Genomic DNA, 41,462 nt, shown 5'->3' with positions numbered 1-41,462 from the left:
TTATAGCTTTAAGCTTTTTTGAACCTCCCGCCTAGCGGGAGGTTTTCTTTTCATACAAAAAGAGGCCCCTGCCATAAGCAGGGGCCTCTTCACTATATTGAGGGGGCTCCGGAAATTCCGAAACCCAAACTAACGGGCAGCTTCCAGCCAGCGCCGCAACACGGAAACAGGATGCATGCAATCTTTGCCGGAACCGTGTTTGATTTGGACACGGCAGGTGCCGCACTCAGAAGCAGCCACGGGCGCCGGGCTTTTGCGTACGGCATCAAAAAGGGCGGAGCCCACTTGCATGCCGATGGGATACTTTTCCTTCTTGAAGCCATAACTGCCCGAGATACCGCAGCAACCGGCATCGGCATTGCTGACATGCATACCGGGTAGAGCGCGGAGCAGATCGAGACCCGGCAGGCCGTTGCCCTGAGCGCGCAAATGACAGGGGGCGTGGTAGATGAGCTCGGAAGGAACCACAGAGCTGTCCACAGTTTTTTCGGGCAGCCGCAGTTCTCCCTTTTCCACGCAATCCAGGAGGAAAGCCTGAGCATCCAGCAGGGTTGTGGAGACGCCATCGATCATCAGGTCGGGATAGTATTCCGGCAAGTCGGAAGAGAACATCAACGCGCAGCTGGGACAACCGGTGATGACCGGGATGCCTTCCTTGCGCCAGCGCTGCAGTTCCGCGATATTCTTTTTGGCATTGGCGCGGGCGTCGTCCCAGAATCCGTTGGCGACCATGGGCAGGCCGCAGCAGACGAATTCCTTGGGAACGATGACATGATAGCCGGCCTGGTTCAGCACCCACACAAGATCGAGCCCGGTCTGCGGGTCGTAAACATCTAGATAGCAGCCGGGGAAAAGGACGACATACTTGTTGGTATGGGGCTGCCAGATTTTTTTCAGCTGCTGCCGGAAGCTCTTTTCGGCAAAGGCCGGCATAGGAGCTTTGGCAGAGATGCCCAGCTTGTCCAGCGCAAAGCGCGTCACGGGATTGAGCATGCCGAAGTTCTTCAGCTTGGCAGGCACGTAGCGCAGCAGCTTGGCCATCAATTCGCCGTGCCCAAGGATCCAGTCCCGCAGGGGCGGACGCTTTTTGCGGCACTGCTCGGCACGAGCCATCATATTCAGGCTGGAGACCGGGACGCCCTGGGGGCAGGCGATGTCGCAGTTCTTGCAGTTGGCGCAATAGTGCAGGGATTCTTCTTCGGCAAGACCCAGCAGGCGAAAGCGCTCATAGGCGGGACCGATCATGCGGGGGCCAAGGAAGTTCGTGGTGGCCTGGGCCACCGGGCACTGTACCACACAGGTGGTGCAGGCGATACAGGCATCAGGATTGGGATGTTTGAGAGCCATCATGCACCTGCCTTACACACATTGGGCGGCATACCAGGCCGTGGCCAGGGCCACGCCGTTACCGCTTTTTTCAGTAGCGAAGTCATAGCCGCCCAGCGAGCGGCCCACAAAACGGACATTGTCCAGCAGCACCGAGCCTTCTTCGGAGCAGGGACGCAGCTGTGCATCGACGCGGACGCGCAGGGTGGCGAAAGCATGGCGGGCAAAGACGTTTTCTTCCGACCAGTCAGAAGGATCGGCGGAAGGCATCTCGCCATTTTCCAGACAGAGCGGCAGCTGGAAAATGCTTTCCTGCATCTTGCCGGGCTCAGCCTCGAAGCCGTCGCCCATGAAGCCGCCGGTAGCCACGATGATCTGGTCAGCAGTATAGACGTGTTCGTGGTCGAGACCGGAGGTGACCACGCCACGGCAATGCCCGTCCGCGACGTCGGCACGGATCACCGTCGTATTTTCCAGCAGGGTGACATCCAGTTCGCGCAGGGCGTTCAGAAGGCAGGTGCGCAGGCGCAGGCCGCTGACTCCCGGAGGGATGGAAAGCATTTCCACCACCGGGCAATCCAGCAGTTCCACCAGTTTTTTCCAAAGGAAGTTGCGCACGCCGCACACAGGCGGCAGCAGGATGAGATCCTGCCGGCCACAGGCTTTTTTCAGGGCATCGGCCAGCCAGAAAACACCCTCGGGGCGATCCACATAGCGGGCCAGATCCAGAGCCGTAATATTGCGATGCGTCTTGCCCAGCGGCGAGGGCAGGACGACTTCGGTGAACTCGATGCTCCTGAGAGCAGGATAACGGAGGAACTGCTTGATGATCAGATTGGGCTGGCAGTCGCGCAAACCCCCGATGGTGACCACGGCAACTCTTTTGGCCTTCAGCAGCAGATCGCCGTCGGCGCTGGCCGGGCACAGGCCGCTCGGCTTGAGGGTACCCATGATGCTGGGGACCAGGCGATTGTTCTCTTTCATGGGCAGCAGGGACAGGCCCTGAGCGGCACAGACTTCTTCCAGGAAAGAGCAGGCTTCAGCCACGCGATCGCGTCCCAGCAGGCGATAGGGATGGGTCTCGGGCAAGGATTCGATGGCATCCAGCGGATGGCCGGAAACAGCTTGGCCGTTGACATAGCCCAGGATGTCCACGCAACCGCTGCCGATGGCCAGCGCTCCCACGCCCCGGGAAAGGACAGTGACCTTGCGGCCGCGCCGGGCAGCGGCAAGGGCCGCCACAAGGCCGGACATGCCGGCGCCGATAACCAGGACGTCGCTATTTCTTTTGTTCATTGCCGGCTCCATCCAGATTGAGGGTGGCCGCGTAGATGGCACGCCCCAGTTCGATTTCTTTCAGCTGCTTGCCCCACAGGGCCGGGCGCAGACCACGCCAGCGTTCCTGCAGGAATTGGGAGACGTCTTCCGTGGGCGAGAATGCCAGCGGCACATTGCGTTCGGTCAGGGCGCCGATGGCGCGCAGGGAACAGAAGGTGCCCTGGCAGGTGCCCATGCCCAGGCGGGTACGCAGGCGGACGTCGTGCAGGGAGTGGGTGGCAGGATCGCGGGCCACATATTCCACTTCAGCCATGCTGACCATCTCGCATTCGCACAGCAGCTCGTTGTCCGTTTCGGAGGCAGCCTTTTCCACCACGTCGGCAAACGTGCTGCCCAGACGGTCGGCGGCAAGGACGGCACCATTGAGCGGGAAGACTTTGGCAGCTTTCTGCATCAGCTCGGGGGAAGGATCCTCCATGATGGGTTCTTCCGCCGTACGGCAGGGCTCGTTGTTGCCGAGGTAGCGGCAGACAAGGTCGCTCATGCGCTCCGCCATCAGACGGTAGGTGGTCAGTTTGCCGCCAAAGATGCTGGCCATGCCTTCCAGACCGTCCTGCTTGTGGTCCACGATGTGGAAATTGCGGCTGGCGGCACGACCCACGGCATTGTTGGGCGTGTAGAGCGGGCGCGTACCGGCAAAGGCACGCAGGATGCGGTACGAGCGCAGGTCGGGGAACAGGGGCTCGCCGATGTCCAGCAGGCGCAGGACATCTTCGGTCGTGGGGGTATTGTTGTCCGGGCGGTCAGTAGGCGTCGACGTGGTCCCCAGGATGGTGATGGAACCGTGCGGGACGAAGATGTCGCCGTCGGAGCTTTTGTGCAGGCGGTTGACCACGCGCGACGTGAAGCGGTGGTTGAAGACGATCAGCGTCCCGCGGTCGGGCGACACGCTGACATCCAGACCCGCCAGATGGGCGATCTGCCCGGACCAGGAGCCGGCGGCATTGACCACATATTCACAGGCGATGTCCAGCTCTTCGCCAGTGATGCGGTTGCGGGCCGTGACGCCCGTGACCTTGCCGTTGCTCTGCTTGATGGCGATGACTTCGTGATAGGTGAGGATGTCACCGCCGTAGCGCCGGGCGCACAGGGCATTGTGCCAGACCAGGCGGAAGCCGTCGACGCAGGAATCCGGCACGCGGTAAACAGAGCAGATATTGGGGGCCAGGTTGGGCTCCAGCCGCCGGGCTTCGGCCACATCGATGCGCTCGGCGGTGATGCCCGCACGGGCACAGGCTTCGACCCAGCCGGGTTCGAAGGCCGGGTCGTCCAGTTTGGTACGGACGAAAAAGCCTTCGGTCTCTTCCACACACTGCTTGCCGATACGGCGCAGGATCATGTTTTCTTCGATGCATTCCCGGGCGGATTCGCTGTCACTGACAGCGTACCGGGCGCCGCTGTGCAGCAGGCCGTGGAAGCGGGAGCTCGTGCCGTGGGCCAGCCCCCCCTGTTCCAGCAGCAGGGCGGGTACGCCGCGCATGCTCAGGTCGCGCAGAATGCCGATACCTGTCGCACCACCGCCAATGATGATCACTGTGGTTTCTTTCACGCTGTCCTCCGCTCACAGGAGCGACAATTATAGCTTTGGAATCTTCGTTTGCGAAAGTTATACGGGGAAGTCGTCCCTTTCCTCTACTTACAGGACATTGTTGTGTCAAGATGGGCAAGAGGCGGGAAAAACGCCGCTTGCAGCAGGCCATCGGCCTGTGTAGAATCCCGGCACGGCGGCGGGTGCCGGACGGGGGCGCCACGGTTTTGCCGTCATTTTTTTCATTTTTGAAACTTGGGGGACACGGCATGCGGCTTCCTGACAAACGTTGCATCGTTCTGGACATGGATGGTACCATCTATATGGGGGACAATCCCATCGAGGGGGCCGTGGCCTTTGTGCAGCGGCACTGGGAAGATGTGGATTTCTTCTTCCTGAGCAACAATACCTCCAAGGCGCCGGAGACCTACATCAAAAAGCTGAACGGCATGGGCATCCCCGCCCGCAGGGAGCAGCTGCTCTCGCCGGTGACGCCGCTGGTGGCTTTTTTGAAGGCGGAAGGCATCCACACGGCGTATGTGGTCGGTAACCGGGATTTCGTCTCCGACCTGCGCCAGCGCATGCCCGAGCTGAAACAGCAGGAAGAAGGCGCGCAGGCCGTCATCCTGGCCTATGACACGGAACTGACCTACGAAAAACTGTCACGCTCCGCGCTGTTGCTGCAAAAAGACGATGTCCGTTTCCTGGCTACGCATCCTGATCTGGTCTGTCCGTCCCCGGAAGGTCCCCTGCCGGACGTGGGCAGCTTTCTGGCTCTCTATGCCACCGCCACAGGCAGAAGGCCGGAACGCATCTTCGGCAAGCCGGATGCGACCCTGCTTTCCGGCCTGTTGCAGCGCTATGCGCCGGAAAACATGCTGATGGTGGGCGACAGGCTTTCCACCGACAAACTGCTGGCCGAGAATGCCGGCATCGATTTCCTGCTGGTTTTGAGCGGGGAAGCCCGGCGTTCCGATCTGCCCGGACTGGAGCGCCAGCCGACCCTGGTGCTGGATCACCTGGGACTGCTTGACCAGTAGGCCGCAAGAGGCGATAGTAATAAAAACGTCCGACAGCATTTTTCGTAGTCGCAAACCCCGGTATGCCTATGGCCCATACTTCCTTCTTTTTCGATCTTGACGGCACCATCACCGATTCCAAGCAGGGCATCATCAATTCCGTTCTGTACTCTCTGAACCATTTCGGGATCAGGGCCAGTGCGGACAGTCTGCTGTTCTTTATCGGCCCGCCGCTCAAGCAATCCTTTGCCCGTTATTTCCCGGGAGACAGCGCCCGTGTCACGCTGGCGGTGGAAAAATACCGCGAATACTTCCGGCGGCAGGGGATGTTTGAAAATCAGGTCTATCCCGGGGTTCCCCAGATGCTGGAGCGTCTGATCGAGCAGGGACACCGCATCCATCTGGCCACATCGAAGCCGGAAGTGTTCGCCCGGCAGATCCTGGATCATTTCCAGTTGAGCCGTTACTTCTCCTTTGTGGCCGGTGCCGAGCTGAACGGGGCCCGCAACGACAAGGTCGATGTACTGCGTTACGCCCTTCAGGAAACGGGCGCCGATGTATCCCATTCCTTGATGGTGGGGGACAGGTTCCATGACGTGGTCGGCGGGCACGCCGTGGGCATGAAGACCGTGGGCGTGCTGTACGGGTACGGGAGCCGTCAGGAGCTGGAGTCCGTCCATGCTGACTATATCTGCCAGAGCATGACGGATCTGCAGACGACCCTGCTGGCCCTTGGGGCCGAGATGCGCCACTAGGACGACGCCATCCCTCAATGGTAAAAAAGAATGGTCGGTGCCGTTGCGGCAGGCAGCGTTTCGCGGAAAGGAGCTTTCCTACGGTAACGTTTTGTGCAGACCATTCGCATGAGTAAAGAAAAAGCCCGGTATCACAGGATACCGGGCTTTCTTATCGTATGGGGCATATTGCCGGCGGATGGCCGGGGCCGGTCAGCCGGCAGGCAGGAGCTGAACTAGTTGATGTCCCAATCCAGGCCGAAGGTATCGTGCAGGATGCGCACGGCCAGTTCCACGTACTTTTCCTGGATCAGGATGGTGATCTTGATCTCGGAGGTGCTGATCATCAGGATGTTGATGCCTTCCTGGGTCAGGGCGGAGAAAGCACGGGCGGCCACGCCGGAATGGTTGCGCATGCCGACACCGATGGCGGAGACCTTGGCCACGTTGACGTCGGAGACCACGTCGGTGGCGCCGGTGCGTTCCTTCACTTCTTCCATGATGGCCAGGGTCTGCTTGAGATCCTTGCGGGAGATGGTGAAGGTCATGTCGGTATGGCCGTCAAGGCTGGTGTTCTGGACGATCATGTCCACCAGCACGCCCTTTTCGGAAAGGGGGCCGAAGATGGCGGCGGCCACGCCGGGCACGTCGGGAAGGTCGTGCAGGGTCACACGAGCCTGGTCCTTATCATAGGCAATGCCGGAAACAAGAACAGCTTCCATGCTGGAGTCCTCCTGGGTAACGAGCGTGCCGGGGTCGTCGGAAAAAGTGGAGCGGACGCGCACAGGCACTTTGTACTTCTTGGCAAATTCCACGGAACGGATGTGCAGCACCTTGGCGCCCATGCTGGCCATTTCCAGCATTTCTTCATAGGCGACACGATCCATCTTGCGGGCGCTGGAGCAGATGTTGGGGTCGGTGGTATAGACGCCGTCCACATCCGTGTAGATCTCGCATTCCACCGAACCCAGGGCGGCAGCCAGGGCAACGGCCGAAGTATCGGAGCCGCCGCGGCCCAGAGTGGTGATGCGCTGGGACTCCGTGCACCCCTGGAAACCGGCGACCACCAGCACGTCGTACTCATCCAGATAGCTGCGCAGGCGCTGGCTGTCGATGGATTCGATACGCGCATTGCCGTGATCGTCATCGGTAATGATGGGGATCTGCCATGCCAGCAGGGAGCGGGCACGGATGCCCGCGTCTTTGAGCAGCATGGTGAAGAGCGCGATGGAGACCTGTTCCCCGGTGGAGACCAGAGAATCACATTCCGCCGGATCCGGGGTGGAGGACCACTCGGAGGCCAGGGCCAGCAGACGGTTGGTCTCGCCCGAACGGGCGGAAAGCACGACCACCATCTTGTAGCCCTTGTTCAACCCGGCCTGCACTTTTTCGCGCACTTTCTTCATGCACTCCAGGTTTGCCACTGAAGTGCCACCGAATTTTTGAACTAAGATTTTCATGCCAGATTCCATTGATGCACCTGTCTCACGAAAAAAGGGGCAGATCCGTCCGGGAGCCGTGCCGTCCGGATGTGGTCCAGGCTGTATGCAGCTCCTGCGCCAGAGCCTGAGACGCCTGCCCATGCGCCATTACCGTCAGGAATCGTCCTTTTTCGCATGACTCCAGCCGGATGTCCAGAAATTCCTTGGGTAGGGCCGCTTCGGGGATGTACTGGGCCCATTCCACGATGCAGATGCCTGCATCGGCGTCCAGCGCGTCCCAGACTTCGTCGGGAAGGGATGCCGGGCAACGGTAAAGGTCGCAGTGCAGGACCGGCGGGCAGGTGGGATAATTGTTGCAAATGGTGAAGGACGGACTGGAGATCTCGGCCTGGTCGCCACCCGGCAGGGCCGCGACAAAGGAGCGGGTCAGGGTCGTTTTGCCGCTGCCCAGATCCCCTTGCAGGAGCAGGGCGCGCACCTGGGGGGCATTTTGCATCATGCCGGCCAGCAAGGTGCCGAGGCAGGCGGTATCGTCCAGGGATTCGAGCAGAAAGGTGAAGGCATCCATAGCGGGGCTATCCGGTTAGAGGGTCATGGCCTGGGGCAGGGCATCGGCCAGTTCGCCGGCCACATTGCCCCGGCGGGGATGGGTGCGGGCCAGTATCCGGCCGGCGGCGGCATGCAGCGCCACTGCCAGGCAGGCTGCCTGATGGGCCGATCGGGGGCTTTCCTGCAGTCGGGCCAGCAGGGCCGCGGCACAACCGGCCAGTACGTCGCCGGAACCGCCCATGGCCAGCTGGGGAACATCCAGAGGACTGAGGCCCGTGGGGCAGTCTCGCTGGCCGACCAGCGTCCCCGCACCCTTGAGGACGACGGCGGACGGGACGATCGCACACAGAGCGTTCAGGGCTGCCATCCTGTCCTGCTGAATGGTGTTGCCCGGGCAGTGGAGCAGGGCCGCGGCCTCGCCGGGATGCGGCGTCAGGATGTCCCCGGGGCCAAGGGACGCCAGCAGGGCGGGATCCTCTGCCAGCAGCATCAGGGCGTCGGCATCGAACACGCAGGCCGGACGTCCCGGCTCTTTCAGGAGAGCCGCCAGGAAAGCATGGCTGTCTTCCCCACGCCCCATGCCGGGGCCGATGACCACGGCCCGGCACTGGTGCAGGCGTTGCCGCAGGGCGTCCGGGAGCTGCGCAGGCCAGTCCCTGTTCCCGGGATCGCCCAGGGGCAGGGTCATGATCTCGGGCCAGCCCATGCGTACCTGATCCTCTCCGGCGGCGGGCATGGCTGCCGTGACCAGGCCGGCACCGGTGCGCAGGGCCCCCCGGGCCGCCAGATGTCCCGCACCGCACATGCCGGGGCGTCCTCCCATGACGAGGATATGCCCGTAAGTGTTCTTGTAGCTCGCGGCCGTCATGGCAGGCAGCAGGGCCAGGGCCCGGCTGTCCAGAAGGCGGAAGGAGCAGGGCCCTTTTTCCCGGACTTTGGCGGGCATGGCAATGGGGCCCACATGACATTCCCCGGTGTATGGACGGGCCCACGGCAGCATCAGGCCGGGCTTGGCGGCGGCGAAGCTGACCGTCATATCCGCCCTGACGGCATCGGGGCAGGGCAGGCCGCTGGTGGCATCCAGTCCTGACGGCACGTCCAGGGACAGGATCAGCGGCCGGGGAGAAAGTTCGTTCACGAAGGAGACCAGACGAAGAACATCGTCACGCAGCTGGCCTGAAAAGCCCGTCCCCAGCAGGCCGTCCACAACGATATCGGGGTGGGGCAGGGCCCGGGAAGGCTCCGTCAGCGCGCCTACCGGCAGGAAGGGGACACCACAGGACCGGGCCGCCTGGAGATGATAGGCCGTCTCGTTCCGGTAATGGTCGAGAGGCCGGGTGTGGAAAACATGCGGGCAGGCGCCGGCGTCAAGCAGATAGCGGGCAAGGCAGGCGGCATCGCCGCCATTGTTGCCACTGCCCATGAACAGCCAGATTTGCTTTCCCGCAAGCCGGGGGCACAGGGTGCCCAGCTGGTGGAATGCCGCGGCCGCGGCATTTTCCATCAGGATTTCCGGCAGGATGCCCAGTTCCACGGCCTGTCTGTCCCATTGCTGCATCTCGTGCGGCAGGGGCAGCGGCGGCAGTGCGGACCACCATTCCCTGTTCATCGTCAGGCCTCCAGTACGACAACCGCGGCTGCCGTGGTTCGTTCATGGGTGATGGATACATGGATATGGCGCACGCCCAGTTGCCGGGCACGCTCCAGGGCCGGGCCGGTGAAGCGCAGCTCCGGCTTGCCCGTCGGCGTGGGCAGGATCTCGATATGGCGGGGGCCGATCCCCAGGCTGAAGCCGCAGCCAAGCGCCTTGACGGCCGCCTCTTTGGCAGCCCAGCGCCCTGCCACGAAGGCAGGACGCAACTCCGGGCAGGCCTCCTGCTCGGCAGGCGCGAGGATCCTGGCGGCAAAACGGGTGCCGTGGCGTTGCAGGGCACGTTCCATGCGCCCTATATCGGTCAGGTCCATCCCCAGTCCAACCAGCATATCCGCCCCCGGAGTTGAAGCTCAAGAAAAAAAAGGCTATACTGCGCACTCGATTGATTTGTTTTGACGTTATCACTGTCGGGCGTCAAGAGCGCCCCAAGGGAGAAAACATATGAAATTGTGTATCGTCGGCACCGGCTATGTGGGTCTGGTGAGCGCCGCCTGCTTCGCTGAAATGGGCAACTCCGTGACCTGCATCGATGTCAACAAGGATGTTGTGGCCCGCCTGAATGCCGGCTCCGTGCATATTTTCGAGCCCGGACTGGAACCCATGGTGCGCCGCAGCCATGCCGATGGCCGCCTGAAGTTCACCACCAGCCTGGCGGAAGGCCTGGTGGGCGCCGACTGCGCCTTCATCTGCGTGGGTACCCCTCCCGGAGAAGACGGTTCCTGCGACCTGCATTATGTGGAGCAGGTGGCTCGTGAGATCGGCCGTACCATGGAAAACGATCTCATCGTGGTGGACAAGTCCACGGTACCGGTGGGTACTGCCGACCGTGTGCGCGCCATCATCACCGAAGAACTGGCTGCCCGCGGCAAGAATTTCGATTTCGAAGTGGTCTCCAACCCCGAGTTCCTGAAGGAAGGCGACGCCATCTCCGACTTCATGAAGCCTGACCGCGTGGTCATCGGTACGTCGTCGGACAAGGCCGCTGCCGTCATGCGCGAACTGTACGCGCCCTTTGCCCGTACCCGTGACAAAGTGATCGTCATGGGCATCCGCAGCGCCGAGATGACCAAGTATGCCGCCAACTGCATGCTGGCCACCAAGATCTCCTTCATCAACGAGATCGCCACCATTTGCGAACGCGTAGGCGCTGACGTGCGCGACGTGCGCAACGGCATCGGTTCTGACAGCCGTATCGGTTACCAGTTCATCTATCCCGGTGTGGGGTACGGCGGTTCCTGCTTCCCCAAGGACGTGAAGGCCCTGATCCACACGGCCGAAGCCGCCGGTATGGAGCCCAAGCTGCTCAATGCCGTGGAAGCCGTGAACGCCCGCCAGAAGCTGCACATGGCCGAGCGCATCAAGGAATACTTTGCGCCGCAGGGCGGTGTGAAGGGCAAGACCCTGGCCCTGTGGGGCCTGGCCTTCAAGGCCAACACCGACGACATGCGTGAAGCCGCTTCTATCAACATCATCAACGCCCTGACCGAAGCCGGCATGAAAGTGCGGGCTTTCGACCCCGTGGCGGCCGACAACGCCCGCCGTATCTTCCAGGACAACCCCCTGGTGGAGATCGTGGACGATCAGTACGGCGTGTGCGATGGCGCCCAGGCGCTGCTGGTGGTGACGGAATGGAACCAGTTCCGCAATCCTGACTTTGACCGTATCAAGTCCCTGCTGACCGCGCCGCTGCTCTTTGACGGCCGCAACCTCTACTCTCCCGCCGCCATGGGGAGCCGTGGTTTCGCCTACTTCTGCATCGGCCGTCGCGCCGACTAGCAAACCGACCCAAGATCAGCCGAGGGCCTGTCCTGTAAAGGGCAGGCCCTTTTTTTGTCAGGATGTACTCAGGATGAGTGCAGCATGAGGGAACGGCCTTGCGGAGAAGGGCTGCCGTGCGAAGATCTGAAAGATCTTGCGGGCCGCAACAGCATAGGCCACCAGGCAGGCCATAGGGGAGCAGTCCCGGCACGGAGGGGCGTTTTTCCCCTGCATAAGCGAGCGCTTCTGAAGTAGAAAATAAAAAGATCCCCGGCAGCACGCTGCCGGGGATCTTGCTTGAAGCGGAGGAGGAAGAAGGACTAGTTCTTGCGGATGGAGCGGGAGACGAAGTCTAGGGTCTCGTCATAGAGCTCCGGCAGGGCATAGGGGGTCAGCACACGGGTACGGTTGGCACCCACCATCAGGGAGATGATGACCTGCGCCGTGGCCTTGCTGTCCACATTGACGATGCTGCCGTCCCGGATGCCGCGCTGGATCTGTTCTTCCAGTTCACGATGCACCTGGGCGAACATGGAATCCATCTGTTCCCTGTCCGTCTTGGTCTTCATATCGCTGTACGGAGAGCAGCGCACCAGCACCAGCCAGTTGGAGTCCTTATCCACAGAGAAGTCCAGGTAGGCCTTGCAGAAGTGCATGACGGCGTCATAGCCGCAGGCCGCATCGGCCGTGGCCTGACGCAGCTTGACCAGAAAATGTTCCAGCACATCAAGTCCCGAGGCCAGGAACAGTTTTTCCTTATTGCCATAGTGGTGCGTCAGCAGTCCAAGGGCCACACCAGCCCGGTCGGAAATCTTCTTGAAAGTGGTCTCCACATAGCCACATTCACCAAAAAGTTCCTTGGCGGCCTGGAGCAGGGCTTCTTTTTTATTTTTTGCAGTCATGGTCATTGCGGGGGTTAAGCGTCTTTTTCACAATCGGCCAGAACTGTTTACTCGCTCAATGAAGGCAAGTCAATGCATGACGCCTATCCTTTACGCGTCCGGCGGAAGGAGTTCTGGGCATAGTCGCCCAGCCGTTCCAGACGGCGGTCCACCATATCGTAAAGGCTGCCGGGCGTGAACGTATCGTCCTTGCGGCGGCGTCCCACGGGCAGGCCCGTGAGCAGGGTCAGGGCCTCCTCGATGCTGCGGACAGGATAGATGGCGAACTGCCCCTTTTCCACGGCCTGGAGCACGTCCGGGGAGAGCATCAGATGATCCACGTTGTCGTGGGGGATGATGACCCCCTGGCTGCCGGTGAGGCCATGCCGTGCACAGACCTTGAAGAAACCTTCGATCTTTCGCGTCACGCCGCCCACGGCCATGATCTGCCCGGAATGGCTGACCGCACCCGTGAAGGCCAGGTCGAGCCGTACGGGGACATCGGCCAGGGCAGAGAGCAGGGCCACCAGCTCCGCACCGGAGGCGGAGTCGCCTTCGATGCCCGCGTAGCTTTGCTCAAAGTAAAGCGATCCAGCCAGGACCAGCGGCTTTTTGCGGGCGAAGAGGTTGGTCAGGTAACTTTTGAGGATCATCATGGCCTTGGTGTGGATGGGGCCGCCCAGTTCGGCTTCCCTTTCCAGGTCGATGATGCCTTCATGGCCCACGCCCACGGTACAGGAAATGCGGTGGGGCAGGCCGAATTCGAAATCACCGTAGCCGGTGACGGACAGGCCGTTGACTTGGCCGATGGCGCTGCCCGACGTACAGACCTTGATCATCTCGCGGTCGTACTCTTCCATGAAGATCTCTTCCACCAGGTTGGCCCGGTAGGTACGCGCGGCATAGGAGCGCTCCATGATGTCGCCGGTGACGACCTCGGCGCCTTCCATGCCCGCCAGGGCATCCCCTTCGATCATCTGTTCGCGCAACAGCGGGAACTTGAGCGACAGACGGCGCTGGTCCTCGCAAAGGTGCGAGCCCAGGTCCACCAGCCAGGCCAGGGCCGTGCGGTCAAAAGGCCGCAGACCGGACTCTTCCGCGATGCGGGCGATGACCGACAGATAGAAACGGACACCGGCGGCATTGCGATCCATGCGTTCGGCCATCTGTGCCTTGATACGGAACAGCTTGGCGAAACGGTCTTCATTGAGGACCAGAGCTTCGTACAGATCTTCCGTGCCGATGAGCACGACCTTGAGATCCAGCTTCAGGGGCTCGGGATTGATGCCCTTGGTACGGATGGCGGCATCCGGGGTCTCCGCGCCGTCCTCGATGCGCAGGGAATTGGCTCGCAGGGCCCGCAGCAGGCCTTCCCAGGCGTTGGGATGCTGCAGCAGGTCTTCCGCCCGCAGGACGAGGAAGCCGCCGTTGGCCTTGTGCAGGCTCCCGGCCCGTACGAGGGTGAAGTCCGTCACTAGGGCGCCCAGTTCCGATTCCCGTTCGATACAGCCCAGCAGGTTGGATGACGTCGGATGGTCTTCCACCACGATGGGGGCACCGCTGAGCTCGCTGTTGTCCACGAAGACGTTGACGTCATAGCGATACAGCGGATCGCCCTGCGGGGGCAGGGGCGCATGGGGGACATCCGGGCCGGACTGGCCGGCCTCCCGGGGCAGGAAGGCCTCGGTGTTCTTCAGGATGTCCGCGCGCAGGCTGGCAAAGTACTGTTCCAGAGCCTCGCTCTGGCAGGCCTTGAGCAGCTTCTTTTGAGCCGGGAGCAGCAGGGCGTCCAGCACTTGGGCCATGACGGTCTGTTCCAGATTGCGTTCGTCGTCGTGGAAGCTCTCTTCGGCCTTGCTCAACTGGCGCATGAAGCTGGCCATGCTCTGGACAAGGGTCTCACCACGCCGCTTGAGGGTCATGCGCAGGCTGTCGTCCAGATGTTCGAATTCTTCCTCGCTCAGGCGCTTGCCCTTGACCAGGGGGTACAGGGTCAGGCTGCCGCCTTCGTCCATGTCGAGATGGAAGCCCTTGTGCTGGGCCACGGAGGTCATCTTGCTCAGCAGGCCGCTGCGGACCTTCTGGAAGCTGTCCACCAGCCGGGCACGCTGCTTGACGAAGGGCGCGGCTTCGAAGCGGCGGGGCAGTTCGTGCAGGATGGCATCCACGGTGGAGGTCACGCACTGCTTGAACTTCTTGCCCTGACCGGCAGGCAGGGAAAGCAGGCGCGGCCGGTCGGGGTCATCGAAGTTGTGGACATAGACCAGGTCCGGCGGCGTCGGCCGTTTGCGGGCCTGCGGGCCAAGGTAGGAGAGCAGGGTATAGCTGCGCCCCAGATTGGCATCGCCGGAAACATAGACATTATAGCCACAGGCCCTGATGTTCAGGGCCATGTCCAGAGCCTGCATGGCGCGAGGCTGGAAAGCGTTGCGGCTGCCCGCCCCGTTGCGGGGCAAAGGGATCTCCCGGCTGTCCTGCCAGGGGATGCGTTCGGGATCGAACGTCGCGTGCAGTCGCGATGTGGGCAGAGGAAGGATCTTGGGCATCATTACTACCGGTTTTCAGCATACAGACGGTCAAGGATGTCCTTGCCGCCCTTGTCCAGAAGATGACGGGCCAGAGCAAAGCCCGTTTCGCGTGCCGTGGCGGCCGTACCTTCCTGCTGTTCACGCAGGATGACGCTGCCGTCCACTTCGGCCACCAGACCGTCAAGGATGAAGCGGTCGTCGTCCAGCATCTCCGCATGGCCGGCGATGGGCACCTGGCAGCCGCCGTCCAGACCGGCCAGGAAACCGCGTTCGGCTTCCACGCAGATGCGGGTGGGGCGGTGTTCCATGCGGGACAGCAGCTCCAGTACTTCGCCGTCATCACCACGGCATTCGATGCCCAGGGCACCCTGGCCCACGGCGGGCACGAAGGAGGCCGCTTCGAAATGGTGCATGCGGTCCGCGGAAAGGCCCAGGCGCTTGAGCCCGGCGGAGGCCAGCACGATGGCGTCGTACTCGCCTTCCTTCATCTTGCGCAGGCGGGTGTCCACATTGCCGCGCAGGGAAAGGATCTCCAGGTCGGGGCGCAGGTTGAGCAGCTGGGCCTGGCGGCGCAGGCTGCTGGTGCCCACGCGGGCCCCCGGGGGCAGCTCGTCCAGTGAGCCGTAGCGGTTGGAGAGCAGGCAGTCCACGCAGATCTCACGCTGGGGCACGCAGCCCAGGACGAGGCCTTCGGGCAGGACCATGGGCACGTCCTTGATGCTGTGCACGGCCAGGTCGGCGGAACCGTCCAGCAGGGCTTCCTCGATCTCCTTGACGAACAGGCCCTTGCCGCCCACCTTGGACAGGGGGACATCCAGGATGATGTCGCCGCGGGTCTTGATGACGCGCAGGCTGATGTTCAGGCCGGGTTCCAGGGACTCAAGGCAGGCTTTGACGTGTTCGGCCTGCCAGAGGGCCAGCTGACTGCCGCGGGTGGCGATGACGAGATTTTTGCGCATGGCGTCTCCTAGTGGCCGCAGGTGGCGCAGTTACCGCCGGAGCAGCCGGCGCAGCCGCCGGAAGAGGCGGGCATGGAAGGAGCGAAGGAGTCATCGCCACCATTGCCGCCGCTGCAGTGGGCGCAGCGGGACATCAGCTTGCGGGTCTCGGCCGCGCCGCAATGGGGGCAGGCGGGCAGGTCATCGCCAAAGACAAGTTCCTCAAAATCCTTGCCGCATTTGGTGCAAGTGTATTCGTAGATGGGCATGGTCGTGTAACCTCTTACTGCGGATCGACGGTCTGGATCGCCGTCACGTTTTCGAAAAGATAGTAATCCACCAGCCTGCAGACAAGATGGCCGGCGGCAAAAAGCAGTTCATGGACAAGGGAGGCGGGGGCCGCGGAAGCATCCGGGACATCGATCACGAGCCCGGGCAGGGACTGGTCCGCAACGGGGCGCCCGCAGAGGGTGATGCAGGTCAGGCCGCTCTCCTGCGCCAGTGCCAGCACGGGCCCCATGGCCGTCTGTGCCGCGTCAGGGAGGAAGGACAGGAGCACGTCCCCGGGCCGGGCCAGTGCCTCGAGCTGCCGAAGGGCCGCTCTGTCCGGTGTCTGTCCTCCCGGGCTCCCGGCCGGTATCAAAATGGCCGGCAGTGCCGGCCGGTCGAGATCGAGCCGGTCAAGCAGGGCCTGGGCTGCGGCGCGGGCACAGCTGTCGGCAGCCCTTTCGCCCAGGATGAGGATCCTGCCGTCATGGGCAAGGCTGCGGGCCATGCTCAGGGCCGCCTGCTGCAGAAGGGGCGTCCGTTCTTTGAAAAATCCCTCGCGCAGGCGGGTGCCTGTACGGCTGTATGTCGTTATGATGTCCTGCGCTGTATGCATGGTGTCGTCCTGATGGCCTGCGGCCGTACCATTTTTAAGACAAAGCCACTGCCCTGACAAGATAAAAAGCCTCTTCCCACTTGCACTGCGCGCGCCTATAACGTAGAGAAAAAGGATGCAAAGCAAAGCCCGCCATATTCTCGTCGTCCGCAAGGCCAACAGTGACCGTGCGGCACGTCTCGAAGCTGAAATAGGTGCCTGGCTGCGCGCCAGGGGACACTCTGTCACGGCCATCAGCGGAGGGTTCGACGATCCCGCCTATGCGCTTCCCGATCTGGATTTTGCCGTTGTCCTGGGAGGGGACGGCACCATGCTGGGTGTGGCCCGTCGGGTGGCAGGCCGGGGCATCCCCCTGCTGGGCATCAATTTTGGCAGGGTCGGTTTTTTGACCGACATCCAGCCGGAACAGTGGGAGAAAGGCCTTGCCGATTCCCTGGCGGGCATCACTCCCGAGCGCACCTGTATGGCCCTGCAATGGAAAGTCGTGCGCAACGACAGCACCCTTGCCAAGGGCGTGGCCGTCAATGACGTCGTCCTCAGCCGGGCGGCCCTGTCGCGGCTCGTCAACATGGACATCGGTGTGGACGGGCAGGAGATGTGCCGTCTGCGCAGTGACGGCGTGATCCTGTCCACTCCCATCGGCAGTTCGGGCTACAGCGTTTCCGCCGGCGGCCCGCTGCTGTATCCGAGCCTCAATTGCATGGTGTTCACGCCCATCTGTCCTTTCCTGAATACCATCCCCCCCATGGTCTTCCCGCAAAAGACCCGCTTCTGCATCGATCTGCTGCCCGGCACCACCGAGACCTACATCACGGTGGACGGCCAAGAGGGCCTGCTGCTCCAGGTGGGCGACCGGGTGGAAGTGACGGGTCTGGAAGATGCCGTCTGCTTTGTGGGCAAGGAGATGCCGTTTTTCGAACGTCTGCGGACGCGTGGTTTCGTGACGGATATGGCATCGGGCGCCAAACACAAGTGAGGCCCGCATGAAGGGAAACGCGCCGCGTCGCATGGCTGATGTCCGGCTGGGAAAAGATGCCTGCTTCGACGCATGGCTGTATAATCTGTTCATCGACAACAACCTTGTCCATGATCTCAACCCGCACATCGTTGCCAGTCCTGAACAGCTGAGGTTCATGGTGGCCGGCGGTCCCGGCAGCGTGTACCTGCCCTGTTCGGACGCCATGTTCGCCTTGCTGTGTGAGCCGACCATGCCCCGACGGCTGCAAAAGGAGTACAACCGCGCCTGGCGCATCCTCGTGCGCCTCGTGCGTTCCCTCGTGACGGATAGGATGCAGCGGCGTGCGCTGCTGCTGTTCTGCCGTTACCGCTTCCGCAGTGCCGTTGCCCAGCACACGCTCTTGCCGCCGCGGCTCATCAAGCGCATGACCAACATCGTACTGGCCCAGGGGCTGGGCGATGGTGATCCCTGGCGGCAGCGCCGGCATGCGCTCAATATCCTGCAGCGCGAGATCTTGCGCTCGGAGAGCGTGCGTGCCGCCCTCGAAGGCATGCCGGAGGCACCGCTGCCGGATACGCTCGAAGCGGCCCGGGCCCGCCTGGATGCCTGCAGCCTGGTCCGGCACCTGTTCCTTTCCGCCTATACGCTGGAGCTGGAGACTTCCGTTCCCGACAGGGGCTTTTTGGAAGAGGAGTTCCACCGTGCGGAGCGGAAGGCCGCGGAGCTGGAAGGGTATCTGGATGAGCTGGCCTCCCGGCCGCGGACCATCCTGTATCTGTGCGACGCCGACGGGGGCGTGGTCTTCGATCTTGCTGTGGTGCGCAAGCTGCTGCGCATGCAGCATCGTGTCATTTTTGCCGTCAAGGACGGCTTTTTCTTCTATGCGCCCACCATGGATGACGTGGAAGAGGACCCTGTCCTGCGCGAAGAGCTGAAGCAGGACTATATCGTCCGTGATGCCAACCTGAGCAAGAACCAGCTGCTGCGCCATCTGCGCGAGCACCGTTTGCTGGTCATCAGTGACGGGACGCGCGAACGGCTCAACCTGTACCGGGTCTCCATCAGCTTTTCCCGCGCCTGGAAAGAGGCTGACCTCATCCTGGCCAAGGGCTGGCGCTCGGCCGACATGCTGCTGGGCACCAGCTGTGAGTTCACCCGCGACATCCTTTGTTACTGGCATGACGGCGCGGACATGCATCTGGCCCTGCGGCGGCATGCGCCGGGGGTGAAGAAGCTGACCGAGCAGGATGTGGCGGCCCATGCCGACGGCATCATCGCCCGCATGCGCGAGGCCCGCATGAGCGGCCGTACGGTCATGTTCTACAGCTGCATCATCGGCAGCATCCCCGGCGAGACCCAGACCGCCATCTCACTGGCGCGGATCTTTGTGGGCGATCTGCGCAAACGTCTGGACAACGTCCTCATCGTGAACCCTGCGGAGCATTTCGTGGAGGGCATGGACGGGGACGACCTGATGTTCATGTGGGAGCGCGTACAGCGGAGCGGCTTCATCGACGTCTGGCGTTTCCAGACGTTTGCTGATATCGAAGAAAGCTTCCGCCTCATGGGACGCAAGGTCCCGCCCATCTGGTCCGGCAAGGATGCCACTTTTTCTACCGGCTGCACCCAGGAGATGCGCATAGCGCTGGATGTGCAGCGGCAAAACAGGGAAATGCAGATCATCGGGCCCGATCCGGCCCGCTTTACACGGCGTGGCGAGTACGGCGTCGGCAAATATTTCGACGCGACCATCAGCCGTTCCTAACATCTGGTTCACGGAGTTTTTCATGCCTGCATATGAAGCCGTCATCGGCTTGGAAGTCCATGTACAACTGGCTACGGCCACCAAACTTTTCTGCTCCTGCCCCACCAGTTTCGGGCAGGCTCCCAACAGCAATGTCTGCGAAGTCTGCGGCGGCATGCCCGGCGCCCTGCCCATGCTCAACCGGCAGGCCGTGCACTACGCCTGCCTGGTGGGCCTTGCCACCAATTGCAGCATCCACCGCAATTCCATCTTTGCCCGTAAAAACTATTTTTACCCCGACCTGCCGTCCGGCTACCAGATCTCGCAGTTCGACCTGCCCATCTGTGAGCATGGCCATCTGACGGTCACGGTGGACGGAGCCGAAAAGCGTATCGGCATCACGCGCATCCACATGGAGAATGACGCGGGCAAGAACATCCATGCCCAGGGCGAGAACGTCAGCTATGTGGACCTCAACCGTGCCGGGACGCCGCTGGTGGAGATCGTTTCCGAACCGGACATGCGTTCTTCCGCCGAAGCCGTGGCCTACCTCAAGGCCCTGTACGGCATCGTGACCTATCTGGGCGTGTGCGACGGCAACATGGAGGAGGGCAGCTTCCGCTGTGACGCCAACGTTTCCATCCGTCCCGTGGGCAGCACCACTTTCGGTACCCGTACCGAGCTCAAGAACCTGAACTCGTTCCGCAACGTGCAGCGGGCCATCGATTACGAGATCGCCCGTCAGCAGGATGCCCTGGCAGACGGGGAAGAAATCGTGCAGGAGACCCGCCTGTACGATGCCACGAAAAACATCACGGCCTCCATGCGCGGCAAGGAAGAGGCGCACGACTACCGCTACTTCCCTGATCCCGACCTGCTGCCCGTGACCATCACTGACGAGGAATTCAGCCGCTGGCAGCAGGAACTACCCGAACTGCCCGCCGCCCGCATGCAGCGTTTCATCGCCATGACGGGCCTGCCCGAACCCGAAGCGGAAGTGCTGGTGCAGAGCCGCGCCATGGCCGACTTTTTTGAAGCTGCGGCGGCCAAAGCCGATGCCCGCAAGGTGGCCAACTTCATCCTCGGTCCGCTGCTGCGCGAGCTCAACGCCCGCTCCCTGCATGTGCAGGATTGTGCCATGACTCCCGAAGCCCTGGCCGAGCTGGTCAGCATCGTGGACAAGGGCCTCATCAGTGCCAAGATCGCCAATGACATCTTTGCCGACCTGATGGAAAACGGCGCCATGCCCGAAGCTTACGTCAAGGAAAAGGGGCTGGTGCAGATCTCCGACAGCTCCGCGCTGGAAGCGGCCGTGGACAAGGTGCTGGCCGACAATCCTGCTGAAGTGGAAGCTTTCCGTGGCGGCAAGACCAAGCTCATCAGTTTCTTTGTGGGGCAGGTCATGCGCGCGACCCGCGGCAAGGCCAATCCTGCCCTGGTCAATGAACTGCTGGCCAAAAAGCTGGCCGGCTAGTCTGGGAGCGTAGAAAGTTGCAAGGGGGCGCCTGGGGTGCCCCCTTATTTTTTTGAAGGCAAGTTTTCATTTCTTAAAGTAACTCTTTAAGAAAATGGGCACCGGATCCGGAAGACCCTTCATGGACAGAAAGCCCAAAATACGCTAGGCAAAAATCATGGCTTCATTCTCATCCTCTCAGGAAAGGATCGATTTCGATGATCCTTTGCTGGCCAATCAGCTGTTTGGTCCCCGCAATGCCCATTTGGATCTGCTGGCCGCTGCCAGCGGTGCCCAGATAGGCAGCCGCGGTGCTTCCGTTTTTTTCTCCAGCCCGGACCATGCGGTCCTGCAGTGCCTGTACCGGCTGTTCGTGCAGCTCTATGACATGCTGCGCAACGGCATCAGTATCAGCCAGCAGGACATGTCCCGGGCCTATGCCATGCTGGCGGCCGATCCCGGGCTCAATCTGCGGCAGGTCTTCCAGGAGGCTGTCTTCGTCAATACGCCGCGCAAGACGGTGACTGCCCGCAATGTGGCCCAGAAGCAGTATCTGGATATCCTGCGCCGGAACGAGATGGTCTTTGCCGTGGGGCCTGCCGGTACGGGCAAGACCTATCTTGCGGTGGCCATGGCCATTTCCATGCTGCAGCAGCATCAGGTCAAGCGCATCGTGCTGACGCGTCCTGCCGTGGAAGCAGGGGAGCGCCTCGGCTTCCTGCCCGGCGACCTGGCGGACAAGGTCAACCCGTACCTGCGTCCGCTGTACGATGCCCTGCACGACATGGTGCCCCAGCCCAAGGTGGCGTCCATGCTGGAAGTGGGGACCATCGAGGTGGCCCCCCTGGCCTTCATGCGCGGGCGTACTCTCAATGATGCCTTCATCATCCTGGACGAAGCCCAGAACACCACCCACGAGCAGATGAAGATGTTCCTGACCCGCATGGGCTTTGGATCGCGCGTGGTGGTCACGGGCGATACCTCACAGATCGACCTGCCCGTGAACCCGTCTTCCGGGCGGGCCCGCTCGGGCCTCGTCCATGCCCTGGCCGTCCTGGACAAGATCCCCGGTCTTGCCGTGCACCACTTCAGCAAGGCTGACGTGGTGCGCCATCCTTTGGTGGGAGCCATCGTCAATGCCTACGACAACGCCGAAAAAGACAGCTAGACCCTCCAGTATGGTGGCTCTGTGGCAGACGCTGAGAACGCGTCACCATTGCGGCCGCGGCCTGCTGGTATTGGTCCTGACCCTGCTTTTCCTCTCTCTGCTGGCCGGCGCCAATCTGACGCCGGAAAGCCGCGTTTATGTGGCGGGGCAGGTGGCGGACAGCGACGTCATCGCTGACCGCGACATCCTGGTGGAGGACGTGCAGGCCAGCAAGGCCCGGCAGCGCCAGGTGCTTTTGCTCCAGCCCTCGGTCTACGACCTGAGCATGCAGCCCTACGAGATGTTCCAGAACCGCATCCTGGGGATCCTGCATCATCTGAACGTGATGGCCGACCACAAGGGCTTGCAGAGCCTCAAGCCTGTGCCCGAAGAAGCTGCCCCGGCGGCTCCCGAGCCGGCGGAGACCGCACCCACCGTCGGGCAGGCCGGAGAAGCCCCCGTCGCCCCTGTCCCTGCCGCTCCTGTGGCTGTGGCGCAGCGTCCCCTGCCCAGAGCTGATGAAGACTTGGCGGACCTCCCGCGAGGGGAGGCCTCTGTCCGCCGTTTGGTGGAAGAACTGACGCCCCGGGTGGCCGAAGAGGTGCTGCCCCAGCTGGCCTTGCCGGAAGTGCAGCAGTACCTCCTCAAGACCCTGATGCCGCTGATCCGGGATCGCCTGGCCGAAGGTCTTGTGGGCGACATCCGTTCCGCCAGGGCTGGACGGGCTGGGGTCGTCATCCGCAACCTCGACAACGGTTCGGAACTGCTGCGTCCCGAAGTGACCACCCTGCCCGATGTGCAGTCTTTCCTGGCCGAGATCTCGTCCCTGCTGCGGCAGGAAGATACCCTCAACGCCCATTCCCGCCGCGCCATCAACATCCTGCTTTCCGCGACGGTCCCGGCGTCCCTGACGCTCAACCGCGAGACGACACAGCGCCGCGGTGAGGCCGTGGTGGCCAATGTGGAGCCCGTCTTTTACCAGATTCAGAAAGGCGAGCTGGTGGTGCGCAAGGGGGACAGGGTGAGCCGCGAACAGCAGCTCAAACTGCAGACCCTCTATAAAAGCGCCGCCGATCCCGTCCGCTGGGGCGTGGTGCTGGGAGCGTTCCTGTTCTCCCTGATCCTGTCCATCGGCTTCTTCGTGGCGCCCAGCGGCAAGCCCGGCACACCGCTGCGCTGTAAGGACATGCTGCTCATCTCGCTGGTGTTGTTCCTGTTCAGCGTGGGGGCCAAGGGGGCGTTCTGTCTTGCCACCCGTTTCGACAGTCTGACGCTGATGGCCAACTATGCCGTGGCCTTCCCCATCGCCGGGGGCGTGGGGTTGGTGGCCATGGTCTTTGCCGCCCGCCGTTACTGCACCATGAGCCTGCTGCTGTGTTTCTTTGCCATGCTCATGTTCCAGGCGGACTACACCTTCTTCCTGTATCATTTCCTGGGCGGTATGCTGGCCACCTGGCTGGTGACCAATGCCCAGACCCGGCAGGATGTGGTCTGGAGCATCATCCCCCTGACGGTGGGTCAGGCGCTCATCTGGCTGGGCATGGCCCTGCTGGCGCAGATCTCGCCCAACGAGTTCCCCATGCAGCTGGGGGCCGTGGCCATCAACAGCCTGCTGTCCCTCATCCTGCTGTTTGCCGTCAGCCCCGTGCTGGAGCTGGCCTTTGGATACAGTACGCGTTTCCGCCTCATGGAACTCATGAGCCTTGAGCATCCGCTGATGCAGGAACTGATGGTGACCATCCCCGGCACCTATCACCACTCCCTGGTGGTGGCCAACATGGTGGAGGCCGGGGCCAAGGCCATCGGGGCCAACAGTCTGTTGTGCAAGGTGGCGGCCCTGTATCATGACGCGGGCAAGCTGACCTATCCCGAATACTTCATCGAGAACCAGTTCGGCGGCCCCAACAAGCATGACAAGCTGGCCCCCTCCATGAGTGCGCTCATCATTACGTCCCACGTCAAGAAGGGCACGGAGCTGGCCGAGCGTTACAAGCTGGGGCAGGAGATCATCGACATCATCCGTCAGCATCACGGGACCCGTGTTATCCGCTACTTCTATCAGAAGGCCATCAATCTGGGCGAACGGCCGCGCGAATCGGATTTCAGCTATCCCGGTCCCCGGCCCCAGACCAAGGAAGCCGCCATCCTTATGCTGGCGGACTCCGTGGAGGCCTCCAGCCGCACGCTGACGGATCCTACGCCTGCCCGCATCAGGACGCATATCGATACCATCATCAAAGGCATCTTCTCCGAAGGCCAGCTCGACGAGTCCGAACTGACCTTCAAGGATCTGCATTACCTGAGTGAGAACTTCCAGCGCATCCTGACAGGCATCTTCCATCAGCGCATCGCCTATCCGCCGGCCAAGAGCGAAGGCAAGCAGGAAGGCAAGGCCCCGGAAGCCAAGAATGGGGACGCCCGTCCGGCCGAGAGCAAAGCCGAAGCCAAGGGGCATGAGAATGCCCCGGCGGCCAAAGAGGCGGAAGAGAAGAGCGAGAACAGCCATAGCGGCCACCATCACGGCCGCGTGCATGATGCCGCTGCCATCGAAGCCGCGGAGAAGCTGGAAGCCGAACAGCTGGCCCGTATAGAACAGGCGGGGCGGGAATGATGGCTGTCCGGGTCATCGATCATTATCCGGCGGGGGCGTGGCTGCTGCCTGTGCCCCCGCGTCAGATAGCCAGGATCCTGGATGCCCTGACTTCCGCAGCGCGGGAGGCCGGTTGTCCGCTGGGGCCTGTGGAGACCCATCTGGTGGATGATGCCTGCATCGCCCGGGCCAACCAGCGCTATATGGGCTGCACCGGCCCGACCAATGTGCTGTCGTTTCCCGGTGACGAGAGCCTGCCGGGAGTGATGCTCCTTTCTCTGGATACGCTGAACAGGGAATGCTTGCTGTATGGTCAGGATCCGGCAGAGCATCTGTTGCGTCTGCTGGCGCATTCCGTGGGGCATCTGGCTGGGTATGACCACGGTGAAGAGATGGACGCCCTCTGCGACTGGTGCCGGAGCAGGGCCGAGGCGACGGTCTGGAGCTAGGTCGTCTTGCTGGTGACCAGGGCCTGACAGTGCAGTTCCCGCAATTTGTGGGCGGATTCCGTTCCCTTGTCCTGCCATTGGGGCGGCAGCCCTATGGTGCGGAGGAGGGCCGTATCCGCCAGTGCCCGGCTGCTGATGTCCTGCTTGCTGTCGGCATCCACCACGCTCCAGAACTCCTTCGTCAGGCCGCGCGTGGCCACTGTCCAGAGCACGTCCCGGCGTGTGCCGGGGCGCAGACGGTCATACAGCCCGGCCTTCATATGCAGCTCGCAGGCCAGCAGCCCTGCCTTTTCCTGCCGGACGGGCAGGTGCAGACGTTTGGCCAGCAGGCGGACCAGCGCCAGCCCCCGCTGCTCATGCCCATAATGGTGAGGCAGTTCTTCCTCAGGCGTCAGCAGTTTTCCCAGATCGTGGCAGAAAGCCATCCAGACGGCCAGACCGTCTCCGGCCACGGCGTTCATGACCCGGACGGTATGCTGGAGCACGGAGCCGCTGTGCCAGCGCACAGGCCCGGCGGGGATGCGGGCGATGGCTTCCAGCTCCGTGAACCACGGCCGCCAGAGGTGGAGCTGCTCCAGGACTTCCAGAAAACGGCCGGGGCAGGGCAGGGCCAGAGCTTTGAGCAGCTCCCTGCCCACCCGTTCCGCCGGGATGGCCGCAAGGGCGCTTTCCGGGATCTCCGCCGCCAGACGGAGACAATCGGGGTGCAGCTGCCAGCCTGGCTGGCGGCAGGCGAAGCGGGCCAGGCGGAAAAGGCGCAGGGGATCCTTGCGGAAAGCATCGGGCGAGGCAGGGCGCAGGATCCTGCGTTCCAGATCTTCCAGCGCCGTGGCATGGGCATGCAGATGCCCGTCGGCATCCAGGGCCAGCGCATTGATGCTCAGGTCGCGGGCGGCCAGATCCTCAGTCAGGCTCCCACCCCGGAGCGGCATGAATTCGCAGCCGTGCCACAGGCAGACCCGGACGCTTTTCCCCACGAGGGAGGCATCGGGATGCGCTGCCAGGAAGGCGGCATCGTCTCCGTCCACGGCATAATCCAGCTCAACCGGTGCCTGTCCCAGCAGGATGTCACGGACGGCACCACCAACAAGGTAGGTCTTCATGACGTCATCATGCCATAACGGGGCGCAGGAGCAAAGGGCCGGGCGGCCTGAGGTCTGGCGCTTCGGTGAGGTCTCGTCCGCACTGGATGTGGGGCATACCCTGGCCCGGCGCGGACTGTTGGCCCCCTGGCAGAGCGTGCTGGTCAGCAGTCAGCGGCAGGGCAGGGGGCAGCTGCGCCGGAACTGGGTCTCGCCCGCCGGCAACATCTATGCGGCGCTGCGCCTCCCCATGCAGGAGCCGTTCGCCGGCTCCGCGGCTTCCACCGTGACCGGGGCCATGCTGGCGGCCGCTCTGGGAAAGCTGGGCTTCGAGGTGCGCCTCAAGTGGCCCAACGATCTCGCCGTGCTGGACGGGGATACGCCCGCAAAGGTGGCAGGGATCCTGCTGGAAGAAAGGGCGGGAGTCCTGCTGGCCGGCATCGGCATCAATGTGGCTTGGGCACCGCCGGCGGATACCTTGCGTGCCGGGGTCGCCATGCCCGCAAAAGCCTTGGTTCCGGGCCCTGAAAAATCACAAAAAATATTTCTTACCGCCGAGAGCCTATGGTATCAACTTGTAAACTGCCTGCTTTGCGAGTATAGTACCGGCGGTTCTCTAAAGAAAAACTGGAAGGATCTCGCCGAGAGCTTCCTGCTCTGGCGCGGGTCCTGCGTTTGCCTCGATGATGGCGATGAGGTCGTCGAGGGCATTCTGACAGGGCTGTGCCATGATGGAGGACTGTGCCTGTCGCGCAATGGCCGGCAGGAGGTTTTTTACAGCGGAAGCCTGCGTCTTTCGCATCATTACTAAAGGGCAAAAAGGCATGGCCAACAAATCCTTTGCAGACGTCCAGGAATTTCTCAAGGGCAAGGTGATCCTTGTCGCCAACCGTGGCATTCCCGCCCGCCGCATCTGTCGCTCCATCCGCGAACGCTTTGACGCCGTCGCGGCCATGACAGCCACCGATGTGGATAAAACTGCGCCGTCAGCATCCACTGCCAAGGAACTGATTCTGCTCGGACCCGATCCCCGCGCTTACCTGGATATTGACCGCATCATCGACAAAGCCCGCCAGCGCGGCGTGGTCGGTATCCATCCCGGCTGGGGCTTTGCCTCTGAGGACACCCGTTTCCCCCAGCGCTGCAAGGAAGCCGGCATCACCTTTATCGGTGCCACCGCCGAAGCCATGAACCTGCTGGGCAACAAAGTGCAGGCCCGTGCCGTGGCCCGCAAGCTGGGTATCCCCGTGGTGCCCGGTTCCGACGGGGCCGTGGACATCGCCACTGCCCGCCAGCTGATCTCCGAGATCGGCCTGCCCATCATGCTCAAGGCCGAAGGCGGCGGCGGTGGCCGCGGCATCTTCGCCATCCATAACGAAGCCGAGCTGGAGGACGCCTTCTTCAAGGCCTCCACCATGGCCCAGGCCTCTTTCGGCAATCCGCGCCTGTTCGTGGAAAAATTCCTGGCCGATGTGCGCCACATCGAGATCCAGGTCATCGCCGACATGTACGGCAATGTCTTTGCCTTTGACGAGCGCGACTGCACCGTGCAGCGCAACCACCAGAAGCTCGTCGAGATCACGCCCTCGCCCTGGCCGGGCATGACCCGCCAGCTGCGCGAGCAGCTCAAGGACTACGCCCGTCGTCTGGTGCGCGCTGTGGGCTACCACTCTCTGGCCACGGTGGAATTCCTGGTCACGCCCGACGGCACGCCCTACATGATCGAAGTCAACACCCGCCTGCAGGTGGAACACGGCATCACCGAATGCCGTTACGGCATCGACCTGGTGGAAGAGCAGATCGCCGTGGCCTTTGGTGCGGAACTGCGCTACCGCGAAGAGAACCTGCGTCCCTCCTACTGCGCCATGCAGGTGCGTATCAACTGCGAGAACCCGCAGGAAAACTTCGCCCCCAATGCCGGTCTCATCACCCGTTACGTGTCGCCTGGCGGCCCCGGTGTGCGCCTGGACTCCAACATCAGCGCCGGTTACGAATTCCCGGCCAACTATGACTCGGCCGGCTCCCTGCTCATCGCCTATGCCCACGACTGGGAAAAGACCCTGGGCATCATGGACCGCGCCCTGAGCGAATACATCATCGGCGGCATCAAGACCACCATCCCCTTCCACCGCCAGATCCTCAAGCATCCCCTGTTCCGCAAGGGCGAGATCAACACCAACTTCGTGGCCAACCATCCCGAACTCATGCAGTACCGGGACGTGGCCCCCGAAAGCGAACGCCTGGCCCGTCTGGTGGCGGAGATCTCTGCCAAGGGCTACAACCCCCATGTGCAGCTTGGGGAATACCGTTCCGTCACCACGCCCCGTCTCGGCGCTTTCGATCCGGTGCTGCCGCCTATCCCCAGCCAGCTGCGCCGCCAGCCGTCTCCCTATCCTCAGGGCGACCGCCGCGCCCTGCTGGACTTCATCCGCGACAGCGGCTACGTGCACTTCACGGATACCACGCCGCGTGACTTCACCCAGTCCAACTCCGGCAACCGTTTCCGCCTGGCCGAAGACCGTCTGATCGGTCCCTACCTGGACAATGCCGGTTATTTCTCCATCGAGAACGGCGGTGGCGCTCACTTCCATGTGGCCATGCTGGCCAACATGACCTATCCCTTCTCCGAGGCGAAGGAATGGAAGAGCTTCGCCCCCAAGACGCTCAAGCAGCTGCTGGTGCGTTCCACCAACGTGCTGGGCTACACGCCGCAGCCGCGCAACCTCATGCGCTTGACCGGCGAGATGATCTGCGATCACTACGAAGTGGTGCGCTGCTTCGACTTCCTGAACCATGTGGAAAACATGCGTCCCATCGCCGAAGTGGTCATGGATCGCAAGGACGTGGTCTTCCAGCCCGCCATCTCCCTTTCGTGGGCCAAGGGCTTTGACGTCAACCACTACCTGGGCGTGACCGAGAACATCCTGCGCATGATGGCCGACATCATGGGCGCCGATGAAAAGGCCGCTGCCCGCAGCATCATCCTCGGCCTCAAGGATATGGCCGGTGTCTGCCCGCCGCGCTTCATGACCGAGCTGGTGACGGCCCTGCGCAAGCGCTGGCCCGAACTGGTGCTGCATTACCATCGCCACTGCACCGACGGTCTGTTCATCCCCTCCTGCGGGGCTGCGGCCAAGGCCGGTGCCCACATCATCGACGTGGGCCTGGGTTCCGCCGTCCGTTCTTACGGGCAGGGCGACGTGCTGGCCACGGTGGCCTATATGGAAGACGAGCTGGGCCTGAAGTGCAACCTGAACAAGGATGCCATCCGCGACGCCAACTTCGTCTGCAAGCAGATCATGCCCTACTATGACCGCTACTGCTCGCCGTACTTCAAGGGCATCGACTATGACGTGACCCGTCACGGCATGCCCGGCGGCGCCACCTCCTCCTCGCAGGAAGGTGCCATGAAGCAGGGTTACATCCATCTGCTGCCCTACATGCTCAAGTTCCTGGAAGGGACCCGCCAGATCGTCCGTTACCACGACGTGACGCCCGGTTCCCAGATCACCTGGAACACCGCCTTCCTGGCGGTGACCGGGGCCTGGAAGCGCGGTGGCGAGGAAGAAGTCCGCTTCCTGCTGGAAGTGCTCAACGAAGTCACTCGTACGCCCGAATCCGAGCTGTCCAGCGAGATGCGCAAGGCCCGCCTGAACATCTACCAGGACTGCAACGACGCCTTCCGCAAGCTGCTGCTGGGCAAGTTCGGCCGCCTGCCGCTGGGCTTCCCCGCGGACTGGGTCTACGAGAGCGCCTTTGGCTCCGAGTGGAAGAGCGCCATCGCCAATCGTACCGAAGTCTCGCCTCTGGAAAGCCTGCCGGACGTGAACCTGGCCGCCGAAGAAGCTGCCTGCACCGAACTGCTGAAGCGCAAGCCCACCAAGGAAGAGTTCGTCCTGTACCTGAACCATCCGGCCGATGCCCTCAAGACCATGCAGTTCCGCATGCAGTACGGCGATCCCAACAACCTGCCCCTGCATGTCTGGTTCGAAGGTCTCAAGCCCGGCCAGGACCTCTATTTCAATGACCGCAGCGGTAAGCCCCATCATTTGCTGCTGCTGAGCATCTCCCGTCCCAACGATGCCGGTGTCGTCATCTGCCGCTACGTGCTGGACTCCGAGATCATGAGCTGCGAAGTGCAGGTCGCCCAGCCCACCGGCCAGAAGGCCAAGGGCCTGACCATGGCGGATCCTGCCAACAAGTTCCATGTGGCCTCGCCCAGCAACGGCGACCTGTGGGTCATGTACGTCCATCCCGGCGACATCGTGAAGGCTGGCGAGGAACTGTTCAACGTGTCCATCATGAAGCAGGAAAAGGCCGTGCTGGCTCCTGTGGATGGTGTCGTGAAGCGTGTGCTGAAGACGGCCGACTTTAAGGAAAACAAGCAGATGGTATCTGTGCGCGAAGGCGAGCTGCTCGTCGAACTGGGCCCCGTGCCGCGCATTTGCAGCAATGAAGCCTGCGCACAGCCTATCCCCATGGACAATGTCTCCTTCTGTCCTTACTGCGGATCCCGCGTGATCTAGCCGTGTGGCGCAGTTGCGTCATATTGTGGACAGGATGTGCCTGCTAGGGTATGATGATTGCAATCAAAAGCTTTCTTTCCTGGTATAACGGAGGAAGTCATGGCCAAAACGGCTGCCACTAAGAAAGAGGAATCCCCGGAAGCTATCCGCAAAAAGTTGGTGCTGACCGGCGCCGACATCGTGGCGATCGGCGAAGAAGCCGAGCTGCTTGTGGGTGGCAAAAACTACAACACGGCCCTCATCAGCCAGATCGAAGGTATCCAGGCGCCTTATTTCCGCGCCATCTCTTCGCTCGCCTTCCACAGGGTGCTGGATGAGACCAAGGTTACCGGGCGTATCGTTCGCGCGGTCGTCGACCGCGAGTACGGCCGTATCGACTGGAATGATCCCGAAATCAACCAGGACCCCGACTTCCTGCAGAAGTTCGTCCGCCAGCTCGGCAAGCAGATCCATGACGCTGCCGCTGCGGAAGGGGACCAGTCCCACACCAAACTGCGCACCTTCATCAATACCATCGTGGAAGGTTTCGCCACTTCTCCCGAAGGTATCGACCAGCTGCGCAAACGCTCCGTCATGGTGCAGGCCGCCATCCTGTCCGTGGATCTCCCCCAGGACGTGGATGAGGCCGTGCGCGGTGCCTACCTCTCCATCTGCAACGAGAACGGCGACGACATGACCCCCGTGGCCGTGCGTTCCTCGGCTGCCGGTGAAGACTCCCGCAAAAAAGCCTTTGCCGGCCTGCAGGATACCTACCTCAACATGGTGGGCCCGGCCAAGGTCGTGGAAGCCTACCATTGGGACTGTGCTTCCGCGTACAACCTGCGCTCCATGACCTATCGCCGCGAGGCCATCCTCGATGCCATCGCCCGTGCTGAAGAGACCGGCGATGAAGCCATCGCCATCAACGCCAAGCAGGAATGGGCCATCGAGAACACCTCGCTTTCCGTCTGCATGATGCAGATGATCAACCCCGTGATCTCCGGTACGGCCTTCTCGGCCGATACTTCCACCGGTTGCCGCGGTACGGCTCGCAAGGACCTAGTCAGCATCGATACCAGCTACGGTCTGGGCGAAGCTGTGGTGGGCGGCAAGGTCACCCCCGACAAACTTTATGTCTTCCAGCGCGATGACGGCAGCGAAGTCGTCATCCGTCAGATGGGCTGCAAGGACATGAAGATCGTCTATGACGAGCGCGGTGGTACCCGTGAAGTGGCCGTGCCCGAACTGGAAGCCCTGCGCTGGGCCCTTTCCCTGAGCCAGGCCGAGCGCGTGGCCAAGGGCGTGCGCGCCGTGAGCAAGGCTTACGGCGGCATGATCATGGATACGGAATTCTGCATCGACGCCAACGACAAACTGTGGTTCGTGCAGGCCCGCCCCGAGACCCGCTGGAACGAAGAGCTGGAACTGCATCCTTCCACCATCTTCATGCGCCGTCGCGAAGTGGACGCCAAGGCTGCCGCCAATGCCGAAGTGCTGGTGGAAGGCAATGGCGCCTCCCGTGGTGCCGGTCACGGTACCGTGCGCTTCCTGCGTTCGGCCCTGGAACTGAACAAGGTCGCCAAGGGCGACGTGCTGGCCGCCGAGCGTACCGACCCCGATATGGTGCCCGGCATGCGCGTGGCTTCCGCCATCATGGCCGACGTGGGTGGCGATACCAGCCACGCCGCCATCACCTCGCGTGAACTGGGCATCGCCGCCGTCATCGGCATCCAGCGCCTGGATGTGCTGCGCGCCCTGGATGGCGTGGAAGTGACCGTCGACGGTACCCGCGGCCGCGTGTATCGCGGTCTGCTGCCCCTGCGCGAAGTGGGCGGCGAAATGGACGTGGCCAAACTGCCTACCACCAAGACCAAGGTCGGTCTGGTGCTGGCGGACGTGGGCCAGGCCCTGTTCCTCTCCCGTCTGCGCGAGTTCCCGCAGTTCGAAGTGGGTCTGCTGCGTGCCGAGTTTATGCTGGGCAATATCAGCATCCATCCCCAGGCTCTGGAAGCCTTCGACAACGGCGAACTGGAAGACGTGGTGCAGGGCAAGCTCAAGGAACTGGAAGACAACCTTTCCAAGGTTCTGCGCGAGCAGATGGCTGCCGGCCTCATCGTTTTCAACTTCAACCTGCGTGAATACGTGGGCGAGGTGACCGGCCTCAACGCCGAGGTCTCCGCTCTGGTGGACGCCGACCGCAGTCTTAGCGCTGAAGAAGTGCTGCTGCAGCACCGCAAGATGCGTGAACTCGACCACAAGATCGACCAGCATCTGGAAATGGCTTCCCGCCGTCTGGAGATCCTCAAGACCTCCGTGGATCTGGCCGACCATGTGCGCATCATCATGGGCTACGACGACGAGCTGGCCCTGCTTTCGCCCTCCGATCCCGAATCGGCCAAGCGCATCGCCGAGATCGAAGCTTCGGTGGAAGAGCATGTGAAGCGCATCAAGGATCTGCCCGTGGTGACTTCTCTGCTGGGCAACATTGCCCGCCTGCGTGAAGAAGTGAGCCTGCGTGGTGGCCTGAAGAAGGAAATGGACGATGTGCGCGCTCTGCCCGAAAAGATCTGCACCATCATCAAGTCCCGCGGTTTCCGCACCGGCAAGGAACACTATGTGCAGACGCTGGCCCAGAACCTGGCCCTGTTTGCCATGGCCTTCTACGGCAAGACCATCGTGTACCGTACCACGGACTTCAAGAGCAACGAATACCGCAACCTGCTGGGCGGCAGCCTCTTCGAGCATCACGAAGACAACCCCATGCTGGGTTACCGCGGTGTGTCCCGCAATATCCACGACTGGGAAATCGAAGCCTTCAAGCTGGCCCGCGGCGTGTACGGCGGCTCCAACCTGCAGATGATGCTGCCCTTCGTGCGCACCCTGGAAGAAGCCCGCTCCATGCGGACCTATCTGAGCCAGGTGCACAAGCTGACCAGCGGTCAGGACGGCCTGCGCATCATCCAGATGTCGGAAATCCCCTCCAACGCCATCCTGGCCAAGCAGTTCATCCAGGAATTCGACGGATTCTCCATCGGTTCCAACGATATGACCCAGATGGTCCTGGCTACGGACCGCGACAACGCGCGTCTGGGCCACATCTACGACGAAGAAGATCCCGCCGTGGTCTGGGCCATCCTTGTCAGCATCTTCACCGGCCAGAAGTACGGCAAGAAGGTGGGCTTCTGTGGTCAGGGCATCTCCAACAGCGTGATCCTGCGCGGCCTGGTGGCCATCGCCGGTATCGTTTCCGCTTCGGTGGTTCCGGATACCTACTTCCAGACCGTGTTCGACATCGCCGCTGTGGAAGCCGAGAACATCCCCACGTCCAAGCTGGGCGAATGGCTGGGCAAGCAGCATCACCAGCGCCTGGCCAAGCTGATGGAAGAGGCCGGTTACGGCCACATCCTGAAGAAGTACACCCTGCCCCAGGATATCCAGGAATGGTACGAAGGCGAACTGCAGCGTCGCCACGAGCAGCTGCGTGAGCATCTGGATACGCCCAAGGAATCCTTCTACCGCACCGAGCTGGAAAGCTTCCGTTCCATGTTCCACAAGCCCGTCATCTACGCGACCTGGAATTGGAGCAGCACGGTGGAAGATGCCCTGCATCAGGCCGGTTTCGCTTCCTTCGAAGAGCAGGCTGCTGCCCTGGAAGAATACCGCAAGATCAAGTTCTAACCTGTACCGGTCCGAGAGCCTGTCCTGAGACGGCTCGCGGATACGTCGACGATAAAGGGGCGCTTTCGGGCGCCCCTTTTTTGTACGGCTCGCTTTTCTCTTGACGATAGACAGACGCGGCATTGTTTGTTTTGGGAAAACTTTCAAGAGAACAGGGGAGGGTACTTTACTTTATATTCCTTCCTTCGTATGCTCAAAACATACTTGGTGCAGTATTTCTGGAGAGAATATGGATAGTTGGCGTATGCTTCCGTCTGGTCTGACCTGACGCTGTTTGTGGTGGGGCTGTATGTCCTTGTCGCCGCAGACGGTTTGCTGACGCCTGTTTTCGTCGCCTTTCTCCGGGCAAGCTCGCAACACCCCATCACTTCCGCGCAGTCTCGCGCGGTTTTTTTGTGCCCAACGGGCAGGATGGTCTGCCGTTTTGTGACCATGGTGGTCGCATATCATCACAAAAAGGGGGTTGCCCATGTTCATTTCGCCCACCCTCCGCAAGCTGGCTTTGGCCGGTATTGCTGTGCTGGGTCTGTGCTCCTTGTCTGTTGCCGGTGAACTGCCGGCTTTCAAGACCGGATTCATCTTCACCACCCACCATTCTCCATTCCAGGTCGCCGCTTCACGCGGTGAGGCCTTCCGCGATCTGGGCGTTTATCTGAAACCTCTTGTGGAACGTGAAAGCTATGAGCTCATCAAGGACGGCAAGCCCATTGCCATCCTTGATCTGGTCGTGGCCAAGAGCGGTTCCGAGACCGCCACGCTTTTTGCCCAGAAGCATCTGGACATGGGCATCGCCTCCATCACGGCCATCATGGCCGGTATCGACAAGGGGACGCCCATGAAGATCGTCTGCCCCCTGCAGACGGAAGGCATGGCGCTGGTGGTGCCCAAGGATTCTTCCCTGACCAGCTGGGAAAGCCTGCTGCAACGGGTGAAGGAAAGCAAGGAGCCCGTCAAGATCGGTTTCCACTCGCCAACCAGTGCTCCCAAGATCGTGCTGGAAGGCGCGCTGGTCAAAGCCGGGCTTAAAGTGACGCTTGATCCTTCGGACAGCAAGGCCGACGTCCTTCTGGTGGATCTGAAGGAGACCAGCAACCTGCTGGCGTCCCTGACCGCCGGACAGGTGGAAGCTGTTGTCGGTCCTTCTCCCTTCCCCGAAGTGGCCCAGACGCGCGGCATCGGCAAGGTGCTGGTCAATCTGGGCGATCTGCCTCCCGCCGGGCAGTGGGCCAACTTCCCCTGCTGTGTGGGGGTGGCCTCTGAAGAGATGATTGCCAAGAATCCTGAAATCGTCCGGGCTTTCGTGGCCCTGATCTCCCGCGTGGGGGCCTGGTGCAATGCGCATCCCCAGCAGGCCGGCGAGATCGCCGCCCAGTGGATCGGCCTGCCGCCCGAGGCCGGTCGCAAGTCCAGCCTTGTGTTCCTGGGCAATTTCAATGACAGCTGGCTGCGCGGCGCGGATACCTATCTTCGTATCCTGGACAGCATGAACAAGTTCAGCGGCAGCCTGCGCCACAAGACCATGGAACAGGCCCGGCCTTTGCTGATCGATGATTCCTTCCTTGACACCGGGAAATAGCCGGAGCTGTCTGTAACCGTCGTTCCTTTCCTGCGGCAGGGGATAAGCCTCTGCCGCAGGCCATCCATTGCTTGCAAGGTCGACTATGCCGGGACGAATCATCTTCTGGGCGGCGCCTCTTCTGGTGCCTGTGCTTTTCTTCATCGTATGGGAATCCATGGCGACGCTGGTGGGCAACAGCCTGATCCTTCCTCCGCTGGAGGAGATCGGGACCCTGCTGGCACATCCTCTGGACAATGTCATCGCCATGGGCACGCTGGCAGGCAATATCGGCATCAGTCTGGTGCGCGTCCTCTGCGGTTATGCGGCGGCCGTGCTGCTGGGGGTGCCTCTGGGCGTGGCCATGGGCTATTATGCCGGTCTGCATCGCCTGCTCAATCTTTTTCTGGGCATGTTCCGTCCCATCCCGCCCCTGGCCTGGGTCCCGCTGGTGCTGGCCTGGTTCGGCGTCAGCAGCCTGGCGACGGCCATGGGCTTGCCGCGGAGCGAAATATACTATTATCTTAATAATTTGAAGATTTCCATGCTGTTCATCATCTTCATCGGCGCGCTGTTTCCCATCCTGACCAGTGCCGTGCATGGTGTGCAGACGGTCAACCGTACGCTGGTGGATTCCGCCCGGGTGCTGGGGGCGTCCGAGCGGGACATCTTCACCAAGATCCTGCTGCCCGCCGCGGCTCCGTCCATCGTCAATGGCCTGCGCATAGGCCTTGGGGTGGCGTGGATGTGTCTGGTTTCCGCAGAGATGCTGCCCGGCAGTCTTTCCGGGGTGGGCTATCTGATCACGCATGCCTATACCGTGGGGCGTACGGATGTGGTCATTGCCGGCATGATCAGCATCAGCGTGGTGGGCGCCTTGCTGGATATGGCGTTTCAGTGGATAGAGCGACGCAAATATGCATGGAAACAGTTTTCCCGGTAGGCGCGTATGACGGAGAGTGTGCTTTCTGCCCGAAAGGTGCGCAAACGCTTTCGTTTGCGTGAAGGTGAAGTGCTGGCACTGAAGGGATTGGATCTTGATGTGCGGGAGAATGAATTCATCTGCATCGTGGGGCCCAGCGGTTGCGGAAAATCGACGTTTTTGCGTATGGCGGCCGGACTTGAGCCTGTCAGTGAAGGAGAGATCCTGTACCGGGGCCAGCCGGTGAAGACGCCGCGCCGTGAAGTGGGCATGGTGTTTCAGGAATATTCCCTGCTGCCCTGGCGCACGGTGGAAGACAATGTGGCCCTGGGCCTTGAGTTTGCCGGGACAGGTCGCGAAGAGCGGCGCAAGGTGGCGCGTGAATATCTGGAGCTGGTGGATCTTGCCGCCTTTGCCCGCGCCATGCCCCATGAGCTTTCCGGCGGCATGCGGCAGCGCGTGGCCATAGCGCGGGCCCTGGCCAACAGGCCTGACGTGCTGCTGATGGACGAACCCTTCGGGGCACTGGATGCGCATACCCGTATCCTGCTGCAACGGGAGCTGCTGCGCATCTGGCAGCATCACAAGACCACCATCCTTTTCGTGACCCACGGGGTGGACGAGGCCGTGTACCTGGCTGACAGGGTCGTGGTCATGTCGGCGCGTCCGGGGACGGTCCGCGCCGTCGTACCGGTGGACATCCCCCGGCCCCGCCATCGTGGGGATCCGAAGTATGCGCGGCTGACGGCCTCCATCCTGGAAATGCTGGATTCAAGCGCCGGGGCCGGCAGGCGTGATGAACCAAAAAGCGATGCAGGAGGCTGCCCATGCCGGTAGCAGGAGTGGATGTGGGTTCTGTGGCCGCCAAGGCCGTAGTGCTGGATGAAGAAAAAAAGATCGTGCTCGGACGGGCCGTCCTGCCCACCGGCTGGAACAGCCGTGAAGCCGGGGAACAGGTGCTGCAGGCGGCCTGCCGTACTGCGGGAGTGGAGACGGCGGCCCTGCGGCGTGTGGTCGGCACGGGCTATGGCCGCGTGGCCTTGCCCTTTGCCGACAAGGTCGTGACCGAGATATCCTGCCATGCCCGCGGTGCCTCCTGGCTTTTTCCTGCCACGGGCGTGGTACTGGACATCGGCGGGCAGGACAGCAAGGTCATCGCCGTGGAAGGCGGCGCTGTGCAGGATTTTGTCATGAATGACAAATGCGCGGCCGGGACAGGACGCTTCTTGCAGGTCTTGTCCGGCATCCTGGGCTTGGAGTTGCCGGAGCTGGGGCAGGCCGCCGCGGCCGGCAAGCCCGTATCCATCTCCAGTATGTGCGCCGTTTTCGCGGAGACCGAGATCATCGGGCTGCTGGCGCAGGGAACGGCACCGGCGGATATCGCTGCGGGGGTATATTTGTCCATCGCACGCCGCATGCGGGGGCTGGCCGCTCGCATACCGCTGAGGGGAGAGTGCACCTTTACCGGGGGACTGGCGACCAGCCCCGCCTTCAGCGGGCTGCTTGCGGCAGAGCTGGGTGTCCCGGTCAATGTCCCTGACGATCCCCAGACCGTGGGAGCTTTGGGCGCGGCCCTTGTGGCGGCCCGCTGATGTAACGACGCACACCGGCAAGGCGCCGGAGCGCATGGGAGAATAAAGATGATATACGCCAGTCTTGAACATTTTCGGGATGTGACCAGCCGTAACGTGCTGGCCCTGCAGGAAGCCAAGGAAAAAGGCCGCAAGGTCGTGGGGCAGTTCTGCATCTATTCGCCGCTGGAGATCGCTCTTGCGGCGGGTGCCGTACCGGTCTCCTTGTGCGGGACGAAGCAGGATTCCATCCCTGTGGCGGAAGAGGTTTTGCCGCGCTGCCTGTGTCCCCTGATCAAGAGCAGCTTCGGTTTTGCCCTGCAGGACAGTTGCCCTTATCTGGCGGCTTCGGACATCGTGGTGGCGGATGCCACCTGTGACGGCAAAAAAAAGATGTATGAACTGCTGGCAGCCTACAAGCCCGTGATGCTCCTGCAGCTTCCGCAGATCCAGGACGAACGCGCCCATGCCTACTGGCGGGAGCAGTACGCCTTGCTGGTGGCGCGTCTGGAACAGGACTTTGGCGTCCGGATCACGGAAGAAAATCTGCGGGCTGCCATGGATTTGACCTCCCGTCTGCGGCAGGCTCTGAAAAAGGTATTGGACCTGGCCCGTCGCCGTCCGTCGCCTTTGCGGGGGCTTGATCTGCTGGACATCTGTTTCCGGGCCTCGTTCATGCCGGATTATGAGCAGGCCATCCGGCTGCTGGAGGCCATCCATGCGGAATTGCAGGATGCTCCGGCGGCTGTGGCGCCTGATGCTCCCCGCATCCTGCTGACAGGCGTCCCCACGGGAATGGGATCGCACAAAGTCGTGCAATTGCTGGAAGAATGCGGTGCCAGTGTGGTCTGTATCGACAATTGCACCTGCTACAAAAAGGTCCTGCTGGACATGAAAGAAGAGGGAGATGCGCTGGATGTCCTGGCACGTCGTTACCTGGACATGCATTGTGCCGTCATGTCTCCAAATCCTCACCGCTATACTGTCCTGCGCGAGCTGGCCCGGGACTTTGCCGTGGATGCCGTGGTCGATCTGACGTGGCAGGGCTGCCAGCCGTATGATGTCGAATCCTGGAGTGTCAAAAAATTCGTGCGCGAAGAGCTGGGCTTGCCTTTCCTGCAGGTGGTGACGGATTACTCCGGCACGGATACGGAACAGCTCAAGGTCCGTCTGGAGGCCTTTCTGGAAATGTTGGCCTGAAGCGACGTTCGAGGTGACGGCTATAGCAATATGATGTAATTATTTGATTATTGAAGAATTTTTGCGACAACATGAAAGACGCCATGACAGCATTTGCCATGGCGTCTTTCATGTTGAGAGGGGAAGGAAGGGGGGAAGGTCCCGACACAGTGTCGGCTACCAATTTTGAGGATCAGCGTATTTTTCCTTGCCAAAGCTGCACGCACCGCACATGGCCGTGCTGTTCACAAAATGACCGTCTCGCGTATAGACATCGACCACCGGGCCGTGCCCACAGGCGACACATTTTTTCGTATAGTTGGGGCGCAAGCGGCATTCGATGGGGGGCTGTTTTCTCTTGGTCATGATCTTTCTCCTTGGAATGAAAAGAAAGCCTTGCCTTTGCAAAAGTCACACTAGGCAAAAAGAGGAGCGCGAGCATGTCCGTTATGTGACGATTGGATGTATCACCCAAAATGCGGGAGCAGGGGAGGTCACAGGCAGGGAGTGACTGTACGAGCGTGTCCGGCTGCTTTCCGGCATGCGAGCCGTATGATTTTTGCAGGGAAAGCTTTGCCACGTGGAGAAAGGGAAGGGCTATCGGCAAGCAGGTTCAAAGGTATCCCTCTTGACTTGTGGTCATCAGACCCTATCTGTACTCTGAAATACGCTGTTTACGCACAGGAAATATTTGGAAATACTCCTGTGCCAGACAACAACATGAGAGGTACATATGTCCCTTTTCGACATCTTCAATAAAAAAAATATTGGTGAGACGCTCGGTTCCCTTATGGATACGGCCAAGGAACAGGCTTCCGGTCTGAGCAAGGCCGCGCCCGGTGGTGTTGGCGGCCTGGTGGGCGCTGGGGCCCTGGGGGCCCTGCTGGGTTCCTTCATGTCCAAGGGGGCATTGCAGAATGCCGCTCTGGTCGGTGCGGGCGCAGTAGCTTGGAATTTTTACCAAAAATGGTCCCAGTCCCAGAAGGAAAGCCAGCCAGTGGAACCGGCGCCCGTCCAGCAGCCGGTGGCGGCTGTGGCTCCTGCGGAGCTGGATCCTACGGCCCGTCTTCTGCTGCGGGCCATGGTGTTCGCCGCACGGGCGGATGGCCACATCGACGCGACGGAACAGGATCGTATCAGCAAGGTCGTCGCGCAGATGGCTCCCGGTCATGATACCAATGCCCTGCTGGGGCAGCTGCTGAATGCTCCCATCGATCCCGCTGCTCTGGCTGCGGAGATCCGGTCCGCAGAGCAGGGAGAAGACCTGTACCGCCTGTCGTGCATGATCGTGGACATCGACCATTTCATGGAGCGCAGCTACCTTGATGCGCTTGCCGTGGCCCTGAAGATTTCCGAAGCCCGCAAGGGGCAGCTGGAGGAAGAGGCCCGTCAGGCCAAGGCCCAGCTGGCCGCGCATGCCGGATAGTTTTTTTGAGCTTGGAATAACCAAAGGCCACCCGCAAGGGTGGCCTTTTTCGATCATGGGGCTCGGGCGCATACCTGTGACCTATCTGTAGCGGTCTTTGGGGAACGTGGAAGGGGCCGATATCGTCAAAAAACAGAAAATGGCCCATATTCCCCCTAAGAGCAAAAAAGAGTTTTTTGCGAGTCACGGGTCGGAAAAAATTTTTTAGCGCCTTAAATCGAAATTTGACGCGATATGTTTTTTTGTCGCTGAATAAAAAAGGGCACACCTTTGGTGTGCCCTTTGCATAAGAAGGGATCAGTTCAAACGCTGCGACGTTGCGGGCATGACCTGCTGGACCCTAGCAGCGATCTCCGTCTTGAGGGAATGGAGGACGCGGCTTTGCTGATGCAGAGTCTGGGCCAGCTTTTCCAGCCCGGCGATAGCGCCCAGCTCCTGGAAGCTTTCATTCCAGATGGCCGTAAAGGCCTCGCTGTGATAGCTGGCCGTATCACGCAGAAGGTCGTGGATGCGCTGATTATACACTTCCAGGACCTTCTGGATATCCTGCCAGTGGTTTTCCAGTAGAGCCCGGTCCTGCTGGAGTTTTTCGCTCCAGATGAAGTCCAGACGGAACTGGAATTCA

General features: G+C 61.7%; 33 protein-coding genes. 18 read left to right on the top strand and 15 right to left on the bottom strand.

The window, feature by feature from the left end; all coding sequences use genetic code 11:
- Nucleotides 1-129: 129 nt before the first annotated feature.
- Genes DESPIG_RS05565 through glpA form a run of 3 tightly spaced genes read right to left on the bottom strand, consistent with a single transcriptional unit; the run spans nucleotide 130 to nucleotide 4,213 of the window.
- Entirely contained in the window at nucleotides 130-1,350 is a 1,221-nt protein-coding gene (locus DESPIG_RS05565) for an anaerobic glycerol-3-phosphate dehydrogenase subunit C (protein ID WP_050760273.1), read from the bottom strand.
- Between the two features lie 9 nt (nucleotides 1,351-1,359).
- The gene (glpB, locus tag DESPIG_RS05560) at nucleotides 1,360-2,622 is read right to left on the bottom strand and encodes an anaerobic glycerol-3-phosphate dehydrogenase subunit GlpB (protein WP_040369321.1); all 1,263 of its coding nucleotides are present in this window, start codon (nucleotides 2,620-2,622) and stop codon (nucleotides 1,360-1,362) included.
- The gene (glpA, locus tag DESPIG_RS05555; RefSeq protein ID WP_040369320.1) at nucleotides 2,606-4,213 is read right to left on the bottom strand and encodes an anaerobic glycerol-3-phosphate dehydrogenase subunit GlpA; all 1,608 of its coding nucleotides are present in this window, start codon (nucleotides 4,211-4,213) and stop codon (nucleotides 2,606-2,608) included. Before glpA ends, glpB begins: the two co-directional genes overlap by 17 nt.
- A gap of 248 nt (nucleotides 4,214-4,461) precedes the next feature.
- On the opposite strand from glpA, the gene DESPIG_RS05550 reads away from it, so the two are divergent.
- Both DESPIG_RS05550 and DESPIG_RS05545 read left to right on the top strand, forming a co-directional pair.
- Entirely contained in the window at nucleotides 4,462-5,232 is a 771-nt protein-coding gene (locus tag DESPIG_RS05550; RefSeq protein WP_040369319.1) for an HAD-IIA family hydrolase, read from the top strand.
- A 68-nt stretch (nucleotides 5,233-5,300) separates the two neighbouring features.
- Nucleotides 5,301-5,966 (top strand): HAD family hydrolase, encoded by a 666-nt coding sequence (locus tag DESPIG_RS05545; protein WP_040369318.1) that lies wholly within the window; start codon nucleotides 5,301-5,303, stop codon nucleotides 5,964-5,966.
- A gap of 215 nt (nucleotides 5,967-6,181) precedes the next feature.
- On the opposite strand, the gene DESPIG_RS05540 is transcribed toward DESPIG_RS05545, so the two are convergent.
- Genes DESPIG_RS05540 through DESPIG_RS05525 form a run of 4 tightly spaced genes read right to left on the bottom strand, consistent with a single transcriptional unit; the run spans nucleotide 6,182 to nucleotide 9,919 of the window.
- On the bottom strand, nucleotides 6,182-7,405 hold the full coding sequence (locus DESPIG_RS05540) for an aspartate kinase (RefSeq protein ID WP_006006022.1): 1,224 nt from the start codon (nucleotides 7,403-7,405) through the stop codon (nucleotides 6,182-6,184).
- Between the two features lie 25 nt (nucleotides 7,406-7,430).
- Nucleotides 7,431-7,955: a tRNA (adenosine(37)-N6)-threonylcarbamoyltransferase complex ATPase subunit type 1 TsaE gene (gene tsaE, locus DESPIG_RS05535; protein WP_006006020.1), complete on the bottom strand. Its 525-nt coding sequence runs from the start codon at nucleotides 7,953-7,955 to the stop codon at nucleotides 7,431-7,433.
- 15 nt (nucleotides 7,956-7,970) lie between these two features.
- The gene (locus tag DESPIG_RS05530) at nucleotides 7,971-9,545 is read right to left on the bottom strand and encodes an NAD(P)H-hydrate dehydratase (RefSeq protein ID WP_006006018.1); all 1,575 of its coding nucleotides are present in this window, start codon (nucleotides 9,543-9,545) and stop codon (nucleotides 7,971-7,973) included.
- A gap of 2 nt (nucleotides 9,546-9,547) precedes the next feature.
- Entirely contained in the window at nucleotides 9,548-9,919 is a 372-nt protein-coding gene (locus DESPIG_RS05525) for a holo-[acyl-carrier-protein] synthase (RefSeq protein ID WP_006006016.1), read from the bottom strand.
- 112 nt (nucleotides 9,920-10,031) lie between these two features.
- Here DESPIG_RS05525 and DESPIG_RS05520 point away from each other — a divergent pair, with 112 nt between their 5' ends.
- Complete coding sequence (locus DESPIG_RS05520; protein WP_006006014.1) at nucleotides 10,032-11,366, top strand: UDP-glucose dehydrogenase family protein; 1,335 nt, start codon at nucleotides 10,032-10,034, stop codon at nucleotides 11,364-11,366.
- Nucleotides 11,367-11,668: 302 nt separating this feature from the next.
- Here DESPIG_RS05520 and DESPIG_RS05515 read toward each other — a convergent pair whose 3' ends face one another.
- From DESPIG_RS05515 to DESPIG_RS05495, 5 genes are all read right to left on the bottom strand, one after another.
- Nucleotides 11,669-12,256 (bottom strand): TetR/AcrR family transcriptional regulator, encoded by a 588-nt coding sequence (locus tag DESPIG_RS05515; RefSeq protein ID WP_006006010.1) that lies wholly within the window; start codon nucleotides 12,254-12,256, stop codon nucleotides 11,669-11,671.
- Between the two features lie 77 nt (nucleotides 12,257-12,333).
- Nucleotides 12,334-14,775: a Lon protease family protein gene (locus DESPIG_RS05510; RefSeq protein WP_040369463.1), complete on the bottom strand. Its 2,442-nt coding sequence runs from the start codon at nucleotides 14,773-14,775 to the stop codon at nucleotides 12,334-12,336.
- A gap of 5 nt (nucleotides 14,776-14,780) precedes the next feature.
- Entirely contained in the window at nucleotides 14,781-15,716 is a 936-nt protein-coding gene (hemC, locus tag DESPIG_RS05505) for a hydroxymethylbilane synthase (RefSeq protein ID WP_006006006.1), read from the bottom strand.
- An 8-nt stretch (nucleotides 15,717-15,724) separates the two neighbouring features.
- Nucleotides 15,725-15,964: an FmdB family zinc ribbon protein gene (locus DESPIG_RS05500; protein ID WP_006006004.1), complete on the bottom strand. Its 240-nt coding sequence runs from the start codon at nucleotides 15,962-15,964 to the stop codon at nucleotides 15,725-15,727.
- A 14-nt stretch (nucleotides 15,965-15,978) separates the two neighbouring features.
- Nucleotides 15,979-16,578, bottom strand: coding sequence for a phosphoheptose isomerase family protein (locus DESPIG_RS05495; protein WP_006006002.1), 600 nt, complete (start codon nucleotides 16,576-16,578; stop codon nucleotides 15,979-15,981).
- A gap of 115 nt (nucleotides 16,579-16,693) precedes the next feature.
- Between DESPIG_RS05495 and DESPIG_RS05490 the strand changes: the two genes are divergently transcribed.
- The 6 genes from DESPIG_RS05490 (at nucleotide 16,694) to ybeY (ending at nucleotide 24,919) form a co-directional block, all read left to right on the top strand.
- Entirely contained in the window at nucleotides 16,694-17,554 is an 861-nt protein-coding gene (locus DESPIG_RS05490; RefSeq protein ID WP_006006000.1) for an NAD(+)/NADH kinase, read from the top strand.
- A gap of 31 nt (nucleotides 17,555-17,585) precedes the next feature.
- The gene (locus DESPIG_RS05485; RefSeq protein WP_006005998.1) at nucleotides 17,586-19,301 is read left to right on the top strand and encodes an ARMT1-like domain-containing protein; all 1,716 of its coding nucleotides are present in this window, start codon (nucleotides 17,586-17,588) and stop codon (nucleotides 19,299-19,301) included.
- Between the two features lie 22 nt (nucleotides 19,302-19,323).
- A complete protein-coding gene (gene gatB, locus DESPIG_RS05480) occupies nucleotides 19,324-20,754 on the top strand; it encodes an Asp-tRNA(Asn)/Glu-tRNA(Gln) amidotransferase subunit GatB (RefSeq protein ID WP_006005996.1) in 1,431 nt (476 codons plus the stop codon).
- 157 nt (nucleotides 20,755-20,911) lie between these two features.
- Nucleotides 20,912-21,901: a PhoH family protein gene (locus DESPIG_RS05475; protein ID WP_006005995.1), complete on the top strand. Its 990-nt coding sequence runs from the start codon at nucleotides 20,912-20,914 to the stop codon at nucleotides 21,899-21,901.
- Nucleotides 21,902-21,911: 10 nt separating this feature from the next.
- A complete protein-coding gene (locus tag DESPIG_RS05470; protein ID WP_006005992.1) occupies nucleotides 21,912-24,491 on the top strand; it encodes an HD family phosphohydrolase in 2,580 nt (859 codons plus the stop codon).
- The gene (gene ybeY / locus DESPIG_RS05465) at nucleotides 24,488-24,919 is read left to right on the top strand and encodes an rRNA maturation RNase YbeY (protein WP_006005990.1); all 432 of its coding nucleotides are present in this window, start codon (nucleotides 24,488-24,490) and stop codon (nucleotides 24,917-24,919) included. Before DESPIG_RS05470 ends, ybeY begins: the two co-directional genes overlap by 4 nt.
- On the opposite strand, the gene DESPIG_RS05460 is transcribed toward ybeY, so the two are convergent.
- The gene (locus DESPIG_RS05460) at nucleotides 24,916-26,022 is read right to left on the bottom strand and encodes a tRNA nucleotidyltransferase/poly(A) polymerase-related protein (RefSeq protein WP_040369314.1); all 1,107 of its coding nucleotides are present in this window, start codon (nucleotides 26,020-26,022) and stop codon (nucleotides 24,916-24,918) included. The two genes, ybeY and DESPIG_RS05460, sit on opposite strands and share 4 nt — an antisense overlap.
- Here DESPIG_RS05460 and DESPIG_RS05455 point away from each other — a divergent pair.
- The 8 genes from DESPIG_RS05455 to DESPIG_RS05420 all read left to right on the top strand — a co-directional run bounded on the left by DESPIG_RS05455 (nucleotide 26,021) and on the right by DESPIG_RS05420 (nucleotide 39,432).
- Nucleotides 26,021-26,812: a biotin--[acetyl-CoA-carboxylase] ligase gene (locus DESPIG_RS05455; RefSeq protein WP_006005983.1), complete on the top strand. Its 792-nt coding sequence runs from the start codon at nucleotides 26,021-26,023 to the stop codon at nucleotides 26,810-26,812. The two genes, DESPIG_RS05460 and DESPIG_RS05455, sit on opposite strands and share 2 nt — an antisense overlap.
- 13 nt (nucleotides 26,813-26,825) lie before the next feature.
- Entirely contained in the window at nucleotides 26,826-30,527 is a 3,702-nt protein-coding gene (locus DESPIG_RS05450) for a pyruvate carboxylase (protein ID WP_006005982.1), read from the top strand.
- A 99-nt stretch (nucleotides 30,528-30,626) separates the two neighbouring features.
- Complete coding sequence (locus DESPIG_RS05445; protein WP_006005980.1) at nucleotides 30,627-34,184, top strand: PEP/pyruvate-binding domain-containing protein; 3,558 nt, start codon at nucleotides 30,627-30,629, stop codon at nucleotides 34,182-34,184.
- A 469-nt stretch (nucleotides 34,185-34,653) separates the two neighbouring features.
- Complete coding sequence (locus tag DESPIG_RS05440) at nucleotides 34,654-35,760, top strand: ABC transporter substrate-binding protein (RefSeq protein WP_006005975.1); 1,107 nt, start codon at nucleotides 34,654-34,656, stop codon at nucleotides 35,758-35,760.
- Between the two features lie 85 nt (nucleotides 35,761-35,845).
- Nucleotides 35,846-36,682: an ABC transporter permease gene (locus tag DESPIG_RS05435; RefSeq protein ID WP_006005972.1), complete on the top strand. Its 837-nt coding sequence runs from the start codon at nucleotides 35,846-35,848 to the stop codon at nucleotides 36,680-36,682.
- A gap of 18 nt (nucleotides 36,683-36,700) precedes the next feature.
- Complete coding sequence (locus DESPIG_RS05430) at nucleotides 36,701-37,498, top strand: ABC transporter ATP-binding protein (RefSeq protein WP_246118375.1); 798 nt, start codon at nucleotides 36,701-36,703, stop codon at nucleotides 37,496-37,498.
- Nucleotides 37,489-38,253 carry an acyl-CoA dehydratase activase gene (locus tag DESPIG_RS05425; RefSeq protein WP_006005968.1) on the top strand — a complete coding sequence of 255 codons (765 nt, stop codon included), beginning with the start codon at nucleotides 37,489-37,491 and terminating at the stop codon, nucleotides 38,251-38,253. Before DESPIG_RS05430 ends, DESPIG_RS05425 begins: the two co-directional genes overlap by 10 nt.
- A gap of 48 nt (nucleotides 38,254-38,301) precedes the next feature.
- The gene (locus DESPIG_RS05420; protein ID WP_006005967.1) at nucleotides 38,302-39,432 is read left to right on the top strand and encodes a double-cubane-cluster-containing anaerobic reductase; all 1,131 of its coding nucleotides are present in this window, start codon (nucleotides 38,302-38,304) and stop codon (nucleotides 39,430-39,432) included.
- Nucleotides 39,433-39,588: 156 nt separating this feature from the next.
- On the opposite strand, the gene DESPIG_RS13715 is transcribed toward DESPIG_RS05420, so the two are convergent.
- Nucleotides 39,589-39,777 carry a hypothetical protein gene (locus DESPIG_RS13715; RefSeq protein WP_147589116.1) on the bottom strand — a complete coding sequence of 63 codons (189 nt, stop codon included), beginning with the start codon at nucleotides 39,775-39,777 and terminating at the stop codon, nucleotides 39,589-39,591.
- Between the two features lie 367 nt (nucleotides 39,778-40,144).
- On the opposite strand from DESPIG_RS13715, the gene DESPIG_RS05415 reads away from it, so the two are divergent.
- Nucleotides 40,145-40,837: a tellurite resistance TerB family protein gene (locus DESPIG_RS05415; protein ID WP_006005963.1), complete on the top strand. Its 693-nt coding sequence runs from the start codon at nucleotides 40,145-40,147 to the stop codon at nucleotides 40,835-40,837.
- Between the two features lie 297 nt (nucleotides 40,838-41,134).
- Here DESPIG_RS05415 and DESPIG_RS13710 read toward each other — a convergent pair.
- On the bottom strand, nucleotides 41,135-41,462 hold a 328-nt coding region (locus DESPIG_RS13710; protein WP_006005961.1), incomplete at its 5' end, for a hypothetical protein.

The sequence above is a fragment of the Desulfovibrio piger ATCC 29098 genome (genome assembly GCF_000156375.1).
Classification (GTDB): Bacteria; Desulfobacterota; Desulfovibrionia; order Desulfovibrionales; family Desulfovibrionaceae; genus Desulfovibrio; species Desulfovibrio piger.
The sequence above is the reverse complement of the archived record's forward strand: the minus strand, read 5'-3'. Positions and strand labels throughout refer to the sequence as shown.

Excerpts from the sequence above, each read along its gene's own strand:
- DESPIG_RS05525 (WP_006006016.1), bottom strand. The coding sequence starts at position 9,919 with ATGCTGGTTGGACTGGGGATGGACCTGACCGATATAGGGCGCATGGAA.
- DESPIG_RS05490 (WP_006006000.1), top strand. The coding sequence starts at position 16,694 with ATGCAAAGCAAAGCCCGCCATATTCTCGTCGTCCGCAAGGCCAACAGT.
- DESPIG_RS05470 (WP_006005992.1), top strand. The coding sequence starts at position 21,912 with ATGGTGGCTCTGTGGCAGACGCTGAGAACGCGTCACCATTGCGGCCGC.
- DESPIG_RS05540 (WP_006006022.1), bottom strand. The coding sequence starts at position 7,405 with ATGAAAATCTTAGTTCAAAAATTCGGTGGCACTTCAGTGGCAAACCTG.
- DESPIG_RS05440 (WP_006005975.1), top strand. The coding sequence starts at position 34,654 with ATGTTCATTTCGCCCACCCTCCGCAAGCTGGCTTTGGCCGGTATTGCT.
- DESPIG_RS05485 (WP_006005998.1), top strand. The coding sequence starts at position 17,586 with ATGGCTGATGTCCGGCTGGGAAAAGATGCCTGCTTCGACGCATGGCTG.
- DESPIG_RS05565 (WP_050760273.1), bottom strand. The coding sequence starts at position 1,350 with ATGATGGCTCTCAAACATCCCAATCCTGATGCCTGTATCGCCTGCACC.
- DESPIG_RS05520 (WP_006006014.1), top strand. The coding sequence starts at position 10,032 with ATGAAATTGTGTATCGTCGGCACCGGCTATGTGGGTCTGGTGAGCGCC.
- gatB (WP_006005996.1), top strand. The coding sequence starts at position 19,324 with ATGCCTGCATATGAAGCCGTCATCGGCTTGGAAGTCCATGTACAACTG.
- DESPIG_RS05530 (WP_006006018.1), bottom strand. The coding sequence starts at position 9,545 with ATGAACAGGGAATGGTGGTCCGCACTGCCGCCGCTGCCCCTGCCGCAC.
- DESPIG_RS05510 (WP_040369463.1), bottom strand. The coding sequence starts at position 14,775 with ATGCCCAAGATCCTTCCTCTGCCCACATCGCGACTGCACGCGACGTTC.
- DESPIG_RS05420 (WP_006005967.1), top strand. The coding sequence starts at position 38,302 with ATGATATACGCCAGTCTTGAACATTTTCGGGATGTGACCAGCCGTAAC.
- DESPIG_RS05460 (WP_040369314.1), bottom strand. The coding sequence starts at position 26,022 with ATGAAGACCTACCTTGTTGGTGGTGCCGTCCGTGACATCCTGCTGGGA.
- DESPIG_RS05550 (WP_040369319.1), top strand. The coding sequence starts at position 4,462 with ATGCGGCTTCCTGACAAACGTTGCATCGTTCTGGACATGGATGGTACC.
- hemC (WP_006006006.1), bottom strand. The coding sequence starts at position 15,716 with ATGCGCAAAAATCTCGTCATCGCCACCCGCGGCAGTCAGCTGGCCCTC.
- ybeY (WP_006005990.1), top strand. The coding sequence starts at position 24,488 with ATGATGGCTGTCCGGGTCATCGATCATTATCCGGCGGGGGCGTGGCTG.
- DESPIG_RS05475 (WP_006005995.1), top strand. The coding sequence starts at position 20,912 with ATGGCTTCATTCTCATCCTCTCAGGAAAGGATCGATTTCGATGATCCT.
- DESPIG_RS05415 (WP_006005963.1), top strand. The coding sequence starts at position 40,145 with ATGTCCCTTTTCGACATCTTCAATAAAAAAAATATTGGTGAGACGCTC.
- DESPIG_RS05455 (WP_006005983.1), top strand. The coding sequence starts at position 26,021 with ATGACGTCATCATGCCATAACGGGGCGCAGGAGCAAAGGGCCGGGCGG.
- tsaE (WP_006006020.1), bottom strand. The coding sequence starts at position 7,955 with ATGGATGCCTTCACCTTTCTGCTCGAATCCCTGGACGATACCGCCTGC.
- glpB (WP_040369321.1), bottom strand. The coding sequence starts at position 2,622 with ATGAACAAAAGAAATAGCGACGTCCTGGTTATCGGCGCCGGCATGTCC.
- DESPIG_RS05495 (WP_006006002.1), bottom strand. The coding sequence starts at position 16,578 with ATGCATACAGCGCAGGACATCATAACGACATACAGCCGTACAGGCACC.
- DESPIG_RS13715 (WP_147589116.1), bottom strand. The coding sequence starts at position 39,777 with ATGACCAAGAGAAAACAGCCCCCCATCGAATGCCGCTTGCGCCCCAAC.
- DESPIG_RS05545 (WP_040369318.1), top strand. The coding sequence starts at position 5,301 with ATGGCCCATACTTCCTTCTTTTTCGATCTTGACGGCACCATCACCGAT.
- DESPIG_RS05515 (WP_006006010.1), bottom strand. The coding sequence starts at position 12,256 with ATGACCATGACTGCAAAAAATAAAAAAGAAGCCCTGCTCCAGGCCGCC.
- DESPIG_RS05435 (WP_006005972.1), top strand. The coding sequence starts at position 35,846 with ATGCCGGGACGAATCATCTTCTGGGCGGCGCCTCTTCTGGTGCCTGTG.
- DESPIG_RS05445 (WP_006005980.1), top strand. The coding sequence starts at position 30,627 with ATGGCCAAAACGGCTGCCACTAAGAAAGAGGAATCCCCGGAAGCTATC.
- DESPIG_RS05450 (WP_006005982.1), top strand. The coding sequence starts at position 26,826 with ATGGCCAACAAATCCTTTGCAGACGTCCAGGAATTTCTCAAGGGCAAG.
- DESPIG_RS05425 (WP_006005968.1), top strand. The coding sequence starts at position 37,489 with ATGCCGGTAGCAGGAGTGGATGTGGGTTCTGTGGCCGCCAAGGCCGTA.
- DESPIG_RS05500 (WP_006006004.1), bottom strand. The coding sequence starts at position 15,964 with ATGCCCATCTACGAATACACTTGCACCAAATGCGGCAAGGATTTTGAG.